This is a genomic window from Pseudomonas chlororaphis (genome assembly GCF_001921865.1).
Classification (GTDB): Bacteria; Pseudomonadota; Gammaproteobacteria; order Pseudomonadales; family Pseudomonadaceae; genus Aquipseudomonas; species Aquipseudomonas chlororaphis_D.
In genome coordinates, this window is record NZ_MSCT01000019.1 from 508926 (window position 1) to 566596 (window position 57671).

A 57671-nucleotide genomic window follows, 5' to 3' on the forward strand; every position below is an offset into this window, starting at 1 on the left:
CATGACCCAGCCGGAACTGGCGAAACTGCAGAACCCGTCGATGGCCGCGGTGCTGGAGCATGTGGTCGGCCACTGGGGCGCGGTGCTGATCAGCGTCGGCCTGATCATCTCGCTGCTGGGGGCGCTGCTGTCGTGGGTGCTGCTGTGCGCGGAGATCATGTTCGCCGCGGCCAAGGACCACACCATGCCGGAGTTCTTGCGCCGCGAGAACGCCAACCACGTACCGGTCAACGCCCTGTGGCTGACCAATGCCATGGTGCAGATTTTCCTGGTCATCACCCTGTTCTCGGCCAGCACCTACCTGTCGCTGATCTATCTCGCCACCTCGATGATCCTGGTGCCCTACCTGTGGTCGGCGGCCTATGCGGTGCTGCTGGCGGTGCGCGGCGAAACCTACGAAGCGGCCCTGGCCGAACGCAAGAAAGACCTGTTCATCGGCGCCATCGCCCTGGTCTACGCGATCTGGCTGCTGTACGCCGGCGGGGTCAAGTACCTGCTGCTCTCCGCCCTGCTCTATGCCCCCGGCGCGATCCTGTTCGCCAAGGCCAAGCTGGAGTTGGGCAAACCGATTTTCACCAACGTCGAGAAGCTGATTTTCGCCGCAGTGGTCATAGGCGCCCTCGCGGCCGCCTACGGTCTCTACGACGGCTTCCTGACCCTGTAATCGCAAGATTGTGTTTCTTACTACCTCTGGAGGATCACTGTAATGACCACGGAAAAAGTTAAGTACGGCGTCCATTCCGAAGCCGGCAAACTGCGCAAAGTCATGGTTTGCTCCCCAGGCCTGGCCCATCAGCGGCTGACTCCGAACAACTGCGACGAACTGCTGTTCGATGATGTGATCTGGGTCAACCAGGCCAAGCGCGACCATTTCGACTTCGTCACCAAAATGCGCGAGCGCGGGATCGAAGTCCTGGAAATGCACAACCTGCTGACCGATACCATCCAGAACCCCGAAGCCCTGAAATGGATCCTGGATCGCAAGATCACCCCCGACACCGTCGGCGTCGGCCTGACCAACGAAGTGCGCAGCTGGCTCGAAGGCCTGGAGCCGCGCAAGCTCGCCGAGTTCCTGATCGGCGGCGTGGCCGGCGAGGACCTGCCGGAAAGCGAAGGCGCCAGCGTGATCAAGATGTACCGCGACTACCTGGGCCACTCCAGCTTCCTGCTGCCGCCGTTGCCCAACACCCAGTTCACCCGCGACACCACTTGCTGGATCTATGGCGGCGTGACGCTGAACCCGATGTACTGGCCAGCCCGCCGCCAGGAAACCCTGCTGGCCAGCGCCATCTATAAATTCCACCCCGAGTTCACCCACGCCGAATTCGACATCTGGTACGGCGACCCGGACAAGGATCACGGCCAGGCCACTCTCGAGGGCGGTGACGTCATGCCGATCGGCAATGGCGTGGTGCTGATCGGCATGGGCGAGCGCTCCTCGCGCCAGGCCATCGGCCAGCTCGCGCAATCCCTGTTCGCCAAGGGCGCGGTGGAAAAAGTGGTAGTGGCCGGCCTGCCGAAATCCCGCGCGGCGATGCACCTGGATACCGTGTTCAGCTTCTGCGACCGCGACCTGGTCACGGTCTTCCCGGAAGTGGTCAAGGAAATCGTGCCGTTCGTCATCCGCCCTGACAGCAGCAAGCCCTATGGCATGGACGTGCGACGGGAGAACAAATCCTTCCTCGACGTCGTGGCCGAGTCCCTGAACCTCAAGCAACTGCGCGTGGTGGAAACCGGCGGCAACAGCTTCGCCGCCGAGCGCGAGCAGTGGGACGACGGCAACAACGTGGTGGCCCTGGAACCGGGCGTGGTCATCGGCTATGACCGCAACACCTACACCAACACCCTGCTGCGCAAGGCCGGCGTGGAAGTGATCACCATCAGCGCCGGCGAACTGGGCCGCGGCCGCGGCGGCGGCCACTGCATGACCTGCCCGATCGTGCGCGACCCGATCGACTACTAATCAATTAACCACAACCCGACGCTGTGAAAGCGTAGCGAGCGCAGGAAAGACAAGGCAAAAACAGGCGAGGAAGCGGAGTCTACTGGTTGTAAATGAGCATTCCGAGCCTGTTTTTAACGCAGTATTTCCAAGCGCAGTAGCTTTCACAGTGTCGGGAAGGAGAATCATCATGGCTTTCAATATCCACAACCGTAACCTGCTCAGCCTCGAACACCACACCCCGCGCGAGCTGCGCTACCTGCTCGACCTGTCCCGCGACCTCAAGCGCGCCAAGTACACCGGCACCGAGCAGCAGCACCTCAAGGGCAACAACATCGCGCTGATCTTCGAGAAGACCTCGACCCGCACCCGCTGCGCCTTCGAGGTGGCCGCCTACGACCAGGGCGCCAACGTTACCTACATCGACCCGAACTCGTCGCAGATCGGCCACAAGGAAAGCATGAAGGACACCGCCCGCGTGCTGGGGCGCATGTACGACGCCATCGAGTACCGCGGCTTCAAGCAGGAGATCGTCGAAGAGCTGGCGAAATTCGCCGGGGTCCCGGTGTTCAACGGCCTGACCGACGAATACCACCCGACCCAGATGATCGCCGACGTGCTGACCATGCGCGAACACGCCGACAAGCCGATCCACGACATCAGCTACGCCTACCTGGGCGATGCCCGCAACAACATGGGCAACTCGCTGCTGCTGGTGGGCGCCAAGCTCGGCATGGACGTGCGCATCTGCGCGCCGAAGGCCCTGTGGCCCCATGACGACCTGGTCGAGCGTTGCAAAAAATACGCAGCCGAAAGCGGTGCCCGCATCACCCTCACCGACGACCCGAAAGCCGCGGTCAAGGGCGTCGACTTCATCCACACCGACGTCTGGGTCTCCATGGGCGAACCGGTGGAAGCCTGGGCCGAGCGCATCCAGCAACTGCTGCCGTACCAGGTCAACACCGAGCTGATGAAGGCCACCGGCAACCCGCGGACCAAGTTCATGCACTGCCTGCCGGCGTTCCACAACAGCGACACCAAGGTCGGCAAGCAGATCGCCGAGCAGTATCCGCACCTGGCCAACGGCATCGAAGTCACCGACGACGTGTTCGAGTCGCCGGCCTGCATCGCCTTCGAGCAGGCGGAAAACCGCATGCACACCATCAAGGCGATCCTGGTCTCGACCCTGGCTGACCTGTAAATCCGACGTCGGGGCCGATCGCCTGGCGATCGGCCCCCAATCTGTAGGAGCGAGGCTTGCCCGCGATGGCGTCACACCTGACACCACACGATCGCCGGCAAGCCGCGCGCCCACGGGATCACCGAATTCTGGAAGGAATGCATTATGCGTATCGTCGTTGCACTGGGCGGTAACGCCCTCCTGCGCCGTGGTGAACCCATGACCGCGGACAATCAACGCGCCAATATCCGGATCGCCACCGAACAGATCGCCAAGATCCACCCTGGCAACCAGCTGGTCATCGCCCACGGCAACGGTCCGCAAGTCGGCCTGCTGTCGTTGCAGGCGGCGGCCTACACCTCGGTATCGCCGTACCCGCTGGACGTGCTCGGCGCCGAAACCGAAGGCATGATCGGCTACATCATCGAACAGGAACTGGGCAACCTGCTGGACTTCGAAGTGCCCTTCGCCACCTTGCTGACCCAGGTCGAAGTCGACGCCAAGGACCCCGCGTTCCAGAACCCGACCAAGCCCATCGGCCCGGTCTACAGCAAGGAAGAAGCGGAAAGACTCGCCAAGGAAAAAGGCTGGGCCATCGCCCCCGACGGCGACAAGTACCGCCGCGTGGTGGCCAGCCCGAAACCCAAGCGCATCTTCGAGATCCGCCCGATCAAGTGGCTGCTGGACAAGAGCAGCATCGTGATCTGCGCCGGCGGTGGCGGTATCCCGACCATGTACGGCGAGGACGGCAAACTCAGGGGCATCGAGGCCGTCATCGACAAGGACCTGTGCTCGGCGCTGCTGGCCGAACAGCTGGAAGCCGACCTGCTGGTGATCGCCACCGACGTCAACGCGGCCTTTATCGACTGGGGCAAGCCGTCGCAGAAAGCCATCGCCCAGGCGCACCCGGACGAAATGGAAAAACTCGGCTTCGCCGCCGGCTCTATGGGACCCAAGGTCCAGGCGGCCTGCGAGTTCGCCCGCCACACTGGAAAAGTCGCGGTGATCGGTTCACTCTCGGATATCGAGGCGATTGTCCAGGGCAAGGCCGGCACCCGCATCAGCACGGCCAAACCGGGCATCACTTACCTATAAAAAAGCCACTCCGGGGGCAGATCCAGAGTCTGTCCCTGTCCCATGCCTTGAAAGGAGAGAGCCATGGCCCAGTTCGAACCCGGTCATCTACACATCGAGCGACATGCGCTGACCAAGGACGATGTCAGCTACAACATCTGCATCGACTACGAGGTCGCGCAAGATCCCAAGGAAGGCAAGGGGATGCAGTTCAAAATGCACGGAACGATCCAGGGCAAGGAGGTCAACGAACCGTTCTTCCTGCCCAAGGATCAGGCTTACAACTTCGCCAGCAACGTGACGAAAATCGCCGAGAACTATGGGATTCCCAAGGCCCTGAGCAGCATCGGTTCGCTGCACAAGTACTACGACGCGATGTTCGAGGATGTGCGGGTGCAGTTGAATATGAAATCCGGCGACCCGGTGAAGCCCGAACACCTGGAGTGATTCCCTGTCCGCTTACGTGTAGGAGAGAGGCTTGCCCGCGAAAGTCGTCGACGATGACGCGGGAAGCCTGATCCGCCGCGGCGTCCTCAAGCTCATCGCGAGCAAGCTTCGCTCCTACACAAGCCCTGGCAGACCGTACGGCGCATTTCACCAAACCCCTCCCGCCAAGGCATACTTGCCACCCTCCGTTTTCCAGAACCGTCAGCCACCCCATGCGTATCCACGTCAGTTTCATCGACCGCGTCGGCATCACCCAGGAAGTCCTGGCCCTGCTCGGTGGACGCAACCTCAATCTGGATGCGGTGGAAATGGTTCCCCCCAACGTCTACATCGACGCTCCGACCCTCAGCCCGCAGGTGCTGGAAGAATTGCGCGACGCGCTGTTCAGCGTGCGCGGCGTGCAGGCGGTGACCGTGGTCGACATTCTCCCCGGCCAGCGCCGCCACCTGCAGCTCGATGCCCTGCTGGCGGCCATGACCGACCCGGTGCTGGCCCTGGACAGCGCCGGCAAGGTGCTGCTGGCCAACCCGGCGCTGATTGCCCTCTACGGCCGCGAACCGGCCGGGGAAAGCGTCGCCGAGCTGTTCGACGATCCGGCATTGCTGGACACCCTGCTGGAACAGGGTTTTCGCCTGCCCCTGCGGGAAATCACCCTCAATGGCCAGACCCTGTTGCTGGACGCTACGCCGATCACCGACGCCGGCGCGCTGCTGACGTTGTATCAGCCCAACCGCATCGGCGAGCGGCTGTCGGCGCTGCACCATGACCATGCCGAGGGTTTCGACGCCCTGCTCGGCGAATCACCGGCCATCCGCACCCTCAAGGCCCGCGCCCAGCGTGTCGCCGCGCTGGACGCGCCGCTGCTGATCCAGGGCGAAACCGGCACCGGCAAGGAACTGGTGGCCCGCGCCTGCCACGCCATCAGCGCGCGGCACAATGCGCCGTTCCTCGCGCTGAACTGCGCTGCCCTGCCGGAAAACCTCGCCGAAAGCGAGCTGTTCGGGTATGCCCCCGGGGCCTTTACCGGCGCCCAGCGCGGCGGCAAGCCGGGGCTGATGGAGCTGGCCAACCAGGGCACGGTGTTTCTCGACGAGATCGGCGAGATGTCGCCTTACCTGCAGGCCAAGCTGTTGCGGTTTCTCAACGACGGCAGCTTCCGCCGGGTCGGCGGCGACCGCGAGATCAAGGTCAATGTACGCATCCTCAGCGCCACCCACCGCAACCTGGAAAAGATGGTCGCCGAAGGCAGTTTCCGCGAAGACCTGTTCTATCGCCTGAACGTGCTGAATGTGGAAGTCCCGCCGCTGCGCGAGCGCGGCCAGGACATCCTGCTGCTGGCGCGCTATTTCATGCAGCAAGCCTGCGCGCAAATCCAGCGCCCGATCTGCCGCCTGGCGCCCGGCACCTACCCGGCGCTGCTGGACAACCGCTGGCCCGGCAACGTGCGCCAGTTGCAGAACGTGATCTTCCGCGCGGCGGCGATCTGCGAAAGCAGCCTGGTGGACATCGGCGACCTGGACATCGCCGGCACCTCGGTGGCACGCCAGAACGACAGCGAAGTCGAAAGCCTGGAACAGGCCGTCGAAGAGTTCGAGAAGGCGCTGCTCGAGGGCCTCTACGTCAACTACCCCTCGACCCGCCAGCTCGCCAGCCGCCTGCAGACCTCCCACACCGCCATCGCCCATCGCCTGCGCAAATACGGCATCCCCAACAAGCCCTGAAGCAGACTGCTCTTTTGTAGGAGCGAAGCTTGCTCGCGATGAACGTGAGAACGCCGCATGACTGCTGAGGCACCGCGTCGTCCTTGAGAGCTATCGCGAGCAAGCTTCGCTCCTACAAAAAAAGCGCGAAAAGCGACCTCTACCTGTACTGAAAGCGCTACAGCGGAACGATATCGCTACAGACGCTCTTCATAGGCACTGCGCAAGGCTTTGATCCCCATAGGCTTTTTCCAAGGCATGCAGCTGTAGCGATTTCGCTACAGCTATCAAAATCAAGCTTCCGGAAAATCATCATAAGTTATTGATTAATAACAACTAATAAACATTGGCCGCGTTTTTGCTAAGGGATTACCCATTCGGCTCTGCCCCGCATGAGCATTCAATCGCGTCCACCAGACGAATCTGGCCCCTTGAGGAGTTTCCATGAGCGAGTTGCGTTTTACTGAAGATCACGAATGGCTGCGTACCGAAGCCGACGGCAGCGTTACCGTCGGCATCACGGCTTTCGCGCAAAACGCCCTGGGCGATGTGGTGTTCGTGCAATTGCCGGAGCTGCAGGTCTACGACAAGGGTGCGGAAGCCGCCACCGTGGAATCGGTAAAAGCCGCCAGCGGTGTGTACATGCCCCTGGACGGTGAAGTGGTCGCCACCAACCCGGCCCTGGAAGACAGCCCGGAACTGGTCAACGAAGACCCGCTGGGCGAAGGCTGGTTCTTCCGCTTCATTCCCGCGGACGCCGCCGCTGTCGGCCAATTGCTGGATCAGGACGCCTACGACCGCCTGATCAAAGCCAACGCCGAAGCCTGAGGAGCCGCCATGAGCATCAAGCCAAACCTGAACACCGCCAACGAATTCATCGCGCGCCACATCGGCCCCCGCGCCGGCGACGAGCAAGCCATGCTCAACAGCCTGGGCTTCGACTCCCTGGAAGCCCTGAGCGCCAGCGTAATTCCCGACAGCATCAAGGGCACCAGCGTGCTCGACCTGCCGGCCGGGCAGAGCGAAGCCGACGCACTGGCCTCGATCAAGGCCATCGCCGCGAAAAACCAGCTGTTCAAGACCTACATCGGCCAGGGCTACTACAACTGCCATACGCCGTCGCCGATCCTGCGCAACCTCCTGGAAAACCCGGCCTGGTACACCGCCTACACCCCGTACCAGCCAGAGATTTCCCAGGGTCGCCTGGAAGCGCTGCTGAACTTCCAGACCCTGATCAGCGACCTCACCGGCCTGCCGATCGCCAACGCCTCCCTGCTCGACGAAGCCACCGCCGCCGCCGAAGCCATGACCTTCTGCAAGCGCCTGAGCAAGAACAAGGGCAGCCACGTCTTCTTCGCCTCCATCCACTGCCATCCGCAGACCCTCGACGTACTGCGTACCCGCGCCGAGCCGCTGGGTATCGACGTGGTGGTCGGCGACGAGCGCGAACTGAGCGATGTCAGCGCCTTCTTCGGCGCCCTGCTGCAATACCCGGCGAGCAACGGTGACCTGTTCGACTACCGCCAACTGACCGAGCGTTTCCACGCCGCCAATGCCCTGGTGGCGGTCGCCGCCGACCTGCTGGCGCTGACCGTGCTGACCCCGCCGGGCGAATTCGGCGCCGACGTGGCCATCGGCAGCGCCCAGCGCTTCGGCGTGCCACTGGGCTTCGGCGGCCCGCATGCCGCTTACTTCTCCACCAAGGACGCGTTCAAGCGCGACATGCCGGGCCGTCTGGTCGGCGTTTCCGTGGACCGTTTCGGCAAGCCGGCGCTGCGCCTGGCCATGCAGACCCGCGAGCAACATATCCGTCGCGAGAAAGCCACCAGCAACATCTGCACCGCCCAGGTCCTGCTGGCCAACATCGCCAGCATGTACGCCGTGTATCACGGCCCCGAAGGCCTGACCCGGATTGCCCAACGCATCCACCAGCTGACCTCGATCCTGGCCCAGGGCCTGAGCAAACTGGGGGTCAAGGTCGAGCAAGAGAGTTTCTTCGACACCCTGACCCTGCACACCGGCGCGCGTACCGCGGCGTTGCACGACCAGGCACGCGCCCAGCGTATCAACCTGCGGGTGATCGACGCCGAGCGCCTCGGCCTGTCGCTGGATGAAACCACCGGCCAGGCCGATATTGAAACCCTCTGGAGCCTGCTGGCCGACGGCCAGGCCCTGCCGGACTTCGCCGCGCTGGCCACCACCGCGCAGAGCCGCATCCCGCCAGCGCTGGTGCGCCAGTCGGCGATCCTCAGCCACCCGGTGTTCAACCGCTACCACTCGGAAACCGAGCTGATGCGCTACCTGCGCAAGCTGGCCGACAAGGACCTGGCGCTGGACCGCACCATGATCCCGCTGGGCTCGTGCACCATGAAGCTCAACGCCGCCAGCGAAATGATCCCGATCACCTGGGCCGAATTCGGTGCCCTGCACCCGTTCGCCCCGGCCGAGCAAAGCGCCGGTTACCAGCAGCTGACCTCCGAGCTGGAAGCCATGCTCTGCGCCGCCACCGGCTACGACGCGGTGTCCCTGCAACCGAACGCCGGCTCCCAGGGCGAGTACGCCGGCCTCTTGGCCATCCGTGCCTATCACCAGAGCCGCGGCGACGACCGTCGCGACATCTGCCTGATCCCGTCCTCCGCCCACGGCACCAACCCGGCCACCGCCAACATGGCCGGCATGCGCGTGGTAGTCACCGCCTGCGATGCCCGCGGCAACGTCGATATCGAAGACCTGCGGGCCAAGGCCATCGAGCACCGCGAACACCTCGCCGCGCTGATGATCACCTACCCGTCGACCCACGGCGTGTTCGAGGAAGGCATCCGCGAAATCTGCGGCATCATTCACGACAACGGCGGCCAGGTGTACATCGACGGCGCCAACATGAACGCCATGGTCGGCCTCTGCGCCCCGGGCAAGTTCGGCGGCGACGTGTCGCACCTGAACCTGCACAAGACCTTCTGCATTCCCCACGGCGGCGGCGGCCCGGGCGTCGGCCCGATCGGCGTCAAGTCGCACCTGGCGCCGTTCCTGCCTGGCCACGCGGCCATGGAGCGCAAGGAAGGCGCGGTCTGCGCCGCGCCGTTCGGCAGCGCGAGCATCCTGCCGATCACCTGGATGTACATCCGCATGATGGGCGGCGAAGGCCTCAAGCGCGCCTCGCAGTTGGCGATCCTCAATGCCAACTACATCTCCCGGCGCCTGGAGGAGCACTACCCGGTGCTCTACACCGGCAGCAACGGCCTGGTGGCCCACGAGTGCATCCTCGACCTGCGCCCGCTCAAGGACAGCAGCGGCATCAGCGTCGACGACGTCGCCAAGCGCTTGATCGACTTCGGCTTCCACGCCCCGACCATGTCGTTCCCGGTAGCTGGCACCCTGATGATCGAGCCGACCGAAAGCGAATCCAGGGAAGAACTGGACCGCTTCTGCGACGCCATGATCCGCATCCGCGAAGAAATCCGCGCGGTGGAAAACGGCAGCCTGGACAAGGACGACAACCCGCTGAAAAACGCCCCGCACACCGCGGCGGAAATCGTCGGTGAATGGTCGCACCCCTATAGCCGCGAACAGGCGGTGTACCCGGTGGCCTCGCTGGTCGAAGGCAAGTACTGGCCGCCTGTGGGCCGGGTCGACAACGTGTTCGGCGACCGCAACCTGGTCTGCGCCTGCCCGTCGATCGAAAGCTACCAGGACGCGTAAGACGGCCTAGCCGTCCATCGCGGGCCAGCCTCGCTCCTACAGTTTCTGCGTATACCTTGTAGGAGCGAGCTTGCTCGCGATGAGCGCCAAGGCGCTCGACGCGCAAATGCACCATCCGTTTCCCCCTGCGTGCCGATCCACACAATAAGAAACCGGAGAACCAACATGTCCCTGAGCGTGTTCGACCTGTTCAAGATTGGCATCGGTCCCTCCAGCTCCCACACCGTCGGTCCGATGCGCGCAGCCGCGCGCTTCGTCGAGGGTCTGCGGCGCGACGAGCTGCTGGCTGCCACCACCTGCGTCAAGGTCGAGCTGTACGGCTCGCTCGGCGCCACCGGCAAGGGCCACGGCAGCGACAAGGCCGTGCTCCTGGGTCTGGAAGGTGAACACCCGGATACCGTGGACACTGAAAACATCTCGGCCCGCCTGCAGGAAATACGCAGCAGCGGCCAGCTCAACCTGCTCGGCGAACGCCTCATCGCGTTCAACGAGAAAGAACACCTGGCGATGATCCGCAAGCCCCTGGCCTATCACCCCAACGGCATGATCTTTCGCGCCTTCGACGCCGCCGGCCTGCAAGTCCGCAGCCGCGAGTACTACTCGGTAGGCGGCGGTTTCGTGGTCGACGAGGACGCCGCGGGGGCCGACCGCATCGTCGAAGACACCACAAAACTGACCTTCCCCTTCAAGAGCGCCAAGGACTTGCTCGGCCATTGCGCTACCTACGGGCTGTCCATCAGCCAGGTGATGATGACCAACGAAAACGCTTGGCGTCCGGAAGCGGAAACCCGCGCCGGCCTGCTGAGTATCTGGCAGGTGATGCAGGACTGCGTGGACGCGGGCTGTCGCAACGAAGGCGTCCTGGCCGGCGGCCTGAAGGTCAAGCGCCGCGCGGCCGCCCTTTACCGCCAGCTGTGCAAGCACCCCGAAGCGGCCTTGCGCGACGCGCTGTCGGTACTGGACTGGGTCAACCTGTACGCCCTGGCGGTCAACGAAGAAAACGCCAACGGCGGGCGTGTGGTCACCGCGCCCACCAATGGCGCCGCCGGCATCGTCCCGGCGGTGCTGCACTACTACATGCGCTTCATCCCCGGCGCCAACGAAGACGGGGTGGTGCGCTTCCTGCTGACCGCCGCCGCCATCGGCATTCTGTACAAGGAAAATGCCTCTATCTCGGGCGCCGAAGTCGGCTGCCAGGGCGAGGTCGGCGTCGCCTGTTCGATGGCGGCCGGCGCCTTGTGCGAAGTCCTCGGCGGCACCGTGCAACAAGTGGAAAACGCCGCCGAGATCGGCATGGAACACAACCTCGGCCTGACCTGTGACCCCATCGGTGGCCTGGTGCAGGTGCCCTGCATCGAGCGCAACGCCATGGGCTCGGTCAAGGCGATCAACGCGGCGCGCATGGCCTTGCGGGGCGACGGGCAACATTTCGTGTCCCTCGACAAGGTCATTCGCACCATGCGCCAGACCGGCGCCGACATGAAAAGCAAATACAAGGAAACCGCCCGCGGCGGTTTGGCAGTCAACATTATCGAGTGCTGATGCCGGCACACGCGCATCTCACGTTTACCAGGAGCTGAACATGTCCACCGAAATACTGTTGAAGACCCCGCTGCATGCGCTGCACCTCGAGCTCGGCGCGCGCATGGTGCCGTTCGCCGGCTACGACATGCCCGTGCAATACCCGCTGGGCGTGATGAAGGAACACCAGCACACCCGCGAGCAGGCCGGCCTGTTCGACGTCTCGCACATGGGGCAGATCCGCCTGACCGGCGCCAACGCCGCCCAGGCCCTGGAAACCCTGGTGCCGGTAGACATCATCGACCTGCCCGTGGGCATGCAGCGCTATGCCATGTTCACCAACGAAAGCGGTGGCATCCTCGACGACCTGATGGTCGCCAACCTGGGTAACGACGAGCTGTTCCTGGTGGTCAACGCCGCCTGCAAGGATCAGGACCTGGCCCATCTGCGCCAGCACATCGGCCAGGCATGCCGCATCGAGCCGCTGTTCGAGGAGCGGGCCCTGCTCGCCCTGCAAGGTCCGGCGGCCGTCACCGTTCTGGCGCGCCTGGCGCCGGAAGTGGCGAAAATGACCTTCATGCAATTCACCCGCGTGAAGCTGCTGGGCGAGGACTGCTTTGTCAGCCGTTCGGGCTACACCGGTGAAGACGGTTTCGAAATCTCCGTACCGGCCGCCGCGGCCGAAACACTGGCCCGCGCCCTGCTGGCCGAGCCGGAAGTGGCCGCCATCGGCCTCGGCGCACGCGACTCGCTGCGCCTGGAAGCCGGCCTGTGCCTGTATGGCCACGACATGAACAGCCAGACCACGCCGATCGAAGCCAGCCTGCTGTGGGCCATCTCCAAGCCGCGCCGCGCCGATGGCGTACGGGCCGGCGGTTTTCCCGGCGCCGAACAGGTGTTCGCCCAACAACTCAAGGGGGTGAGCCGCAAGCGCGTGGGCCTGCTGCCCCAGGAACGTACCCCGGTGCGTGAAGGCGCGGAAATCGTCGATGAAGCAGGCACTGTGATCGGTAGCGTCTGCAGCGGCGGCTTTGGGCCGACCCTGGGCGGTCCGTTGGCGATGGGTTACCTCGATAGCGCCTATGTCGCACTCGATACGCCAGTCTGGGCAATTGTTCGTGGGAAAAAGGTGCCAATGCTTGTAAGCAAAATGCCATTCGTTGCACAACGCTATTATCGAGGTTGAGTAGCTGTTTCCTTAAGTAACGCGGTTGCGTTAAAAGTGCACTAATCTGTAACGCAACCGCCATAAAACAGTGCATTTCTTCGATATTGAACTTGCCTTATAACAGCTGAAAACAATTGAACAACTCTATCGAATAAGGGCGAACGGCTAGTACCGGCAAACAGCCGCCAGGCTGAACAAAACCGGGTGTTTCGCAGGGCTTGTATTTTCTCCCATAGTTGGCGTAGAGTTTCCCCACTGTGTTTGCATGGGTCGCTTGGAATCGTGACCTGGGCAGTAGCCAACAAGTTTGCTACACCCGTTCGACGTCTCTTACTTTCCTGCAACCCAGCCCAGTACTCTTTCATGAGAAAGAGACTGTCATTAATTTTTTAGCGTCAAAGGAAATAAGAAATGTCCCAACGTCAGAGCGGTACCGTCAAGTGGTTTAACGACGAGAAAGGTTTTGGTTTTATCACTCCAGAAAGCGGTCCGGATCTGTTCGTGCATTTCCGCGCCATTCAGGGCAACGGCTTCAAAAGCCTGAAAGAAGGCCAGAAAGTAACCTTCATCGCTGTGCAGGGCCAAAAAGGCATGCAGGCTGACGAAGTACAAGCTGAAGGCTGATCGTCTGTAACGAAAAAGCCCCTGATGCTGACATCAGGGGCTTTTTTGTGCGCGCAATTCCGTAATATGGCTTCTTTTTCTTGGAGCCCTGCCATGTCGAAACCCTTGCTGAGCCCCCAGGGCGAATTTCCCGCTGCTGGTCTGGGCCGCCGTCTGGCAGCGATGTTCTACGATTTCCTGCTGTGCACCGCCTTGCTGATTGTCACAGGCGGCATCTATAAAATGATCCAACTGCAGATCCTCGGCGAAACGCGGATGCGCGCCCTGACCGAGTCCGGCGCCCTGGATGGCGACCCCCTCTACTCGACCGTCCTGTTGTTTGTGCTGTTCGCCTTCTTCGCCAAGTTCTGGACCCATTCCGGGCAGACCTTGGGCATGCAAGTCTGGGGCATACGCGTGCAGAACGCCGACGGCAGTCGCATCAGCCTGTGGCAAGCGCTCTTGCGTTTCATGGTTTCGATCGCGTCCTGGCTGTGCGCCGGGCTGGGTTTCCTCTGGGTCCTGATCGACAAACAGCAACGCAGCTGGCACGACATCTACTCCTCCAGCCAGATCGTGCGTATCCCCAAACAGAAAAAGTAGCCAGCCACCAACAAAAACGCCCCGAACCGTCGGGGCGTTTTTTGTGCTGTCAGCAATGATCAGGCATTGCCCGCCAACTTCATCCGCGCAGCCTGGGTGAAATCGAGCATGCGCTTGAGTGGCCGGATCGCCTGGGGAATCAACGCCGGGTCCACGAATATCTCGTTACTGCCTTCACGCAGGCACTGCAGGGTGCGCTCCAGGGTGTTCATGGCCATCCATGGGCAATGGGCACAGCTGCGGCAAGCCGCGCCGTTACCCGCCGTAGGCGCTTCGATAAACACCTTGTCCGGGCACAGCTGCTGCATCTTGTAGAAAATGCCGCGGTCGGTGGCCACGATCAGCGTCTTGTTCGGCAGGCGTTGCGCAGCGGCAATCAGCTGGCTGGTGGAGCCCACCGCGTCCGCCAGTTCGATCACCGAAGTCGGCGACTCCGGGTGAACCAGAATGGCCGCATCGGGATAGAGCGCCTTCATGTCTTCCAGCTGCTTGGACTTGAACTCCTCGTGGACGATGCAGGCGCCGTCCCACAGCAGCATATCGGCACCGGTCTGGCGCTGAATATAGGTTCCCAGGTGCTTGTCCGGTCCCCAGATGATGGTCTCGCCGTTATCCATCAGGCTCTCGACGATCTCCAGCGCGCAACTGGAGGTCACGACCCAGTCGGCACGTGCTTTGACCGCGGCCGAGGTATTGGCGTAGACCACGACGGTACGTTCCGGGTGCTGGTCGCAGAACGTCGAGAACTCGTCCACCGGGCATCCCAGGTCGAGGGAGCAGGTCGCTTCCAGCGTGGGCATCAGCACACGCTTCTCGGGGTTGAGAATCTTCGCCGTCTCGCCCATGAATTTTACCCCAGCGACCACCACGGTCTTGGCCGGGTGAGCGTTGCCGAAACGGGCCATTTCCAGGGAGTCGGATACACAGCCGCCGGTTTCTTCGGCCAGGGCCTGAATCACCGGGTCACAGTAGAAATGCGCCACCAATACCGCATCCTGAGCCTTGAGCTCGGCGGCGATGGCAGCACGGTAATGAGCCTCCTCGGCAGCGCTGAGCGGTTTCGGCTGCTTGGCGTCGAGATGGGCTTGAACCAGAAGGCGTTCGGAAATTTGCGTCATGTTCGCAAGACCTGCAGGCGCCTAGGCGCGAAAGTCGAGTATACCACCGGCTCCGGACCGTTCAGGGCCCCGCCGGGAGAGTGAGTTCATCAGGCACGGATAGTGTCGAAGCTGCGCAAGGCTACAGAATATCCAGAGGATTCAAAAGACCATTCTGACCTGCGCCGCAGTTACCACACCGACCCCGAGCAATGGGAAATCCGCAGGGTTTTCTTCAGTCGATAATCCTCGGCATATCAATAAATTCAGTATGGGATTGCACACCTCATCAGATTCAGGAGGACGGCATCTCAGTCTTTTCTGATTTCTTCATGGATATTTTTTACGCAATTATTTGCATCGAATGCAGTTGCATCGCATTCAATCCAAACATCACCCAACACAGTGAGACTACTCATGAAAGAACTGAACGAAATGGAAATTGGATATATCAGTGGTGCTACTAATGAGTTGTCACCGGCAATACCGGAGTTCGGCTTCAATAAGGATAAGGTAGTGGGTATCACACCAACAGTTCCCCCAACAGGCTGCATATTCTGGAGGCCTGTCACCCAAGGGTCGATTGAAGGGCGTCCAGGCATTCCTACCTCCTGGTGGCGCTAATACTCAAGCCTCACCTTAACGCTCATATAGAAGATGCAGGGTTTGCTGCTCCCCGGGAAACTCTCAAGTAGGTAAGACATCACTACTTTCCCTTCTAAAAAAGGTAGAACAGATGAAAGAACTAACCAGCAGTGAGATTGAAGCTGTTTCCGGAGCCCTCTCGTTACAGGAGTCGATCGCCGGCAGTGCGATCGGCGCCATTGGAGGTAGCTGGGTCGGCGCCATCGCCGGCGGCAAATTCGGCGCAAGTGCCGGCGGCTGGATCGTCGGCGGTATCGCCGCCGGTGTCGGTATGCTCTACGGAACGGTTCTCGGCGGTCTCGGCGGTTTAATCGGCGGCGCCTTTGTAGGCCCTGACCGTGCCGTCGACATTGCGGTTGAAGCAGGCCGTATCCTGTTCGGCAATTCGAAGGTCTGATCTACCCCTGTGCGTCTACCCAGCTGTAACAGGTAGACGCCTTCATCTTTTCGCCACAATAGATCATGGTTACTAATGACCGATTGTGATCTCTACATAATCAAGTGCGGCATAACTCAACTCACGGATCACGCTGTATAAAAGACTACTTCCAACCGAGATATCGTTAGGCATCGAAAGACAGAAGCCAACAGTACCTCTCAAACACATCACCCTAGCATAAGAAACTAAAAGCAAAGACTGTCCATACCTAACTCACCTATACAAAACCAATATGGACGCCATCCTAGGCCAAAGGCATTAAAGACATAAGTTCTCCTCACGACTAACCAGTACAACAGAAAAGCAATTCCCTAACAGAGCGTCTGCCAACTACGCAACCCTCTTACAGAAACAACCCCACTGATTGATAGCAACCCTAATTACATATTCTCGCCTCCTCATAACCACCGAACTTACATGCTCAATGACAGGACGTTCCCCCGATGACCCAAATGGCCTTGTTCCGCCAGGAGGCGCTCGACGCGCAACATGCCAGCGGACTGGGCGAGATCGTTCTGATCCGTCCCGTTTCCTTCTCGTTCCTGACGCTGCTGGCGACAGCAATGGCTTTGATGGTCGTCGGATTTTTCCTACTCGGCAGCTACACCAAGCGCAGCACCGTCAGCGGCCAACTGGTCCCGGCCAACGGCCAGGTCAAGGTGCATGCTCCACAACCGGGCATCGTGCTGGAGAAGTTTGTCCATGAAGGCCAGAGGGTGAAACGCGGGGAACGCCTGATGATTCTCTCCAGCGAACGCTACGGCAGCGACGCAGGGCCGGTACAAGCTGGTATCAGTCGCACGCTCGAACAACGTCGCGACTCCCTGCGCGACGAGCTCGAGAAGATCCGCCGCCTACAGGCGGACGAGCGCGACAGCCTGACCAGCAAGGTGTCCAGCCTACAACGCGAGCTCGCCACCCTCTTTGCGCAAACCGATAGCCAACAGCGCCTGCTGGCGCTGGCCAGCGATGCCGTCGAGCGTTACCAGGGACTGATGGACAAGGGCTACATTTCCATGGACCAGTTGCAACAGCGCCAGGCCGAACTCCTCGGCCAGCGCCAGACCCTGCAAGGCCTGGAACGTGAGCGCACGTCCCTGCAACAGCAGTCCACCGAACGCCGCAACGAACTAGCAGGCTTGCCGGCACGCCAGGCGAACCAGCTCGCGGAAATCCGTCGCCAGCTTTCGACCCTGGAGCAGGACCTGGCGGAAAGCGAGGCCAAACGCACGCTGCTGATCATCGCCCCGGAAACCGGGATCGCCACTGCCGTGCTCGCCGAAGCGGGCCAGACCGTGGACAGCTCACGTCCGCTGCTGAGTATCGTGCCAGCCGACAGCCCCCTGCAGGCGGAGCTCTACGCCCCGAGCAAGTCCATTGGTTTCATCAAGCCAGGAGACTCGGTGCTGATCCGCTATCAGGCCTACCCCTACCAGAAGTTCGGCCAGTACCACGGCCAGGTGCAATCGATCTCCCGCACTAGCGTGTCGCTGGCCGAACTGTCCAGCATGATCGGTGGTGTGCCGGGACTGGGCCAGGACGGCGAGCAGCTGTACCGCTTGCGCGTCAGCCTCGACCAACAAGCGGCCACCGCCTACGGGCAGCCTCGGCCGTTGCAGAGCGGCATGCTGCTCGACGCGGACATTCTCCAGGACACCCGACATTTATATGAATGGGTGCTGGAACCGCTCTACAGCCTGACCGGCAAACTTTAGGAAGCGCCAGCATGGTATTTCTCGACACCCTCGCCCTGCGCCTGACGAGACGCTTGCCGCTGATACTGCAAACCGAAGCCACCGAATGCGGCCTGGCCTGCCTGGCAATGATTGCCGGCTACCACGGCTACCATACCAACCTGATGGAACTGCGCCGGCACTTCAGCGTGTCGCTCAAGGGCATCGCCTTGAAGCAACTGATCCAGACCGCGCACCGCCTGCAACTGGGAACCCGCGCGGTGAAGCTGGATCTCGGCGATCTGGGCAAGCTCAAGCTGCCGTGCGTGCTGCACTGGAATTTCAATCATTTCGTCGTACTGAAGGCGATCGACGCCCGCGGCGCCTTGCTCCACGATCCCGCTCACGGGCTGCGCCGGGTGAGCCTGGCAGAGTTCTCGCAAAGCTTCACCGGCGTCGCGGTGGAGTTCTGGCCGGACAGCGGCTTCGAGAAGCAACAAGCGCCGCCGCGGATCAAGTTGCTGGGCATGCTGGGCAAGGTCACCGGGCTCTACCGTTCGCTGGCTCAGGTTCTGTTGCTGGCCGGCGCGCTCGAGGTGTTCTCGTTGGTCAGCCCGTTCTTCCTGCAATGGACGATCGACAACGTGATCGTCAGCGCAGACCGCGACCTGCTCAGTACCCTGGTCATGGGCTTCGGCCTGCTGCTACTGATGCAACAGGCGGTCAGTGGGGTGCGCGCCTGGGTCATGATGCACATGAGCACCCTGCTCGGCGTGCAGTGGCAGGCCAACGTATTCAGCCATCTGCTGCGCCTGCCCATCCAGTATTTCGAGAAGCGCCATCTGGGCGACGTGGTTTCGCGCTTCGGCGCAGTGGGCAACATCCAGCAGACCCTCACCGCAGCCTTTCTCTCAGCCGTGCTGGACGGCCTGATGACCGCCGCCACCCTGGGCATGATGCTGCTCTACAGCCCACCGCTGGCGGCCATTGCTCTTGCCTCCATGAGTCTCTATGCCCTGGGCCGCTGGATCTGGTACCGCCCGCTGCGCAATGCCACCGAAGAGCAGATCGTGCACGCCGCGCGCCAGCAGAGCCACTTCCTGGAAACAGTGCGCGGCATCCGTCCGTTGAAGCTGTTCCAGCGCCAGGACGAGCGCCGCGCAGTGTGGCTCGGCCTGCTGGTGGAGCAGATCAACGCCGGCCTGCGCACGCAGAAACTGCAACTGCTCTATCAACAGATGAATGGCCTGCTGTTCGGCGTGGAGAACCTGCTAGTGATCTGGCTCGGTGCGACCATGGTAATGGACGGCCAATTCAGCGTCGGCGTACTGATGGCCTTCAACGCCTACAAGTCGCAGTTCGATGACCGCGTCGGCAGCCTGATAGACAAGTTCTTCGAGCTGCGCATGCTGCAACTGCAGGGCGAGCGCCTGGCCGATATCGTCCTTCAGCCCGCGGAAAACAACCACGGCAATCTGGACCCGGGCAGCCTCGACGAACGCGAAGCGGGCATCGAGATACAGGGCCTGCGCTATCGTTACTCGGACCAGGAGCCGTGGGTGCTCGACGGCGTCGACCTACAGATCGGCGCAGGTGAATCGGTGGCCATCGTCGGCCCTTCGGGCTGCGGCAAGAGCACCCTGTTCAACGTTCTGCTCGGCATCCTGCCGGCCAATGAAGGGCAGGTCCGCGTGGCTGGCCTGGAGCTCTCGCAACTGGGCCTGGATGGGCTGCGCGAACGGGTTGCCACGGTCTTGCAGGACGATGTGCTGTTTGCCGGCTCGCTCAGCGAAAACATCGGTTTCTTCGACCCGCAGGTGGACATGCCGTGGCTGATCCAGTGCGCGCAGATGGCCGCTATCCATGACGACATCCAGGCCATGCCGATGGGCTACAACACCCTGATCGGCGAGATGGGCACAGTGCTTTCAGGTGGCCAGAAACAGCGGGTCATGCTGGCCCGGGCGTTGTACAAGAAACCAAAAATTCTCTTTCTCGACGAGGCGACGAGCCACCTCGATGTCCATTGCGAACAACGGGTGAATGCCGCCATCCGTGCGCTGCGTATCACCCGCATCATGGTCGCCCACCGTCCGGAGACCATTGCCTCTGCGGACCGGGTCGTGGTCCTCGGCCAAGGCAAGATAGTGCTGGACGAAACCGCCGAGAGCCTGGCCGAACGCCAGGCCATGGCGGCGCAGGGGCAAGCCTGATGCGTGGGCCGGTCTGTCTGCTGCTCTGCCTTCTGGGCAGCGCCCCCTTTGCCACCGCCGAACCGGACGTATTCGGTACCGCCGAGCCTGTCGTGTACGACCTTGGGACCGGCGGCCAGCTGTGCGTCTCCGGGTCGTTGCCGGCCGAACTGACCTTGGCGCAGGCCATCGAACGAATGCTCTGTCACGACCCGCAGACCCGTCTCGCCTGGGCCAATGCCAAGGTGCAGGCCGCGCAAGTCGGGATCGCCCGCTCGGCCTTCCTGCCGCGCCTCGACGGACGCCTGGAAAGCAGCCGGAGCGATACCCGCGTCGATTACCGAGACCTGCCCGGGCACTCCATCGACGGTCAGCGCCGACGCCGTGGGGCCAATCTCGAACTGAGTTGGGTACTGTTTGACTTCGGTCGGCGCAGCGCCGCCCTGAACAACGCCCAGCAGCTCTTGCTGGCAGCCATCGCCAGCCAGGAGATGACGCTGCAGAACGGCTTCGCCCTCGCCGCCCAGGCCTACTACGATGCCCTCGCCGCGCAACGCAGCCTGACGGCCTCGCGACAGGTGACGGTACTGGCGGAACAGAATCTCGAAGCCGCCGATGCCAAGTACAAGGCCGGCGTCGCCGCGCTTTCCGATCGCTTGCAGGCGCAAACCGCCTTGTCCGAGGCGAGCCTGCGTCAGGTCCGTGTCGAGGGAGCTCTGCGCAGCGCCCTTGGCGTCATCGCGCTACGCATGGGCCAACCACCAGACACGCCTCTGCGCCTGGCCAGCGATCTGGAAACCCTGCCCGATACCAGTTTCGTCAAGGCCATCGACGAGCTGCTCGCCGAGGCCCGACGCGAACATCCGGCATTGCTTGCCGCCCAGGCGCGGTTGCAGGCCGCGGGGGCCGCGGTGGCGGAAAGCCGCGCGATGGGCCGACCGAGCCTGGCGCTGACCGCCAACCTGGCACGCAACCATAACGATCAATCGCTGACGCTCAATGGCGATACCCGCGAGTACGATCGCAGCATCGGCCTGCAACTGAAGATCCCCCTGTTCGAAGGCTTCGAGCGTAACTATCAGGTACGAAATGCCCTGGCCCGCCAGGAGGCCAGCCAGCTGGAGCTGGCCGATACCGAGCAGCAGGTATCGCTGGAGGTCTGGAGCAACTACCAGTCACTGAGCACGGAAACCCGCAGCCTGAGGCGCACCCGCGAGTTGGTCGAGCAGTCGCGGCAAAGCCTGGAGGTGGTGCAGGGGCGCTATCGCTCGGGAGTCGGCAGCATGATCGAACTGCTGAACACCCTGACCGCCTACGCCAGTGCCGAGGAGCAACATATCCAGGCCCTCGGCAACTGGCAGACCTCCCGCCTGCGTTTGGCGGCAAGCCTCGGCCGCCTGGGATTCTGGGCGCTGCCCTGAATGAGCATGGACCTGAAACCGCTGAAAAGGCGCCATTGCCAGACTGAACGAGCAAGGTGTGCCAGGGCTTTTCTGCAGGCAAAAAAAAACCCGGAAATCCTCACTTTCGTGGGCCTTCCGGATTTTCTAAACCGCCAAATATGGTGGGTCGTGTGGGATTCGAACCTACGACCAATTGGTTAAAAGCCAACTGCTCTACCAACTGAGCTAACGACCCGCTGTGTGGTGGCGCGTATAATACTGATTTCTAAAAGGAATTCAACACCCTAGATGAAAAAAATCAAAAATAAGGTGTTGGATCGCTGACACCGGCCGCGGCAAAACCCTCTGCACGCAGGCGGCAGCTATCGCACTTGCCACAGGCACGGCCCTTATCATCGGCCTGGTAGCAGGACACGGTCAGGCTGTAATCGACCCCAAGCTTGACGCCCGCCTTGACGATATCGGCCTTGCTCAGGTTCTGCAGCGGCGCCTGGATACGGAACCCCTGCCCCTCTACTCCGGCCTTGGTCGCCAGGTTGGCCATGCGCTCGAAGGCTTCGACGAACTCCTGGCGGCAATCCGGGTACCCCGAATAGTCCACGGCATTGACGCCGATAAAAATGTCCCGCGCACCCAGCACTTCCGCCCAGCCCAACGCCAGGGAAAGAAATACGGTGTTACGCGCCGGCACGTAAGTGACGGGAATCCCTTCGCTTGGGGCCTCAGGCACCGCGATGGAACTATCGGTCAGGGCGGAGCCGCCAATGCCGTTGAGGTTGAGGCCGATCACCTTGTGCTCGACCACGCCCAAGTCACGGGCAACGCGCTCAGCCGCCTGCAACTCGGCGCGATGGCGCTGGCCATAGTCGAAACTCATGGTGTAGCAGCGGTAGCCTTCGGCATGCGCCATGGCGACCACAGTGGCCGAATCCAGGCCGCCGGACAGCAGAATTACCGCACGTTTTTCAGTACACACTTGGTTCTGTGCTTGTTCAGTCATATCAGCGCCCCGGCTCGTCATTCCAAAGATATTTATGCAGCTGCAATTGCAGGCGCACCGGCAGGTTGTCCGCAACGACCCAGTCGGCCAGGTCGCGCGCATTCAAATCGTGATGGCTCGGCGAAAACAGCACCTCGCCTGCCCGTCGCTCCAGACCGTACTGGATCAGCTTGGAGACCGCCCAGTCGTAGTCCTCGCGGGAACAGATGACAAACTTGACCTGATCGTTCGATGTCAGCAGTTCGATGTTTTCGTAACGGTTGCGCTGGACCTCTTCCGACCCGGGGGTCTTCAGATCGAGCACTCGGCTTACGCGCGGATCGACCGTCGAGATATCCAGTGCCCCACTGGTTTCCAGGGAAACCTCGTAACCGGCATCACACAGCTGCTTGAGCAAGGGAATGGCATTGGGTTGTGCCAGAGGCTCGCCCCCGGTCACGCAAACATAACGCGGACGGAAGCCGGCGACCTGTTCGAGAATGCTCTCGAGGGTCCGGATGCTGCCGCCGCTGAATGCGTAGGCGCTGTCGCAGTATTGGCAACGCAGCGGACAACCGGTCAGGCGCACAAATACCGTGGGCAGGCCGGCAGTCCGAGTTTCACCCTGCAACGAGTAGAAAACTTCGGTAATTCTCAATGTGTCTTGCATAGTCGCCACGGGCGTAACAGCTAAACAGGCTGTCCGCCTCCGTCAGGCACCTCGAGGAATCCCGCAAAGCGTCAATTCCAGGAAGCGTGTTTCATAAAAAGGGCATGGATTCTAACGAAAAAACCCGCGGCAAGCGCGGGTTTCTTCAAAACGGCTCAAACGACGATCACATGCGTTGCAGATCACGCTGAGCCAGCTGGGCGGCGGAAGTACCCGGGTATTGGGCCACCACCTGCTGCAGAATGCCTTTGACCTTGTCGGCATGCCCCAGGCGACGTTCTACGTCAGCCAGCTTGTACAGCGAATCCGGCACTTTGGCGTGCTTCGGATACAGCTGCGAGACCTTGGCAAATGCCTGGCCGGCACCTTGCAGGTCGCCTTTGGCCAGATTCACTTCGCCCAACCAGTACTGGGCATTACCCGCGTACTGGCTGTTTGGATATTTACGCAGGAACGCGGCGAAAGCCTGGCTGGCCTTGTCGAAGTCCTTGGCCTTGATCAGGTCGAAGGCGGCATCGTAATAGAGCTTTTCCTTCGCCGGATCGCCCGGTTCGCTGCTTGCCGCTGGAGCTTGCGAGGCAGCTCCGGCAGCTGCACCGGCGGCACTTGCATCGCCACCGGCAGAAGAATTATCAGGAGTCGCGGCAGATGCGCCGCCCGCTCCAATGCGCCGATCAAGATCCTGGTAACGCTCCAGGCTTTCCTGCTTCATGCGCGCAACATCGTTTTGCAAGACTTCGATCACGCCTTGCTGGCGCGCGATCTGCTCCTGCATTTGCTGCAGTTGCTGGAACAGCTCGCCCTGTGCCGAGACAGGGGTCGAAACCCCTCCCCCGGCATAGGCGCCGTTCGTGCCATAACCCGCTGGCGGATAACTGCTCCCGCTATTGCTATAGCCTGAGTTGCTATCGACCACAGGAACCGCAGCCCACACCGAAAGCGGCGCGAGGCTGAGAGCCAAGACAGTTAGAGCACGACGGCACGTTCGCATGACGAATTACTTACGCAGTTCGACGCGACGGTTTTGAGCCCAGGACTGCTCGTCGTTGCCGGTAGCAACTGGACGCTCTTCGCCGTAGGAAACCAGTTCCAGCTGAGCTGGGGAAACACCTTGCAGAACCAGGTAGCGTTGAACGGCTTTCGCACGACGCTCGCCCAGTGCCATGTTGTACTCACGAGTACCACGTTCGTCGGTGTTGCCTTCCAGAACAACGCGAGCGCCGTTTGCTTTCAGGTCTTTGGCGTGAACGTCCAGAGCGCGCATGGCTTCTGGCTTCAGGTCCGAGCTGTCGTATTCGAAGTAGAAGGTGGTGATTGCGCGCAGAGCAGCTTCTTCGCTCAGGGAGCCGTCAACTGCACCGGTGTTAGCGCCGTAACCAGCGTTTGGATCAACAGCGCCTTCACCAGCGTTGTCGCCGCCTTTGGAGGAGCAACCTACAGCTACAGCCATGGCCAGAGCCAGCGCAGCAAACTTACCAAACTTCAGCATTTCCATCGTGAAACTCCTAATGAACCCCAGTGTGTTAAGTAAAACGTAAAGCGCCGCGTCAGTTCAGGTAAGGGGACCAGGACGGTTCTCTGACTTCGCCTTGAGCGGTAGGAAGCGGGAGCCTCACGCGCCCATTAATGGACACGAGCATCAAGACTCCCCGGCCCTGCTGGCGGGTGGCGTAGATTACCATGGTGCCGTTGGGCGCAACAGTAGGCGACTCATCAAGTGTGCTGTCGGTAAGGATTTTTACGTTACCGCGCTGCAAGTCCTGAGCGGCCACCTTGAAGTTGGTGAAACCGTCCTGGCGGTGAATCATCACCAGGGTCTTTTCGTCCGCGGAAAGTTTCGGGTTGGCGTTGTAGTTACCCACGAACGTCACCCGTTCCGCACCGCCGCCGCCAGCGCTGGTCTTGTAGATCTGCGGCTTGCCGCCACGGTCCGAGGTGAAGTAGATGGTCGAACCATCCTTGCCCCAGAACGGCTCGGTATTGATGCCAGGACCTGCGGTCACACGGCTGATCTGGCGCGAGCCCAGGTTCATCACATAGATGTCCGGGTTGCCGTCCTTGGACAGCACGAACGCCAGGCGCTGACCGTCCGGCGACCAGGCAGGCGCACCGTTCAGGCCTTCGAAGTTGGTGATCTGCTCGCGACGGCCCGTGTCGATGTGCTGGACGAAGATCCGTGGACGCTTCTGCTCGAACGAGACATAGGCGATGCGCTTGCCGTCCGGCGCGAAGCGCGGCGACAGGATCGGCTCACGGGATTGCAGCAGCGTCACCGCACGCGCGCCGTCGTAGTCGGAGCGTTGCAGGGTATAGCGCGTGTTCTTCTCGGAGAAACGCTCGGCCGTGACGTACAACATACGAGTGGAGAACGCGCCCTTGATACCGGTGAGCTTCTCGAACGACTGGTCGGAGATGTAGTGAGCCATGTCGCGCAGTTGATCGACGCTGCCCGAGACGCTGCCGGTCAGCACTTGCTGCTCGGTCGCGACGTTGAACAGGGCGTATTGCACCTGCAGGCGGCCGCCCGCCGGGACAATGCTGCCGACCATGATGTACTGGGCGCCCAGGGCTTTCCAGTCACGGTAGATGACTTCGCTGGCCTGGGTCGGCAGGCTGATCATGTTCTGCTTTGGAATCGGCGAGTAGTAACCCGAGTTGCGCAGGTCGTTGCCGATGATTTCCGCCATGTCGTCGGGCAGCACGCTGCCCCCTTGCCAACCGAATGGCACTACCGCGATTGGCGTGGCCCGATCACTGCCGCTAGTGACCAGAATGTTCTTTTCATCCGCTGTCGCTATCCCTGCCATACAGCAGATAACGACCAGCAATCCTCGAAGAAGGTTTCTCACAAGGCTAGATCCTCAGGTGTGAATGTCATCTTGAACGAACGATACGGAGCGAAATCGCTCGGCTTCATTCCCTGCATTTCTGTCAAACGTCCAATGTTCTTGACCGCAGCTACCGCCGAGGCATCGAACGGACCGTCGCCGCTGGACTTGGCCACCGATACGGAAGTCACCGTACCGTCAGGCAACATGCCGATTTGCAGCACGACAGTCATGTTGTTGCGTGCCGAAGGAGGACGAGCCCAGCCTTCCGCCGCACGAGCGCGAATCAGATCGTCGAAACTGCCCGCGACTTCATCGCCCTGCTCGTCCGCCAAGGCCTGCTGACGCTGCGGCGTGTCGGAAAGCAAATCAGCCAGGGCCTGAGCCTTTTTCTCTTCGGCCGATTTACGCGCTGCTTCCTGAGCCTTTTTCTTGGCTGCATCGGCGGCGGCTTTCTTCTTCGCGTCCTCGGCGACCTTCTTCTTCGCCTCGTCTGCTTCAGCTTTCTTCTTGGCGTCTTCCGCGGCTTTCTTCTTCGCGTCTTCGACTACCTTTTTCTTCGCCTCTTCAGCGGCCTTTTTCTTGGCCTCTTCTTCGGCGGCTTTCTTGGCTTCTTCTTCGGCTTTCTTCTTGGCTATATCAGCCAATTGTTTCTCTTCAGCCTTTTTCGCCTCCGCAGCCTTCTTCGCATCGTCGGCTTTCTTGGCTTCATCAGCCTTCTTCGCCTCATCCGCTTTCTTGGCTTCGTCGGCCTTTTTCGCTTCCTCGGCTTTTTGAGCAGCCTCTTCTTTCTTTTGTTCCGCAGCCTTCACAGCTTCCTGCTCGACCTTTTTCTGCTCCATCTGCTCGACTTCGGTCTGACGCGCGGCGGATTTCTTCGCCTCACCCGCAATCTTCTGATTGGTCTGGGTGGTCGCCTGACTTTTCGATTTCAGCTGATACAGGGTCGCCTGGACGATCGGCTTGGACGGCGGCAACTCCGGCGTCATGGCAAAACTGACGAACAGCATGCCGAACACCAGAATGTGCAGGGCAATTGCCCACACGCTAGGCCAGAAGTAGCTTTCCGAGGCGGACGGCTCTCGCTGTTGCTGCATCAGGGCGCCTCGGTAATCAGGCCAACGTTACCAACGCCGGCCTTCTGCAGCCCGCCCATGGCGCCCATGACGGCACCGTAGTCAACAGACTTGTCGCCGCGAATGAACACTTGGGTATGCTTGCCGCCTTCGTTGCCGGCACGAATGATCTTGGTCACCGCGTCGGTCATCTGCGGCAAGGTCATGGCCTTGTCCATCTGCTTGTCGGTGTCGACTTCACTGCCAAGGTTCCAGTAGTAGGTCTTGTCAGCCTTGATCGAAATGGTCAGGACCTGGGTGTTGTTGTCCTGCGGCAAGGCTTCGCTGGAAACCTTGGGCAGATCGACTTTCACGCCCTGATTGAGCATCGGCGCGGTCACCATGAAGATAACCAGCAGTACCAACATCACGTCGATGTAGGGCACCACGTTCATCTCGGCAACCGGCTTGCGTTTGTGGCGAACTCGGGCCATGGGGATTTACCTGCTCACTCTTCGCTGGTGTGCACTTTACGGTGCAGGATCGCCTGGAACTCGTCGGCGAAGGTGTAGTAACGGCTGATCAGTGTCTCGCCGCGGGCCGCAAAGCGGTTGTAGGCGATAACGGCCGGGATTGCCGCGAACAGGCCGATCGCGGTGGCGATCAGGGCTTCGGCGATGCCTGGAGCTACGGTCGCCAGGGTTGCCTGCTGGGCGCTGGCCAAGCCGCGGAAGGAGTTCATGATCCCCCAGACGGTACCGAACAGACCGATATACGGGCTGACCGAACCAACAGTAGCGAGGAACGGTAGGCTCTGCTCGAGCTTCTCTTCCTCACGCGAGATGGCGACACGCATGGCCCGCGCGACACCTTCCATGACCGCTTCAGGATCAACGCCCGACTGCTGGCGCAGGCGCGAGAACTCTTTGAAACCGGCGCGGAAGATCTGCTCCACGCCCGAATCCGGATCCGGGTTGCTGCCCGCCTGGCGGTACAGCTTGGACAGGTCGATACCCGACCAGAAGCGCTCTTCGAAGCTCTCCAGGGCGCGTCGACCGGCACGCAGCAGATTGCTGCGCTGAAAGATCATGATCCATGAGGTCACCGATGCGGCTACCAGGGTCAGCATTACCAACTGCACAACGACGCTGGCATTGCTGACCAAGCTCCACATGGAGGAATGGTCGACGACGTTAGCTTCCACGCTTTATCTCCTGCTCTGAGTGTGTACCCGCGCCGCTCACGTCGGCAAAGGCCGCGCGTAGAGCTTCGGGAATGGCCCGGGGTTTCAAATTGTCGGTGCGCACACAGGCCACCAGAAACTGCCCTTCACAGAGCAGTGCATTATCCGCGGCCCGCCTGACCTGCTGTTTGAAGCGCAGGCTGGCCCGATTCAATTCGATGACTTCTGCACTTACCAGAAGCTCGTCGTCCAGTCGCGCCGGCGCGTGATAGCGCGCTTCGCTGGAATGCACGACGAACAACAGGTTCTCCCCTGCCAGCTGCGATTGGGCAAAGCCCAGGTGTCGTAGCCGCTCGGTTCGAGCCCGCTCCATAAACTTAAGGTAATTAACGTAATACACGATGCCGCCGGCATCGGTGTCTTCGTAATAAACGCGACAACGATGTGCGAACGGCTCAAGCCCGTTTTGCGCGCGCATACTCTAGTGCTTACTCCTCAGGTTGCCAATCCGGCCAAGCAACTGTTTTTCATTCTCGAAGGCCACCCTGGCGAAATAATGGCGATGCCAGCCCCCTAGGACAGCACAACCTGCGAATAAATCGCTGCCGACCGAGTTATTAATCGTCCACGGCATCGAGGAATTCGTCTACCACAGGCATCTCCCCCAATCGTGACGGGATGTTTAGACCGAAATGCAAATAGGCGTGCCGGGTCACTACACGTCCCCGCGGCGTACGCATGATATAGCCTTGCTGGATCAGATAGGGCTCGAGCACATCCTCGATGGTGTGCCGTTCCTCGCTAATGGCAGCCGCCAGGCTGTCGACCCCCACCGGCCCGCCATCGAACTTCTCGATCATGGTCAGCAGCAGCCGTCGGTCCTGGTGATCGAAACCACGCTCGTCGACATCCAGCAGGTTCAGTGCCAGATCGGCGATGGGCTTGGTGATGTGCCCCTTGGCGCGAACTTCGGCAAAGTCCCGCACCCGACGCAACAAGCGATTGGCGATACGCGGTGTGCCGCGGGCGCGCCGGGCCACCTCAAAAGCACCCTCAGGGTCCAGCGGCAAGCCGAGGATACCGGCGGAACGACCGACGATGGTCGCCAGGTCCGCCGTGCTGTAGAACTCCAGGCGCTGGACGATGCCGAAACGATCACGCAGCGGGTTGGTCAGCATGCCGGCGCGGGTCGTCGCCCCTACCAGGGTGAACGGCGGCAGGTCGAGCTTGATCGAACGGGCTGCCGGCCCTTCACCGATCATGATGTCCAGCTGGAAGTCTTCCATGGCTGGATACAGCACTTCCTCGACAATCGGCGACAAGCGATGGATTTCATCGATGAACAGCACGTCGTGCGGTTCGAGGTTGGTCAGCAGCGCCGCCAGGTCCCCCGGACGCTCCAGCACCGGCCCCGAGGTGCTCTTGATCGAGACCCCCATTTCCTGGGCGATGATGTTGGCCAGGGTGGTCTTGCCCAGGCCTGGCGGCCCGAAGATCAAGGTATGGTCCAGCGACTCGTTGCGCCCGCGCGCAGCCTGGATGAACAGCTCCATTTGCTCGCGCACCGTCGGCTGGCCGATGTACTCGGCCAGGCTGACGGGGCGAATCGCCCGGTCCTGAACTTCCTCGCGCTCACGGGGCCCCGTGGCGGCGATCAGACGATCTGCTTCTATCACTTAAATCATTCCCTTCAGGGCGCGGCGGATCATATCTTCACTGCTCAAGCCTTTTTCCTTGATAGCGGAGACGGCCTTGCTGGCTTCCTGCGGTTTGTAACCCAGGGAAATCAGGGCGCTGACCGCATCGGTCTCGGCACTGGCTACCGGCATCGGCGCATCCGGCTGGTTCGGCACCAGGGCAAACATACTCGGCACGGTTTCCCAGGCCTTGAAGCGGTCCTTGAGTTCGACCAACAGTCGCTCCGCGGTCTTCTTGCCGACCCCCGGCACCTTGGTCAGCGCCGAGGTGTCCTGCGCCTGCACGCAACGCACCAGCTCGTCGACTTCCAGGCTGGACATCAACGCCAGCGCCAGCTTGGGCCCCACGCCATTGAGACGAATCAGTTCGCGGAAAAAATCCCGCTCGCGCTTGCTGGCAAAACCATAGAGTAACTGGGCATCTTCACGCACGACCAAATGGGTGTGCAGGGTAAGCGGTTCACCGACCGACGGCAGGCGATACAGGGTGGTCATGGGGACCTCCACTTCATAGCCCAGGCCATTCACATCGAGAATCAGGTGCGGCGGCTGTTTTTCAGCCAAGGTGCCGCGCAAGCGTCCAATCACGTTTCAGATCCTTAGCTCAGGCCGGATCGGCGGCCGGCGAGTCACAAAAAGGGAAGTTCCGGGCCGGGCAGACAGGCGCGGGGCACTCCACTCATCAAATGTTTGCGCAGATGCTATCAGAGACGCAGCCGGCCGCCACGACTGCGTGCGGTCCCCAGGCCATGGGGCACCAGGCTGGAGCGTGTATGGGCATGACAGATGGCAATCGCCAGGGCATCGGAGGCATCGATCTGCGGCTTGCTGGTCAACTTGAGCAAATGCATGACCATCATTTGCACCTGTTCCTTGTTGGCCCCACCGGTACCCGCCACCGCCTGTTTGACCTGCGTGGCCGTGTACTCGGCGATTTCCAGGCTTTCCTCGGCCCCGGCGACGATCGCCGCGCCACGGGCCTGGCCCAGTTTCAAGGCCGAATCGGCATTGCGCGCCATGAACACCTTTTCAATGCCCATGGTCACCGGCCCGTAGGTCTGAATGACCTCGCGCACCCCGCGATAAACGATTTGCAGCCGCTCATGCAGCTCGCCGGCGCCCGTGCGAATACAACCCGACGCCACGTACACACAGCCGCGCCCGGTATCCCGTACCACGCCATAACCGGTGATGCGCGACCCCGGGTCGATACCAAGAATAAGAGTCATAACGCCTGCAAAGAAAAATTCGGTTGCCTAAGGTAACCCTGGGATAAGTCGAAGAAACAAAAAATCGCAGCCTTCGACAGCTCCCCTACAGGTACAGCGTAATCCTGGGAAACGTCGAAAGATGCGATCTTTTATCGCGGTATCAGCCAAGCTGCTCGGCAACCGACTCGGGAATATCCGCGTTGGAGTAGACATTCTGCACGTCGTCCAGGTCCTCGAGCATGTCGATCAGCTTGAGGACCTTCTCGGCGCCCTCCAGGTCCAGCTCGGCGCTGGTGGTCGGCAGCATGACGATTTCCGCGTCCGCCGCCTTGAAACCGGCCGCCTCCAGGGCGTTGCGCACGGCATAGAAACCGGCGAACGAGGTGAACACATCGATGGAACCATCTTCGTTAGTGACCACGTCGTCTGCATCGGCCTCCATGGCAGCTTCCATCAGTGCGTCCTCGTCGACGCCCGACTCGAAGGAAATCTGCCCCTTGCGCTCGAACAGATAGGCCACCGAGCCATCGGTCCCCAGGTTGCCGCCGCACTTGCTGAAGGCGTGACGCACGGCAGCCGCGGTACGGTTGCGGTTGTCGGTCATGCATTCGACCATCACCGCCACGCCGTTCGGGCCGTAGCCTTCGTAAGTCAGCTCGACCACGTCGTCGCTGCCAGCCGCGCCAGTACCGCGGGCAATGGCGCGATCGATGATGTCGCGGCTCATGTTGGCGCCCAAGGCCTTGTCCAGGGCCAGACGCAGACGCGGGTTGGAGCCCGCCTCCCCGCCGCCCTGGCGCGCGGCGACCGTCAGCTCACGGATCCACTTGGTGAAAATCTTGCCTCTCTTGGCATCCTGACGCTCTTTGCGGTGCTTGATGTTCGCCCACTTGGAATGACCTGCCATAACTCGCTCCAGATTCTCTTTGAAACATTGCCCGCGCCGCCGTAAAGGCGGGCGGGCAACAAAATACTTCGACCCAATAGAAAAAGGCGCATCCGAAGATGCGCCTTCAGGTCGGCCTTACTCAGCCTTTGGCTGTTCGCGCAGACGGATGTGCAGCTCGCGCAGGGCCTTGGCGTCGACCAGGCCAGGCGCCTGGGTCATCACGCACGCGGCGCTCTGGGTTTTCGGGAAGGCTATCACTTCACGGATCGACTGGGCGCCAGTCATCAACATGACCAGGCGATCCAGGCCGAAAGCCAGGCCACCGTGCGGCGGCGCACCGAACTTCAGGGCGTCGAGCAGGAAGCCGAACTTCTCTTCCTGCTCCGCTTCGTCGATGCCCAGCAGACGGAACACCGCCTGTTGCATCTCCTTGCGGTGGATACGAATCGAACCGCCACCCAGCTCGGTGCCGTTGAGCACCATGTCATAGGCACGGGACAAAGCGGTCGCCGGGTTGGCTTCCAGTTCTTCCGGCGAGCACTTCGGCGCGGTGAACGGGTGGTGCAACGCGGTGAAGCTGCCGTCTTCGTTCTCTTCGAACATCGGGAAGTCGACGACCCACAGCGGAGCCCAGTCGCAGGTCAGCAGGTCCAGGTCGTTGCCGACCTTGATCCGCAGCGCGCCCAGGGCCTCGCTGACGATCTTGGCCTTGTCGGCGCCGAAGAACACGATGTCGCCGTCGACCGCGCCCACGCGATCGAGGATCACGTTCAGGTTGGCCTCGGGGATGTTCTTGACGATCGGCGACTGCAGGCCTTCAACGCCCTTGGCACGCTCGTTGACCTTGATGTACGCCAGACCCTTGGCACCGTAGATGCCGACGAACTTGGTGTAGTCGTCGATCTTGCTGCGCGGCATGCTCGCGCCGCCAGGAACGCGCAAGGCGGCCACACGGCTTTTCGGGTCGTTGGCCGGGCCGCTGAACACCTTGAATTCAACTTCCTTGAGCTGGTCGGCAACGTCCACCAGTTCCAGCGGAATGCGCAGGTCCGGCTTGTCGGAACCGTAACGACGCATGGCCTCGTCCCAGGTCATGTGCGGGAACTCGCCGAATTCCAGATCCAGCACTTCCTTGAACAGGTTGCGGATCATGCCTTCGGTCAGGCCCATGATGTCTTTTTCATCGAGGAAGCTGGTTTCGATGTCGATCTGAGTGAACTCAGGCTGACGGTCGGCACGCAGGTCTTCGTCGCGGAAGCACTTGGCGATCTGGTAGTAGCGGTCGAAGCCAGCCACCATCAGCAGCTGCTTGAACAACTGAGGCGACTGCGGCAGGGCAAAGAAACTGCCAGCGTGGGTACGGCTCGGCACCAGATAGTCACGCGCGCCTTCAGGGGTGGCGCGAGTCAGGATCGGGGTCTCGACGTCGAGGAAGCCGTTCTCGTCCAGGTAACGACGGATGCTGGTGGTCATGCGCGAACGCAGACGCAGCTTCTCGGCCATTTCCGGGCGGCGCAGGTCGATGAAGCGATAGCGCAGACGGGTTTCTTCGCCGACGTCGGAGTATTCATTGAGCGGGAACGGCGGGGTTTCCGCTTCGTTCAGCACTTCCAGCTCGTAGCCCAGCACTTCGATCATGCCCGAAGCCATGTTGGCGTTGCCGGCACCGGCCGGACGCAGGCGCACCTTACCGGTGATCTTGACCACATACTCACTGCGCACACGGTCGGCGGCGGCGAAGGTTTCAGCGCGATCCGGGTCGAACACCACCTGGGCCAAGCCTTCACGATCACGGATATCGAGGAAAATCACCCCGCCATGGTCGCGACGACGGTGGACCCATCCGCAAAGGGTAACTTCCTGACCTTCCAGGCTTTCGTTCAGTTGGCCGCAATAATGGCTGCGCATCATGGTAGTGGTTTCACTTCTCGTAATTCGAAATTCGATGGAGGACTTGCGCACCTTGGGGAACCGGATAATGCAAGCGCTCACGCGTGTCGTTCAACTTAGTCAGCTTTGTCGCCGCCAGCCAGATTCTTCTTGGTGCCGGTCTTGAAATCGGTCTCATACCAACCGGAACCGCTAAGGCGGAAACCTGGCATGGACAGCATTTTCTTCAGCTCGGGCGCCTGGCAGGCAGGGCAATCGACCAACGCCGGCGCGCTGATCTTTTGAATGGCTTCCAACTGATGACCACAGGAAGCGCATTGGTAGTCGTACATGGGCATGAAGGCGTCTCGGCGTGCTTAACGTCTGGCTCAACCCGTACCAAGGCCCGGGTTATATAGCAAAGAGCGGGATTATATCCATTAAATCGGCCCTGTGCAGCCGTATGACGGCACCGATGAAGCATGCCCCGCCGAAACGCCGTCGACTGGCCGGCCAAGATGCACGTGCACCCGGCCCGAACGACGAACTGCCAATATCGAGCACCCCATAAAAGCAGATGGCGCCAATAATGGCGCCATCCTGGGACTTATTGCTCGCTCAACAACGAACGCAACATCCATGCGGTTTTCTCGTGCACCTGCATCCGCTGGGTCAGCAAGTCTGCCGTGGGTTCGTCGCTGACCTTGTCGATGATCGGGAAAATGCCCCGCGCGGTGCGGGTCACCGCCTCCTGCCCTGCCACCAGTTGCTTGATCATCTCCTCGGCACTTGGCACGCCTTCTTCTTCCTTGATCGAAGACAGGCGCGCATAGATGGAATAGGCGCCCGGCGCCGGGAACCCCAGGGCGCGGATACGCTCGGCAATCAGGTCGACCGCCAGTGCCAGCTCGTTGTACTGCTCTTCGAACATCAGGTGCAGGGTGCGGAACTGCGGACCTGTGACGTTCCAGTGAAAGTTATGGGTCTTCAGATAAAGCACATAAGTATCCGAAAGCAGGCGAGAGAGGCCTTCCACGATGGACTTGCGGTCTTCTGCGCTGATACCGATATCGATTGCCATGTCTATCTCCGTTAACACATTGAATTCAACAGATCAGGTACCGAACCACTCTAACAAGACTGCCGCACACCCGCAGCCCAGGATTCCCCCATGCTCTGCGACAGATTGTCCCGAGCGAGCCAACCCGATTTGCAAGAGAGCCCACGCTCGTTGTGACCCGCCTGAAAAGCCTGCGTTCCGCCTTTTTTTCGCTCGCGACTCTCTAGAACAGGGTTTTGCCCGATAGTCCGATATCCCCCTGAGAGCATCCGGGCTTTTCCCCTGCGCCGGGCCACGGCGCCTGATTTGAGAAGGCTTGGGCTTTGCTGTTAAATAGAGCCCGTGTCGCTATTGCCTATTTCTCGGCCGCGGCGCATAGGCTGTTCTCCGCCCACGTGCTCACCGCCTCCCATTGTTCAGAAGCGAACCGTGTGCGCTCAGCTTTTCCTTGTGATCCGTCTTAACGTGAGTTCATTAAAATGTTGAAAATCGTCCACCTGCTAACGGGCGCAGTAGCCTTGCTGCTGTCCTTTATCCCTAGCCTGCGATCTGAAGCCGTTCCCTTCCTGCAACAACCCGATGCCCTTTACCTGGCCTTTTTCGGCCTGCTCAACCTGACACTGGCTCCGGTTATCCCTTACTGGAACAAAGGCCCGCGTCACCAACTGCAAAACCTGGTCAGCGCGCTTCTGGTGCTGGCAGTGGTATTGCAAACCCTGACCCTGCTGGCGCCAATGCCGGTTATCGCAGGTCAACCGGCTGTGCTGTTCAGCCTGCTGACGGCGGCAATCGCCATTGTTCTGCACCTGGCCGTCAGCTTCTACAAAGCGTCCCCCGCGACCAACACCTCGCAAACCTACGACATGAGCAATCGCGATACCGGCACCGTCAAGTGGTTCAACACTTCGAAGGGGTTTGGCTTCATCTCCCGTGACTCCGGCGATGACATCTTCGTGCATTTTCGTGCCATCCGCGGCGAAGGCCATCGCGTCCTGGTGGAAGGCCAGCGCGTGGAGTTCTCCGTCATGAATCGCGACAAAGGCCTGCAGGCCGAAGACGTGATTGCGGCACTGCCGCGCCGCTGATTCGCGCCCATGAAAAAAACCGCGACGCAGCCTGGCTGCTCGCGGTTTTTTATTGCCTGAACGACAGGCTGCCCAGCACTCAATAATGCGGCGGCGGGGCCTCTTCCTCGAATGACTCGAACTGCCCCACCATTTCCTCCTGACGCTTGAGCAAAGCAGCCATCTGCAGTTGCAGACGCTCGACCACCCGTTGCTGCACCACCAATACGTCGTTCAAGGCTTGAATGGTGTCGTCCTGAAAAGCCAATCGGCTTTCCAGATCGGTTACCCGCTCTTCCAGGCTCATGCTTCAGCCCTCCAGAAACTTGAAATCATCGGTCAGGACCAGCCGCAAGCGCTCACGGATCGCCGCGACCTGTTCGACGCTGTAGGGCTTGGCGGCAAGCTTGCCCCACACCGGGGCAGGCCAGGCGGCATCGTCGCGTTTGCGAACGATAACGTGCATGTGCAACTGGCTGACCACATTGCCCAGGGTCGCCACATTCAACTTGTCCGCATCGAACGAGTCTTTCAGCAACTCCGCCAGGGCCGTGGTTTCTCGCCACAGCTGCTGCTGGTCCGCGTCATCCAACTGAAACAACTCGCTGATATCTTCCCTGCGCGGTACCAGGATGAACCACGGGTAATTGGAATCGTTGGACAACAGCAACCGGCACAGGGGGAAATCCCCGATAGGCAAGGTGTCTTGTTGAAGTCGTGGATCTAAAGCGAACACCGCGCGCACTCCCGCTCAGCTCATCAAGTTTCAGCTTAGCGAACGCCCTGATTGGCCGCCCGCCAAGCGACAGAACGGCAGCATACCTGCGAACGCTTTTCCGTTCATCGCTCCCTGCACGGATCCCGCCTCGACATTCACTCTCGCTCCACGGCAAAGCGCCCTGGCCTGGATCATTTCCCGATGGATTGCACCACCGTCGAACGACGCTCATGAAAAACCAGGAGAAAAACGCCATGGAAGCCATCTCCTTCATGCCCTTGAGCACCCGACACCGAATGAAAAATGCACAGCATCGAGAAAGTTTTGCACCAAAACCGCACAGCACGTCTACGCTCAGTGCGTCGACCATCCGCCATCTACTCACCCACCAGGGTGAACCGGTAACGTTTTGGAAAGTCGTGTGTTTTTTTCAGGGATCAACACCAGGAGGACAGGAAACGTCAAGCCAAACAAAACGACCTTAAAACCGCTGTTTTATGCGGTTTTTACAGCCCCGAAGGCTGGCACCAAAAAAAACTCGGTGGCTTTGCGTTTTGTGCACGCTTGTTGCATTCACACCCATATTGTCCCAAGGGAGGCCGCCGGAAAAGACCTCTCCCGGGACTAATAACAATAGTGGCAGGGCTGCCCCATGGAGATTTGATTGCTTGGCCAAAGTTCTTTCTGTATCCAGGTTCAAGCCTTCAAAAACAGCACTAAAGTTGTCAGTCCGGATACATGCGGACTGCGAATTTGCGACATTGATCGAGCATTTTGCGACAGGGTCGTAAAGAAGCTGAAAGGACTGATACGTAAGTATCGCCAACATTGTCAGCGTGATATAAGTTTGCGCCGACACAAAAAGAAAGAGCCGCCCAGATAATAAAACAGGTGGGACGGCAGTACTCTTCTAAAAACCAAAGGAGCAAATCACGATGCGCGTGATGAAGTGGAGCATGATCGCACTGGCAGTTGCAGCAGCAGCCAGTACTCAAGTGGCTACGGCCGCACCTTTCGTAAGTGACCAGGCTGAAGCCAAAGGTTTCGTTGAAGGCGCCAAGTTCGACGTCCTGCTGCGTAACTATTACTTCAACCGTGATAACAAGAATGGCGGCAACGACCAGAAAGACTGGACCCAAGGTATCTGGGGCAACTTCAGCTCCGGTTACACCGAAGGTACTGTAGGCGTCGGCGTTGATGCGTTTGGTTATCTGGCACTCAAACTGGATGGCGGCGACGGCACTGGCGGCACCGGCAACATGAGCCGCGACGCCGATGGCGACGTCAACAAGAGCCAAGGCAAAGCAGGCGCAGCGGTCAAATTCCGCATCTCCAAAACCGAGCTGAAAGTTGGCGACATGCAGCCAAGCACCTCTCCGGTGTTCGCAGTCGGCGGTTCCCGTATCCTTCCTCAAACTGCCAGCGGTTTCCAACTGCAGAGCAGCGAGATCCAGAATCTTGATCTGGAAGGCGGTCACTTCTATTCGGGTACCAGCCAGGACTCCAACGCGCGTAATGGCAACTTGTATGCTAACTACGCTGGCGTGGCATCCAACAGCATCGACTACTTCGGTGGCAAATACGGCATCACCGATAACCTGAGCGCGTCGCTCTACGGCTCCAAGCTGGAAGACGTCTGGAACCAGTACTACGCCAACCTGAACTACACCATCCCGATGGGCGGCGACCAGTCGTTGAACCTGGACGGTAACATCTACCGTACTACCGACACCGGCAGCTCCAAGGCAGGTGACATCAGCAACACCACGTTCTCCCTGGCAGCTGCGTTCTCGTTCCTGAAAGCGCACACCGTTACCGTAGGCTTCCAGAAGGTCAACGGCGACACTCCGTTCGACTACATCGGTGTAGGTGGCCACGACACGAGCAAACGCGGTTCCAACCGTGGCGGCGACTCGATCTTCCTCGCCAACTCCATCCAGTACTCCGACTTCAACGGCCCGAACGAGAAGTCCGCACAAGTCCGTTACGACCTGAAAATGGCCGAATACGGCGTGCCTGGCCTGAGCTTCATGACCCGCTACGTGAAGGGTTGGGACATCGACGGCACCAAGATGGCCGCCGACAGCCCATACCGTCTCTACGGTTACGGCGAAGATGGCAAACACCACGAGACCAACCTCGAGGCCAAATACGTTGTTCAGACCGGCCCAGCCAAGGACCTGTCGTTCCGTATTCGTCAAGCCTGGCACACTGCCAACGCCGACCAGGCCGAAGGCGACGTCAAAGAGTTCCGCCTGATCGTCGACTACCCACTGTCGATCTTGTAATAGCGGATACTTCGCGAGTAATAAAAAAGGCCCATCACTTGATGGGCCTTTTTTTTGTTGGACGCGGGTAGCCTGATGAAAGATCCGGCTATCGACAGTTAGCTATTACAACCAGGTTACACCCCCTGCCCCAACAACTATGAATTAAAAGCCTGACCACTCGATCAGACTTTTAACCCCTGCCTTCACTACTTACTGAACAGCCGCTTCCTGAACCACACGAATCACTCGCTGTGGAAATGGAATATCAATACCTGCCTCTTTCAATCGGTCACGGGACAACTCGTTGAAGCGGAACAGTACATCCCAGTAGTCCGCGGTTTTCACCCAGACGCGCAGCGAAAGAGTAATCGAGCTATCGCCCAGCATGGAAACCACCGCGACCGGCGCTGGATCGGCCAACACACGCTCATCCTTGGCCAGTTCCAACAGAACCTCACGGGCCTTTTGCAGGTCAGCCTCGTAGTTCACCCCGACATCGAAGACCACCTTACGGGTCAGCTGTCGGTTGTGGTTGGTAATAATGCCGTTGGACAGATTGCCGTTGGGCACGATGACCGTCTTGTTGTCGGCGGTGCGCAATACGGTGTGGAAGATCTGGATGCTATCGACCGTACCGCTGATGCCCTGAGCTTCGATCACATCGCCGATACGGAACGGGCGGAACAGCAAAATCAGCACGCCGCCGGCGAAGTTCGCCAGGCTGCCTTGCAGTGCCAGGCCAATGGCCAGGCCCGCGGCGCCGATCGCGGCAACGAACGATGTGGTTTCGACACCGATCATCGAGGCCACGCTGACAATCAGCAGCACCTTGAGGATGATGTTCGCCAGGCTGCTGATAAACCCTTGCAGCGCCTGGTCGGCATTACGCAGCGCCAGCAACTTGCCGACCTTGTGCGTCAACCTGTTGATCAGCCACCAGCCGATGGCCAGGGTGATGACCGCGAGCAATACCCGGCTGCCGTATTCCATGATCATCGGGATCCAGGCTTGTGAAGCCTTGACCAGGTTGTCTACTTCAGCATTCAAATCCATCTATCTCTCCTGATTCCCCGCGACCGGGCATAAAAACAAGGGCAGCACGATTGACGCCATGGAGGCTCACTCGTTTCTGCCCATGACTCGGGCCTGGGACGCCAATAACCTTCCGAGGTTCCCGAAAATTCCGATCAATCGCGGAAGTTGTTGAACTGCAGCGGCATGCCGAATTCTTTTGCGCGCAGAGCCGCGATGGCTTCCTGCAAGTCATCGCGCTTCTTGCCGGTAACCCGCACCTGCTCGCCCTGGATGGCCGCCTGGACTTTCAGCTTGGCGTCCTTGATATGGGCCACGATCTTTTTCGCCAGTTCTTTGTCGATGCCTTCCTTGAGGGTCGCTTCTTGCTTCATCACCTTGCCCGAAGCGTAAGCGTCCTTGACCTCGAGGCACTGCACATCGATCTTGCGCTTGACCAGGGCCAGCTTGAGGATCTCGATCATCGCTTCCAGCTGGAATTCGGCTTCAGCGGTCAGGTTGACAGTCAGTTCCTTTTCCTTGAACTCGAAGCTGCCTTTGCCCTTCAAGTCGTAACGGCGGTCCAGCTCCTTGACGGCGTTTTCCACGGCGTTGGTGACTTCGTGCTTGTCCAGTTCGGATACCACGTCAAACGACGGCATGTAGTTTCTCCAATAAAAAAGGGGCGCCGCTCGATAAAGATGGAGCACGCCCGGTTTGCGGTTAAAATCCGGGCTCATTATAACGGGTCTTTTCCCTCCTTCACTGCGAGCCGCGCATGCGTCCGCCAAACCGAGCACAACGCTGATGTCGACTACCTGGCACATTCTGGGCGCGGGCAGCCTCGGTACCTTATGGGCCACACGCCTGGCCCGTGCCGGCTTGCCAGTACGCCTGATCCTGCGCGATCAGGCGCGCTTGCAGGATTACCAGGCAGCGGGCGGGCTGACCCTGGTGGAGCAAGGCCAAGCCAGTTTTCATGCCATTCCCGGCGAGACCGTCGACAGCCACGAACCCATTACCCGCCTGCTGGTGGCCTGCAAGGCTTATGACGCGCAGCACGCCGTCGGGCAGCTGGTTTCGCGCCTGACGCCGGACGCAGAACTGATCCTGCTGCAGAACGGCCTGGGCAGCCAGGATGCCGTGGCGGCCCAGGCCCCGCAGGCCCGCTGCATCTATGCCTCCAGCACCGAGGGCGCCTTTCGCGATGGCGACTGGCGCGTGGTATTCGCTGGCCATGGCTACACCTGGCTGGGCGATGCCAGCCACCCCACCGCGCCCTTCTGGCTGGACGACCTGAGCGCCAGCGGCATTCCCCACGAATGGAGCACCGAGATCCTGACCCGCCTCTGGCGCAAGCTCGCGCTCAACTGCGCGATCAATCCGCTGACGGTCCTGCACGACTGCCGCAACGGCGGCCTGCAGCAGCACCACTGCGAAGTCGCGATGCTCTGCGTCGAACTCACCGAACTGTTGGAACGTTGCGGCCAGCCGGCCGCCGCCGAGAATCTGCAACAGGAGGTCGAACGAGTGATCCAGGCGACCGCCGCCAACTACTCCTCCATGCATCAGGATGTCGCCAGCCGGCGCAGAACCGAGATCAGCTATCTGTTGGGGCATGCCTGCAACGTCGCCGCCAGACACCAGTTGAACCTGCCCAACCTCAGTCGCCTGCAGCGGCGACTGGTGGAACACCTGCAACAGCGCGGATTGCCCAGCGACTGAGCAGCGGCTACGCTGCCCACGTATTCCTCTCTAGCGACGTCCCCGATGCCATTGCGCCAGCGCCTCGAAAACCTGCCGGTCGGCCAAAAGCTGCTGGCCGCCTTGCTCGTCCTGCTGATTACCGTATTGCTGGTCGCCAACCTGACCTTTATCAGCGCCGCCTACTGGATCTCCCAGGAAAGCATGGCGCCGCAGGCGTTGCAGACCATTGGCCGGCTGGTGTCCAACCCGACGCTGGCCGCCCAGGCCCTGGATTCGCCGCAGAACGCCGAGAAACTGCTCAACGAACTCAATAGCTACTCTCCGCTGCGGGCCGCTGCGATCTATGACAGCAAGGGCATGCGCCTGGCCCAGCTGCAACACGGCGAGCGCCTGAAACTGCCGGAGCGCTATCGGCACATCGAAGCCTGGCAACTGACCGAATTTCGCAGCAATCAGATCATCGCCCTGCCCCGCGCCGGCCTGCCTCCCGGGCACCTGTTGCTGGTGGCCAGCAGCGAACTGCCGATGGCCTTCTATACCGGCACCCTGACCGCGAGCCTGGGCATCCTGATCTTCAGCGTGCTGCTGTGGCTGATCATTGCCCGACAGATCAAACGGCTGATCACCCAACCCATCCATCAGCTGGAGGAGTTGTCCCGCCAGGTGACCCGCGAGGAAAACTATTCCCTGCGAGCCGCCCGCGGCAACCACGATGAAATCGGTAGCCTCGCCGAGGCCTTCAACACCATGCTGTCGCGCATCGAAGCCCGGGAGCAGCAACTCAAGCGCGCCCGCGACGACTCCCAGGCCGCCTACGACCAGGCCCAGGGGCTGGCCGAGGAAACCCGCCACACCAACCGCAAGCTGGAGCTGGAAGTCCAGGTGCGCAGCAAGATCGAAAAGAAGCTCACCGGTTTTCAGAACTACCTCAACAGCATCATCGACTCGATGCCCTCGGCGCTGATCGCCCTGGACGAGCAGCTCTACGTCACCCAATGGAACCAGGAGGCCAGCGCCCTCTCCGGCACCCGCCTGGACGAAGCGCTGAACCAGCCGATTTTCCTCGCCTTCGAGCCGCTCAAGCCCTTCCTGCCCCAACTCAAGGAAACCGTGGAACAACATACGGTCACCAAGGTCGAGCGGGTCACCTGGGTCAAGGACGACGAGGCCCGGCACTATGCCCTGACGTTCTATCCGTTGATGGGCGGGGCCGGGCGCGGCGTGGTGATCCGAATAGACGACATCACCCAGCGCCTGTCCCTGGAAGAAATGATGGTGCAGTCGGAAAAAATGCTCTCCGTGGGCGGCCTGGCCGCCGGCATGGCTCACGAAATCAACAACCCACTGGGAGCCATCCTGCACAACGTACAGAACATTCGCCGACGCCTGTCACCCGAACTGCCGAAGAACCTGGAGCATGCCGAACAGTTGGGTATCGAACTGGAAACCGTCAACCAGTACCTGCAGGGCCGCGAAGTGCCGCAGCTGCTGGACGGCATCCAGCAGGCCGGCGCCCGGGCGGCGAAGATCGTGACCCACATGCTCAGTTTCAGCCGGCGCAGCAACCGGCAGATGGCGCCTTGCGACTTGCCGGCCTTGATCGACCAGGCGGTGGAGATTGCCGGCAACGATTTCGACCTGGCCATCGGCTTCGACTTCAAGGGCCAGGCCATCATCCGTCAGTTCGATCCGCAACTGGGCCCGGTGCCCGGTACCGCCAACGAACTGGAGCAAGTGCTGCTCAACCTGCTGAAAAACGCCGCCCAGGCCATCCACCAGCGTGAAGACGACAGTGAGCCCGGGCGCATTATCCTGCGTACCCGGCTGAACCCGCCCTGGGCGGAAATCCAGGTCGAGGACAACGGCATCGGCATGAGCGAAAACGTGCGCAAACGCACCTTCGAGCCGTTCTTCACCACCAAGGAAATCGGCCAGGGCACCGGCCTTGGGCTTTCGGTTTCGTATTTCATCATTACCAACAATCACAAGGGCCAGATGGAAGTGCAGTCGACGCGGGGCCAGGGCACCTGCTTCACCTTGCGCCTGCCGTTGGCGGGCAGCCAGCCTCCGCCCCTGGAACACCCCCCACTGGAGAGTTAGACATGGGTTTTCGCTTGTCGAAGATTTACACCCGCACCGGCGACAAAGGCGAAACCGGGCTGGGTGACGGGCGCCGGGTGCCCAAGGACCATCCGCGAGTCGAGGCCATTGGCGAAGTCGATACACTGAACAGCCAGCTGGGGTTGCTCTTGGCCGGACTGGCCGAGCAGCGCCAGGAACATCCCGGCCTGCAGGAAGTGATAGAGGTGCTAGGCCCTTGCCAGCATCGCCTCTTCGACCTCGGCGGCGAACTGGCAATGCCGGTGTACCGCGCCCTCGACACGCTTGAAGTCGAACGCCTGGAAGCCGCCATCGATGCCTGGAACGAAGAGTTGGGCCCCCTGGAGAACTTTATCCTGCCCGGCGGATCACTCCTGATCGCCCAGGCCCACGTTTGCCGCAGCCTGGCCCGCAGCGCCGAACGACGCTGCCAGCATCTGAATGCCGTGGAACCGCTGGAGGGAGTCGGCCTGGCCTACATCAATCGCCTGTCCGACCTGCTGTTCGTCGCTGCACGCCTGATTGCCAAGCGCCAGGGGATTGCCGAGATTCTCTGGCAGGCGGCGCAAAAACCGACTGCCGATTGAGCTGGGCGATCTGATCGCGAGCAAGCTCGCTCCTACAAAATCGTGCAGTTCCTGTAGGAACGAGCCTGCTCGCGATTGGTTACGGCCAGAACGCGCGGATCCCCGCCACCCCTTGTGCCCCGGCGTGCCACGCTTGCTCGCGCTGATCCGGACCGAGTCCGCCCAGCAAGTAGACCGGCTTGTTGAAACCGCTGATCAACTGCGTAGCCTGCTCCCAACCCAAGGGCTGGGCATCGGGATGGGTCTGGGTGGGCTGGACCGGAGACAGGGTCACGAAGTCCACATCCATCTGCTGCGCCAAAGACAACTCTTGCGCGTTATGGCAGGAAGCGGCCAACCAGCGCTCCTTGCCGAAAGGACGCCCGGCGCCGGCATGTTTGCGCAATTGCGCTGAAGTGATGTGCCAGCCCGCCGAAGGAAAATCCCCCAGCCACTCGAACGGTCCCTTGAGCATCAATTGCGCCTTGCCCGCGCAAAGACCGACCGCATCCACCGCCAGGTCGCGGTACTGCGGGTCGTAGCCGTTGGGCGCACGCAGTTGCACCAGCTTGATCCCGCCGGCAATGGCCTGCTGCATGCCTCGCAACAGCGCCGGGGTTTCCAGGCCTTCCGGGGTGATCAGGTATTCGCTCGGCAAACGCGCCGCCGCTACGATCGGCTGGTTGGCCGCCGGAAACTCATAATTCTCCAGCTCGCGGGAGGTGACCCAGGCCAGAGGCTGCCCCTCTGCGCCATGGGGTTCGCCGGTAAAACCGGAAACCTCCCAGACATCCAGCAAGACCTGTTTGTCCGGGTAGTCGTGCTGCACCTTGATCAGCGGCCGCGCCTGGGACACCTGAATGCCCAACTCCTCCTGCAACTCACGGGTCAGCGCCGCCTCTACGGCCTCGCCCGACTCGACCTTGCCCCCGGGAAACTCCCAGAGACCGCCCTGATGCTGAGTATCGGCACGTCGGGCAATCAGAATCCTGCCGCTGGCATCACGGATAACGGCCGCCGCCACATGTACTCGTTTCACCGTACTGCTTCCTCTAAACCGGCTTTCTGCCAGGCCTTGAAGGCCGGCCATTGATAAATCGTTTCAACATAGGCCGCATCGATAGCCGGCAGCAGCACCCTGTAGGTGCGCAGGCGAACGGCGATCGGCGCAAAAAAAGCGTCCGCCAGGCTGACCCGGCCAAACAGGTACGGGCCCGGCTCGATAGCGGCAGCCCGGCATTCGGCCCACAAGGCTAGCATCCGTTCGATATCGACCTGAGCCTCGGGCGGCATGGGCGAAAGCGCGGCGTCGCGGCTCAGGTCGAACGGCAGGTTGCCGCGCATGCCAAAGAAACCGCTGTGCATCTGCGCACAGGCGGAACGCGCCTGGGCCCGGGCAGCCACATCACGCGGCCAGAGCTCGGCCGCGGGAAAACGTTCGACCAGGTATTCGGCAATCGCCAGCGAGTCGGCGATGGTGCCGTGCTCGCTCTGCAATAGTGGGACTTTGCCGGTCGGCGAGTGCTGGAGAAGCCGCTCACGGGTATCGGGCTGGTTCAGCTTGATCAATTCTTCGGTGTAAGTCGCACCGGCCAGCTCGAGCGCCAGGGCGGCACGCAGCGACCAGGAAGAATAGAGTTTGTCACCGATGATCAGGTGAAGGCTCATGTCGGGCACCTTTCAAAAGGGGGTGGAGGCCTGTGGCCTCCATCGCGAGCCAGCGCGCTCCTACAAGTGATGTGCTGTCCCCCTGTAGACGCGAACTGGCTCGCGATCAACGGTCTATCAGGTACGGTATTCCGCGTTGATTTTCACGTACTCGTGGGACAGGTCGGTGGTCCAGATGGTTTCGCTGCAAGCACCACGGCCCAGTTCGATACGGATGGTGATTTCTTCCTGTTGCATCACCGCCGCACCCTGGGCTTCGGTGTAGCTGGCAGCCCGCGCACCGCGGCTGGCGATACACACCTGGCCGAGGAAAACGTCGATCTTGCTCACATCCAGATCCGCTACGCCGGCACGCCCGACAGCCGCCAGGATACGTCCCCAGTTCGGGTCGGAAGCGAACAGCGCGGTCTTGATCAGCGGCGAGTGAGCCACGGTGTAGCCAACATCCAGGCATTCCTGATGAGTGCCGCCGCCGTTGACTTCGACCGTCACGAACTTGGTCGCGCCTTCGCCGTCACGCACGATGGCCTGGGCCACGTCCATGCAGACCTCGAATACCGCCTGCTTCAAGGCGGTGAACAGCGGGCCGCTGGCTTCGGTAATTTCCGGCAGGGCCGCCTGGCCCGTGGCGATCAGCATGCAGCAGTCGTTGGTGGAGGTGTCGCCGTCGATAGTGATGCGGTTGAACGACTTGTTGGCGCCGTCCAGCAACAGGTTCTGCAACACCTCGCGGGAAACCTTGGCGTCCGTCGCGATGTAACCGAGCATGGTCGCCATGTTCGGACGGATCATGCCCGCGCCCTTGCTGATGCCGGTGACGGTAATGGTCACGCCATCGTGCTGGAACTGGCGGCTAGCGCCCTTAGGCAGGGTATCGGTGGTCATGATGCCCGTCGCGGCGGCAGCCCAGTTGTCCACGGACAGGTCATCCAGCGCGGCCTGCAGCGCGCCTTCGATTTTCTCCACCGGCAGCGGTTCGCCGATGACCCCGGTGGAATACGGCAGTACGGCAGTGGCATCGACACCCGTCAGTTCAGCCAGCTTGGCGCACGTACGGGTCGCGGCGGCCAGGCCGGGCTCCCCGGTACCGGCGTTGGCATTGCCGGTGTTGGTCAACAGGTAACGCACCGGGCCCTGTACCCGCTGCTTGGCCAGGATCACCGGAGCGGCGCAAAACGCATTCAAGGTGAACACGCCGGCCACCGTGGAACCTTCGGCGCAGCGCATGACCACGACATCCTTGCGCCCCGGGCGCTTGATGCCCGCCGAGGCGATACCGAGTTCAAAACCGGCAACCGGGTGCAACGTTGGCAAAGGACCAAGACCAACAGCCATGAATGCGCTCCTCTTTAATGTGATGTACGCACCGCCATCGAAAAAGGCAGTGCTGCGAATGGAAAAACGCCGCGACGGCTGATGCCGGTCGCGGCGCGGGTATTTCAGTGTCTGGCGAAAATCTTAGTTGATCTGGCCGTGACAGTGTTTGTACTTCTTGCCCGAACCGCAGTAGCACAGCTCGTTGCGGCCCAGTTTCTGCTCGTTGCGTACCGGAGCGGAAGCCAGGGCCACATCGACATCGACGCCCTCCTCCAGCGCTTCCGACTGCTCCAGGCCCGGGGCGGCGGCGTGCTCGAACTGCATGCGCTGAGCCAGTGCCTCGGCTTCCTGGCGCAGGCGCGCCTCTTCCTCGATCGGGTCCTCGCGGCGAACCTGAACGTGCGACAGCACACGAATCGAGTCGCGCTTGATGGAATCCAGCAGCTCGGAGAACAGGGTGAAGGACTCGCGCTTGTATTCCTGTTTCGGGTTCTTCTGCGCATAACCGCGCAGGTGAATACCGTGGCGCAGGTGGTCCATGGTCGACAGGTGGTCTTTCCACAGATCGTCCAGTACGCGCAGAACGATTTGTTTCTCGAAGGTGCGCAGTGCTTCGGCGCCGGCCTGGTCTTCTTTCTCGTTGTACGCGGCGACCAGCTCGTTCAGCAGCTTCTCGCGCAGGGTTTCTTCGTACAGGTGGTCGTCTTCGTCGAGCCATTGCTGGATCGGCAGGCTCACCCCGAAGTCGCTCTGCAACGCAGCTTCCAGACCGGCCACATCCCACTGCTCAGGCAGCGATTGCGGAGGAATGTGCGCGCTGACGGTGGCGTTGAGCACGTCCTGGCGGAAATCGGAAATGGTCTCGCCGATGTTGTCCGCGGCCAGCAACGTGTTACGCATGTGATAGATCACTTTACGCTGTTCGTTGTTGACGTCGTCGAACTCCAGCAGTTGCTTGCGAATGTCGAAGTTGCGGCCCTCGACCTTGCGCTGGGCTTTTTCGATCGCGTTGGTCACCATGCGGTGCTCGATCGCCTCGCCAGACTGCATACCCAGCGCCTTCATGAAGTTCTTCACCCGGTCGGAGGCGAAGATACGCATCAGGCTGTCTTCCAGCGACAGGTAGAAACGGCTGGAACCGGCGTCGCCCTGGCGGCCGGCACGGCCCCGCAACTGGTTGTCGATACGACGGGATTCGTGACGCTCGGAGGCAATCACCTGCAGGCCGCCGGACTCCAGGACCTGCTGGTGACGCTTCTGCCAGTCGGCCTTGATCTGGGCGATCTGCTCGGGGGTCGGGCTTTCCAGGGAGGCGACTTCAACTTCCCAGTTACCGCCCAACAGAATGTCGGTACCGCGACCGGCCATGTTGGTGGCGATGGTCAGGGCGCCCGGACGACCGGCCTGGGCAATGATTTCCGCTTCTTTTTCGTGGAACTTGGCGTTCAGTACCTTGTGCTCGATACCCTCCTTGTTGAGCAGGCCGGAAACATGCTCGGAGGTTTCGATGGTCGCGGTCCCCACCAGGATCGGACGGCCCTGGGCCATGCCGTCCTTGATGTCGTTGATGATCGCCGCGTACTTCTCCTCGGCGGTCAGGAACACCAGGTCGTTGTAGTCCTTGCGCGCCAGCGGCTTGTTCGGCGGGATGACCATCACCGACAGGCCATAGATCTGATGGAACTCGAACGCTTCGGTGTCGGCGGTACCGGTCATGCCGGACAGCTTGGCGTACAGGCGGAAGTAGTTCTGGAAGGTGGTCGATGCCAGGGTCTGGCTTTCGGCCTGGATATTCAGGTTTTCCTTGGCTTCGATGGCCTGGTGCAAGCCTTCGGACAGGCGACGGCCCGGCATGGTGCGACCGGTGTGTTCGTCGACCAGGACCACCTGGCCTTCCTGCACGATGTACTCGACGTTGCGGTGGAACAGCTTGTGCGCGCGCAGACCGGCATATACGTGGGTCAGCAAGCCCAGGTTATGGGCCGAGTACAGGCTCTCGCCCTCGGCCAGCAGGCCGACGCGGGTCAGCATTTCCTCGATGTACTGGTGACCGGCTTCGTTCAGCTCGACCTGACGGGTCTTCTCGTCGATGGTGTAGTGGCCGGCCTTGGTGACCTCGCCTTCCACTTCTTCGATGTGCTGCTCGAGTTGCGGGATCAGCTTGTTGATTTCGGTGTAGAGCTTGGAGCTGTCCTCGGCCTGGCCGGAGATAATCAGCGGAGTACGAGCCTCGTCGATCAGGATCGAGTCGACTTCGTCGATCACGGCAAAATTGAGCTCGCGCTGGAACTTGTCTTCCATGCTGAAAGCCATGTTGTCGCGCAGGTAGTCGAAACCGAATTCGTTGTTGGTGCCGTAGGTGATGTCGGCCGCGTAGGCCGCGCGCTTCTCTTCCGGCGGCTGGAACGGCGTGACCACGCCGACCGTCAGGCCGAGGAATTCATAGAGCGGGCGCATCCAGTTGGCGTCGCGGCGGGCCAGATAGTCGTTCACCGTGACCACGTGCACGCCCTTGCCGGACAGCGCGTTGAGGTAAACGCCCAGTGTCGCCACCAGGGTCTTGCCTTCACCGGTACGCATCTCGGCGATCTTGCCTTCATGCAAGGTCATGCCGCCGATCAACTGTACGTCGAAGTGGCGCATGCCCATGACCCGCTTACCGGCTTCGCGGGCGACCGCAAAGGCTTCGGGAAGCAGTTTGTCGAGGGATTCACCTTTGGCTATGCGGGCCTTGAACTCGGCAGTCTTGGCACGCAACTGATCGTCCGAAAGGGCCACCATTTGCTCTTCGAAGGCATTGACGATCTGTACCGTCTTGAGCATGCGTTTGACTTCACGCTCGTTCTTGCTTCCAAAAAGTTTCTTTAACAAAGGCGCAAACATATCGGCAGGATCTTCCACACATAGGGATGGAGGGCGGCCCCGTGAGTCGCCCGTGCAGCCCTCATGGCCGCATGCGAACGAGCATTCTACCCGGAAACGATGGTGAGGAAAGTGGCGTTATTCCACGATGCTGGTACAGCGCTGTGACGGGGCTTGCTTACAATAAGGCCTTTTACGCCAGTTTCAACCCGGACGAGTACGAAGTTAACCATTGATTTAATAGACAAAGCCTTGCTGCAGCGATGGGCGAGGTCTGGCCTGCGCTTTCTGCTACCATGGCGGCTCTGTAACTTCAGGTGTCGGATCATGGCATTTCGCCCTCTCACGGCCAGAGCACCCGCCGTCCTCCTGCGCGAAGCCAAGCCTCTCAAAGCCATACTCGGCCATGCCCAGCGCCTGGCGCATTTGCAGCGCCTGCTGGAAAGCCAGTTGCAGCCCGCGGCACGCGAACACTGCCATGTCGCCTCCTGGCGCGAAGGCTGCCTGCTGCTGATCGTCACCGACGGCCATTGGGCGACACGCCTGCGTTATCAGCAAAAACGCCTGCAACGTCAACTTCTGGAATTCAATGAATTCAACAATCTGACGCGGATTCTGTTCAAGGTCCAACCTCCCACCGTGCAGCGCAACGCCGCTGGCCACACCATGGACCTGTCGAGCAACGCCGCCGAGACCATTCAGGCCACTGCCGACGGCATCACCGACCCCAACCTGCGCGCCGCCCTGGAGCGCTTGGCCAGTCACGCCAAACCACGGGCATGACCGGCCGGCCGCCAATCAGCGGCGCTTGCTGCCACCGAGCAACGACCCCATGAGCCCACGCACCAGTTGTCGTCCCAACTGGTTCGCAGCTTGGCGCATGGCCGACTTCAGGGCCTGACCGGCGGCCGTTCCGAGGAACTCGCCGGCGCGATCGGTGAAGCTCGGCTCCTCGGCTGCCGGTTTGGCGGGCGCAGCCTCGGCCTCCGGTGCCAGGCCCTTGCGCCCCATCAGCACTTCATAGGCCGACTCGCGGTCGACCGGTTTATCGTAGCGGCCGAGCAGCGGCGAACTGCTGATCAGCGCCGCGCGCTCGGCCTCGCTCAGAGGCCCGATGCGCGATTGCGGTGGAGCCACCAGCACGCGCTGGACCATCTCCGGCGTGCCTTTTTCCTGCAGGGTACCGACCAGCGCCTCGCCAATCCCCAGTTCAGTCAGTACCGCCAGGGCATCGAATGCCGGGTTCGGCCGGAAGCCGTCCGCTACAGCGCGCAAGGACTTCTGCTCCTTGGCGGTGAAGGCCCGCAAACCGTGCTGGATGCGCAAGCCCAGTTGCGCCAGCACATCGTCGGGCAAGTCGCCCGGGGACTGGGTAACGAAGTACACCCCCACGCCCTTGGAACGAATCAGCCGCACAACCTGCTCCAGCCGGTCCTGCAAGGCCTTGGGGGTGCCGGCGAACAACAGGTGCGCTTCGTCGAAAAACAGCGCCAGCAGCGGCTTCTCCGCATCGCCGCGTTCCGGCAACTGCTCGAACAACTCGGCCAGCAGCCACAGCAGGAAAGTCGCATAGACCTTGGGCGCCTCGTGCACCAGGCGACTGGCATCGAGCAGATGAATCCGTCCGCGCCCGTCGCTGGCCGGCTGCAGGATGTCTTCCAGTTGCAGGGCCGGCTCGCCGAACAGGGCTTCGGCGCCCTGCTGTTCCAGGGTCGCCAGGCGGCGCAACAAGGCCTGGCTGGAGCCGGTGGTCATCAGCGCCGCGTCGTCCCCCAGCAGTTGCGGGTTGTCCTTGAGGTGGTTGAGCAGCGCTTTAAGGTCTTTCAGGTCGAGCAGCAACAGGCCTTCGCGATCCGCCACCTTGAAGGCCGCATACAGCGCCGATTGCTGGCTGTCGGTCAATTCCAGCAGACTGCCCAGCAGCAGCGGGCCCATTTCGCTCAGGGTGGTGCGCAGCGGATGGCCGGACTGCCCATGAATGTCCCACAGGGTGACCGGATAAGCCTGGGGCTTGTGGTTCAGCCAGGGCATCCCGGCAATCCGCTCGGCGACCTTGCCCTGCGGGTTGCCGGCGGCACCCAGGCCACACAGGTCGCCCTTGATATCCGCGGCGAACACCGCGACACCGGCGTCGCTGAAGGCTTCCGCCAGGCGTTGCAAGGTGACGGTTTTCCCTGTCCCGGTGGCGCCCGCCACCAGCCCGTGACGATTGGCCAGGCGCATGGCCTGGGCGATCGGTTGCCCCGCGAGATCGGCACCGATAACGAGTTGCGATGAGTCCGGCATTTTGTCACCCATGGTTAATCTTTAGCCTTTTTCGGCCGATAGGTTGGGCCGTAAGAGACTGAAAAGTTCAGATAATTCCCCAAGGAGGAATGGAAATATCAGCTCTGCTTTCAGCAAAAACTCATTTTGCGCGCTTTTATAAGAGCACGCCCGTAACAATAAGAACTTAGCGGAACCACAAGCCATGAACAAAAATCTGCGCTTCAGCCACAAAATCCTGCTTGCCGCGGCCCTCATCGTCATTGCCGCCTTCGCCTCGTTCACGCTGTACAACGATTATCTACAGCGCAACGCCATTCGCGAAGACCTGGACAATTACCTGCATGAAATGGGCGATGTGACCGCGAGCAATATCCAGACCTGGCTCAGCGGGCGCATCCTGCTGATCGAGAACCTGGCACAGAACCTGGCGATCGATCCGCAAACCACCAAGGTCGCCAGCCTGCTCGAACAAAAAGCCCTGACCTCGACCTTCATGGCCTCGTATCTGGGCGACGCCAGCGGCAGCTTCACCATCCGCCCGGACGCGAAGATGCCCGACGGCTTCGACCCGCGCGTCCGCCCCTGGTACAAGGGCGCCGAGAGCAGCAGCGGCTCGACCCTCACCGAACCCTATATAGATGCAGCCACCGGACAACTGATCATTTCCGTCGCCACCGCCTCGCGTCATGCCGGACAGAGCATCGGCGTGGTAGGCGGCGACCTGAGCCTGCAGACCCTGGTGGAAACCCTCAACGCCCTGGACTTCGACGGCATGGGCTATGCCTTCCTGGTCAGCGCCGACGGCAAGATCCTGGTGCACCCGGACAAAGCGCTGGTGATGAAGAGCCTGAGCGAGGCCTACCCGCAGAACACTCCGCGCATCAATGGCGACTTCAGCGAAATCGAAGTCGACGGCAAGACCCGTATCGTCACCTTCACCCCGATCAAAGGCCTGCCTTCAGTGAACTGGTACATTGGCCTGTCCGTGGACAAGGACAAGGCCTTCGCGATGCTCAGCGAGTTCCGTGCCTCCGCCATCGTCGCTACCATCATTGCCGTAGCCATCATCATCGCCCTGCTGGGCATGCTGATCCGGGTCCTGATGCAGCCGCTGCATGTCATGACCCGCGCCATGCAGGACATCGCCGACGGCGAAGGCGACCTGACCCGCCGCCTGAACATCCAGAACCAGGATGAATTCGGCATTCTCGGTACCGCGTTCAACCGTTTCGTGGAGCGTATCCACGGTTCGATCCGCGAAGTGTCGTCGGCCACCGAACACGTCAACGAAGTCGCCCTGCGAGTGGTCAGCGCGTCCAACTCGTCGATGCTCAACTCCGACGAGCAGGCCAGCCGCACCAACAGCGTGGCCGCGGCGATCAATCAGCTCGGCGCCGCCGCCCAGGAAATCGCCCGCAACGCCGCCCAGGCCTCGCAACAGGCCAGCGACGCGCGCAACCTGGCCGAGGACGGCCAGCAAGTGGTGGACCGCAGCATCCTGGCGATGAACCAGCTATCGGAGATGATCAGCGCCTCCAGCAGCAACATCGAAACCCTCAACAGCAAGACCGTGAATATCGGGCAGATCCTCGAAGTCATCACCAGCATTTCCCAGCAGACCAACCTCCTGGCGCTCAACGCCGCCATCGAAGCGGCACGGGCCGGTGAAGCAGGACGCGGTTTCGCCGTGGTCGCCGACGAAGTGCGCAACCTGGCCCATCGCACCCAGGAGTCGGCGCAACAGGTGCAGACCATGATCGAGGAGTTGCAGGTCGGGGCGCGCGAGTCAGTCGGCACCATGAGCAACAGCCAGCGCCACAGCCAGGACAGCGTAGAAATCGCCAACCAGGCCGGGGCACGCCTGAACAGCGTGACCCAGCGCATCGGCGAAATCGACGGCATGAACCAGTCGGTCGCCACCGCGACCGAGGAACAGACCTCGGTGGTGGAGTCGATCAACATGGACATCACCGAGATCAACACCCTGAATCAGGAAGGGGTGGAGAACCTGCAATCGACCTTGCGCGCCTGTTCCGACCTGGAGCAGCAGGCCGCACGCCTGAAGCAGTTGGTCGGCAGCTTCCGGATCTGATCCCCACCAGCCGTTGCCTGGGCGCCCTGCTCAGGCAACGTGCTGAACACACCTCTCACAGCGCACCATGAACCGGACGATCGGACGGGGCCCCTGCTACTGGGCGGCGACGAACGATTGTGCTGGGTTGTGGCGGCTTGTGCATCCGCGGCGCTGCTGGCGCCCATGACGGGAAAGTCGACGGCGCTCGCGGCATCCTGATCTGGCGGGCCGGTATTGTTGCTGACGATCGGACACCCTTGCGGCGTCCCCCCCGGTCAACCTCAAGCAGGCTTGGACGGATCGGTCGGCTCAGGGTCCTGCTGCAACTGCTCCCACAACTCGGCGGCGCCGGGAAACTCGGTGCCGTCCTCGGCCGTCATGTCATCCGGGTCGTAGCGGCTCAGGCAGCCCTCGCCGAGGGTGGCAGGGGCCTTGGATGTGGCTTTGTCCAGTGGATCACTCATCGGCCGATCCTCATGACGAAGAATCGCCGGGCCCGACGCTTGAACGTCCAGGCCCGGCGGATTCGTTTAGAACGCTGCTTAGAACACGACAGTCTTGTTGCCGTGTACCAGCACGCGGTCTTCCAAGTGGTAACGCAGGCCGCGGGCCAGGACCATCTTCTCGACATCGCGACCGAAACGCACCATGTCTTCGATGCTGTCGCTATGGCTGACGCGGACCACGTCCTGCTCGATGATCGGGCCGGCGTCCAGTTCTTCGGTCACATAGTGGCAAGTCGCGCCGATCAGCTTCACGCCCCGCAGGGAGGCCTGGTGGTAGGGCTTGGCGCCGACGAACGACGGCAGGAAACTGTGGTGGATATTGATGACCTTGTGCGCGTATTCGCTGCACAACGCCGGCGGCAGGATCTGCATATAGCGCGCCAGCACCACCACTTCGGCGTCGTGCTGCTTGACCAGGCGCGAGACCTCGGCGAACGCCGGCTCCTTGTCCTGCGGGTTGACCGGTACGTGGTAATAAGGAATGCCGTGCCACTCGACCATGCTGCGCAGGTCGTCGTGGTTGGAAATCACACAGGAAATCTCGCAGTCGAGTTCGTCGCTGTGCCAGCGGTGCAGCAGGTCCGCCAGGCAGTGCGACTCGCGGCTGGCCATCAAGACCACGCGCTTCTTCTGCGCGGTATCGGTGATCCGCCAGTCCATCGAGAACTCTTCGGCAATCGGCGCAAAGGCTTCGCGGAAGGCTTCAAGACCGAACGGCAAGGAATCGGCACGTATTTCGTGACGCATGAAGAACCAGCCACTGAGATTATCCGAGTGGTGACTGGCTTCGGTGATCCAGCCGTTGTGGGACGCCAGAAAGTTACTGACTTTGGCAACGATGCCAACACGGTCCGGGCAAGAAATCACCAACCGAAAAGTGCGCATGAGGGGGAAACTCCAGAACTTCGCAAAGGCCGCCATTCTAGCGATTGCGCGGCAAAACTGCAGTATTCGTTGTGGCGGAATCCGATTCCTCTGAGCCGCCTGTAGGGCTCATGCCCGTCGCCAGCGAGAAATCAGTCACACTTGGAAATATTCCTATAACTCTCCGGGAAATATTCGTGCGTGCTCGTTCACAATATTTAACTCATCACTCAGATTCTTTGCTAAACACTCTAATCGGACTAAATAAAAGCCAGCTTTATTGTTTACTTGAGCAAATCGCCTGACTATTATTGCGCCACTGTAATCCTGCCACTCAGCACTCAACATAAGGCAATCCCCATGTCCCTGATCAACGAATACCGCGCCACTGAAGAAGCTATCAAAGAGCTGCAGGCCCGTTTGAAGAACCTGTCCCAAGACGACAAACTGCAAGCCGAGCTGGAATTCGAAGGCAAACTGCGCGCCCTGATGGGTGAATACTCCAAGTCCCTGCGCGACATCATCGCGCTGCTGGATCCGGACTCGAAAGTTAAAGCGCCACGTGCCGCCGTCAAAACTACCGGCACCAAGCGCGCGCGCAAGGTCAAGCAATACAAGAACCCGCACAACGGCGAAGTCATCGAAACCAAGGGCGGCAACCACAAAACCCTGAAAGAGTGGAAAGCCAAGTGGGGCGGCGACGTGGTCGAAGGCTGGGCAACCCTGCTGGGCTAAGCGATACGCCTGTCACAGAGGGATTTGCGACCTTATGAAAAAACGCCAGCTTGCTGGCGTTTTTTTATGTCTGGCAACTGCCCAAAATGTTCTAAGCCGAACAATCAAGCTCCAGGCGCAGCGCCAACGACCGGCTATAGTCGCGCCACTCATCCAGCACCTGACGCTGAACCGATGTAGCCGTCGCCATTAGTTCAGCAGTCACCCGATTGAAACTTTCCAGGGTATTGGGCGCCCCCCACTGCGGGTCGCTCAGGCGCTGCTGGCAGAATGTTCTCCAGCGCTCTTGCTCTTGCCCATTCAAGGTGTCAGGGAAGTTACGGGCGCGATAACGAAATAACAATTCCGGCAAACGCTCATCATCGAACGGCCATTGCTCTTGCCCTAGTTGGCTCGGTTCGGCATTGCGGACTTGTTCACATAAACGCCGGTCCCGATCGCCGATAAAACCGTCGTACAACTGCTGCTCGGGATCGAGGCTGGGGGCAAAATCCTCGCTGGCATAAATAGCCGCAAGTTTATCCCGCCAAACTTCCTGTGCGTCACTTAGCCGCAGCGCCCGGGCCTTATATTCCGCCACGTCCAGTTGCAGGCGTTGCTGGTCTTCACCGCGCAACACGTTCAGCGGTGCGACGACCGGACAGCGGTTGATATGGATGAGTTTCAAGGGCACCGGCAACTCGCCTTCGGCCAGATCCTCGCGCCGGGTGTACAAACGCTGGCGCAGCGTCTCGGCATCCAGTTCCAGCAATCCCTGCGGGTCCAGGTGCAGGTCGCAGACAATCAGGGCGTTGCGATTGCGCGGGTGCCAGGCCAGCGGCAGGACCACGCCGACATAACTGCGCGCGGCGGAAAAGCGCCCGGAAATATGCACCAGCGGCTGCAGCAAACGGACCTGGTCCATGACTTTCTGCTTGCTGCGCAACTGGAACAGCCATTCGTACAACTTTGGCTGCCGGTCGCGAATCAGTCGGGCCAGGGCAATGGTGGCGCGGACATCGGACAGCGCTTCGTGGGCATGCCCGTGGTCGATGCCATTGGCCGCCGTCAGGCGCTCCAGCTTCAGGGTGACTCGCCCCTCTTCATCCTGCGGCCAGACAATTCCTTCCGGGCG

The 57671-nt window shown here is 61.0% G+C and carries 54 protein-coding genes and 1 tRNA gene (2 of these 55 cut by a window edge); 24 read left to right on the plus strand and 31 right to left on the minus strand.

Annotated elements, in window-relative coordinates:
- The 12 genes from arcD to BTN82_RS22605 form a co-directional block, all read left to right on the plus strand.
- Nucleotides 1–664, plus strand: partial view of an arginine-ornithine antiporter gene (gene arcD / locus BTN82_RS22550; protein ID WP_075121295.1) — the final stretch only. Its footprint begins 764 nt before the window's first position; only the last 664 of its 1428 coding nucleotides appear in the window; the start codon falls outside the window, past its left edge; it ends in the stop codon at nt 662–664.
- A gap of 42 nt (nt 665–706) precedes the next feature.
- Nucleotides 707–1963, plus strand: a complete 1257-nt coding sequence (arcA, locus tag BTN82_RS22555) for an arginine deiminase (RefSeq protein ID WP_075121296.1) — start codon at nt 707–709, stop codon at nt 1961–1963.
- A 169-nt stretch (nt 1964–2132) separates the two neighbouring features.
- The gene (locus BTN82_RS22560) at nt 2133–3143 is read left to right on the plus strand and encodes an ornithine carbamoyltransferase (protein WP_075121297.1); all 1011 of its coding nucleotides are present in this window, start codon (nt 2133–2135) and stop codon (nt 3141–3143) included.
- A 144-nt stretch (nt 3144–3287) separates the two neighbouring features.
- Nucleotides 3288–4217 carry a carbamate kinase gene (arcC, locus tag BTN82_RS22565; RefSeq protein ID WP_075121298.1) on the plus strand — a complete coding sequence of 310 codons (930 nt, stop codon included), beginning with the start codon at nt 3288–3290 and terminating at the stop codon, nt 4215–4217.
- 63 nt (nt 4218–4280) lie between these two features.
- Nucleotides 4281–4643, plus strand: coding sequence for a DUF5064 family protein (locus tag BTN82_RS22570; protein WP_075121299.1), 363 nt, complete (start codon nt 4281–4283; stop codon nt 4641–4643).
- A 212-nt stretch (nt 4644–4855) separates the two neighbouring features.
- Nucleotides 4856–6364, plus strand: a complete 1509-nt coding sequence (locus BTN82_RS22575; protein WP_075121300.1) for a sigma-54-dependent transcriptional regulator — start codon at nt 4856–4858, stop codon at nt 6362–6364.
- A gap of 423 nt (nt 6365–6787) precedes the next feature.
- The gene (gcvH, locus tag BTN82_RS22580; protein WP_075121301.1) at nt 6788–7171 is read left to right on the plus strand and encodes a glycine cleavage system protein GcvH; all 384 of its coding nucleotides are present in this window, start codon (nt 6788–6790) and stop codon (nt 7169–7171) included.
- Nucleotides 7172–7180: 9 nt separating this feature from the next.
- Complete coding sequence (gene gcvP, locus BTN82_RS22585) at nt 7181–10042, plus strand: aminomethyl-transferring glycine dehydrogenase (protein WP_075121302.1); 2862 nt, start codon at nt 7181–7183, stop codon at nt 10040–10042.
- Nucleotides 10043–10207: 165 nt separating this feature from the next.
- A complete protein-coding gene (locus BTN82_RS22590; RefSeq protein WP_075121303.1) occupies nt 10208–11584 on the plus strand; it encodes an L-serine ammonia-lyase in 1377 nt (458 codons plus the stop codon).
- A 40-nt stretch (nt 11585–11624) separates the two neighbouring features.
- Entirely contained in the window at nt 11625–12749 is a 1125-nt protein-coding gene (gene gcvT, locus BTN82_RS22595; RefSeq protein ID WP_075121304.1) for a glycine cleavage system aminomethyltransferase GcvT, read from the plus strand.
- Between the two features lie 393 nt (nt 12750–13142).
- Complete coding sequence (locus BTN82_RS22600) at nt 13143–13355, plus strand: cold-shock protein (RefSeq protein WP_007931076.1); 213 nt, start codon at nt 13143–13145, stop codon at nt 13353–13355.
- Between the two features lie 93 nt (nt 13356–13448).
- Entirely contained in the window at nt 13449–13937 is a 489-nt protein-coding gene (locus BTN82_RS22605; protein ID WP_075121305.1) for an RDD family protein, read from the plus strand.
- Nucleotides 13938–13996: 59 nt separating this feature from the next.
- On the opposite strand, the gene nadA is transcribed toward BTN82_RS22605, so the two are convergent.
- Nucleotides 13997–15055, minus strand: coding sequence for a quinolinate synthase NadA (nadA, locus tag BTN82_RS22610; protein ID WP_075121306.1), 1059 nt, complete (start codon nt 15053–15055; stop codon nt 13997–13999).
- 290 nt (nt 15056–15345) lie between these two features.
- Nucleotides 15346–15636 carry a hypothetical protein gene (locus BTN82_RS31205; protein WP_148169604.1) on the minus strand — a complete coding sequence of 97 codons (291 nt, stop codon included), beginning with the start codon at nt 15634–15636 and terminating at the stop codon, nt 15346–15348.
- A gap of 134 nt (nt 15637–15770) precedes the next feature.
- Between BTN82_RS31205 and BTN82_RS22615 the strand changes: the two genes are divergently transcribed.
- The 4 genes from BTN82_RS22615 (at nt 15771) to BTN82_RS22630 (ending at nt 21404) form a co-directional block, all read left to right on the plus strand.
- On the plus strand, nt 15771–16076 hold the full coding sequence (locus BTN82_RS22615; protein ID WP_075121307.1) for a hypothetical protein: 306 nt from the start codon (nt 15771–15773) through the stop codon (nt 16074–16076).
- Nucleotides 16077–16576: 500 nt separating this feature from the next.
- Nucleotides 16577–17833 carry an HlyD family secretion protein gene (locus BTN82_RS22620; protein WP_075121382.1) on the plus strand — a complete coding sequence of 419 codons (1257 nt, stop codon included), beginning with the start codon at nt 16577–16579 and terminating at the stop codon, nt 17831–17833.
- Between the two features lie 11 nt (nt 17834–17844).
- The gene (locus tag BTN82_RS22625; RefSeq protein ID WP_075121308.1) at nt 17845–20004 is read left to right on the plus strand and encodes a peptidase domain-containing ABC transporter; all 2160 of its coding nucleotides are present in this window, start codon (nt 17845–17847) and stop codon (nt 20002–20004) included.
- Entirely contained in the window at nt 20004–21404 is a 1401-nt protein-coding gene (locus tag BTN82_RS22630) for a TolC family protein (RefSeq protein WP_075121309.1), read from the plus strand. Before BTN82_RS22625 ends, BTN82_RS22630 begins: the two co-directional genes overlap by 1 nt.
- A 141-nt stretch (nt 21405–21545) precedes the next feature.
- On the opposite strand, the gene BTN82_RS22635 is transcribed toward BTN82_RS22630, so the two are convergent.
- From BTN82_RS22635 to BTN82_RS22715, 17 genes are all read right to left on the minus strand, one after another.
- Nucleotides 21546–21621 (minus strand) — tRNA-Lys (locus BTN82_RS22635).
- Nucleotides 21622–21684: 63 nt separating this feature from the next.
- Nucleotides 21685–22386, minus strand: coding sequence for a 7-cyano-7-deazaguanine synthase QueC (queC, locus tag BTN82_RS22640; protein WP_075121310.1), 702 nt, complete (start codon nt 22384–22386; stop codon nt 21685–21687).
- 1 nt (nt 22387) lies between these two features.
- Nucleotides 22388–23035 (minus strand): 7-carboxy-7-deazaguanine synthase QueE, encoded by a 648-nt coding sequence (gene queE / locus BTN82_RS22645; protein WP_075121311.1) that lies wholly within the window; start codon nt 23033–23035, stop codon nt 22388–22390.
- A gap of 166 nt (nt 23036–23201) precedes the next feature.
- Nucleotides 23202–24026, minus strand: a complete 825-nt coding sequence (ybgF, locus tag BTN82_RS22650) for a tol-pal system protein YbgF (RefSeq protein WP_075121312.1) — start codon at nt 24024–24026, stop codon at nt 23202–23204.
- 6 nt (nt 24027–24032) lie between these two features.
- Nucleotides 24033–24530 (minus strand): peptidoglycan-associated lipoprotein Pal, encoded by a 498-nt coding sequence (pal, locus tag BTN82_RS22655; protein ID WP_003178634.1) that lies wholly within the window; start codon nt 24528–24530, stop codon nt 24033–24035.
- A gap of 52 nt (nt 24531–24582) precedes the next feature.
- Entirely contained in the window at nt 24583–25842 is a 1260-nt protein-coding gene (gene tolB / locus BTN82_RS22660) for a Tol-Pal system beta propeller repeat protein TolB (protein WP_007931107.1), read from the minus strand.
- Nucleotides 25843–25880: 38 nt separating this feature from the next.
- Nucleotides 25881–26960, minus strand: coding sequence for a cell envelope integrity protein TolA (gene tolA, locus BTN82_RS22665; RefSeq protein WP_075121313.1), 1080 nt, complete (start codon nt 26958–26960; stop codon nt 25881–25883).
- Nucleotides 26960–27412 carry a protein TolR gene (tolR, locus tag BTN82_RS22670; RefSeq protein WP_007931110.1) on the minus strand — a complete coding sequence of 151 codons (453 nt, stop codon included), beginning with the start codon at nt 27410–27412 and terminating at the stop codon, nt 26960–26962. Before tolR ends, tolA begins: the two co-directional genes overlap by 1 nt.
- 14 nt (nt 27413–27426) lie before the next feature.
- Nucleotides 27427–28122, minus strand: a complete 696-nt coding sequence (tolQ, locus tag BTN82_RS22675) for a protein TolQ (RefSeq protein ID WP_075121314.1) — start codon at nt 28120–28122, stop codon at nt 27427–27429.
- Complete coding sequence (gene ybgC, locus BTN82_RS22680) at nt 28112–28579, minus strand: tol-pal system-associated acyl-CoA thioesterase (RefSeq protein WP_075121315.1); 468 nt, start codon at nt 28577–28579, stop codon at nt 28112–28114. The genes tolQ and ybgC overlap by 11 nt, the downstream gene beginning before the upstream one ends.
- 139 nt (nt 28580–28718) lie before the next feature.
- Nucleotides 28719–29777: a Holliday junction branch migration DNA helicase RuvB gene (gene ruvB, locus BTN82_RS22685; RefSeq protein ID WP_075121316.1), complete on the minus strand. Its 1059-nt coding sequence runs from the start codon at nt 29775–29777 to the stop codon at nt 28719–28721.
- Complete coding sequence (ruvA, locus tag BTN82_RS22690) at nt 29778–30386, minus strand: Holliday junction branch migration protein RuvA (protein WP_009050469.1); 609 nt, start codon at nt 30384–30386, stop codon at nt 29778–29780.
- Nucleotides 30387–30502: 116 nt separating this feature from the next.
- Nucleotides 30503–31027: a crossover junction endodeoxyribonuclease RuvC gene (ruvC, locus tag BTN82_RS22695; RefSeq protein ID WP_075121317.1), complete on the minus strand. Its 525-nt coding sequence runs from the start codon at nt 31025–31027 to the stop codon at nt 30503–30505.
- A 142-nt stretch (nt 31028–31169) separates the two neighbouring features.
- Nucleotides 31170–31916 carry a YebC/PmpR family DNA-binding transcriptional regulator gene (locus BTN82_RS22700; protein ID WP_075121318.1) on the minus strand — a complete coding sequence of 249 codons (747 nt, stop codon included), beginning with the start codon at nt 31914–31916 and terminating at the stop codon, nt 31170–31172.
- Between the two features lie 117 nt (nt 31917–32033).
- Nucleotides 32034–33809, minus strand: a complete 1776-nt coding sequence (gene aspS, locus BTN82_RS22705; RefSeq protein WP_075121319.1) for an aspartate--tRNA ligase — start codon at nt 33807–33809, stop codon at nt 32034–32036.
- A 95-nt stretch (nt 33810–33904) separates the two neighbouring features.
- Nucleotides 33905–34126, minus strand: a complete 222-nt coding sequence (locus BTN82_RS22710; protein ID WP_075121320.1) for an FmdB family zinc ribbon protein — start codon at nt 34124–34126, stop codon at nt 33905–33907.
- A gap of 248 nt (nt 34127–34374) precedes the next feature.
- The gene (locus BTN82_RS22715; RefSeq protein ID WP_075121321.1) at nt 34375–34848 is read right to left on the minus strand and encodes a Dps family protein; all 474 of its coding nucleotides are present in this window, start codon (nt 34846–34848) and stop codon (nt 34375–34377) included.
- Between the two features lie 458 nt (nt 34849–35306).
- On the opposite strand from BTN82_RS22715, the gene BTN82_RS31720 reads away from it, so the two are divergent.
- Nucleotides 35307–35912, plus strand: coding sequence for a cold-shock protein (locus BTN82_RS31720; protein ID WP_075121322.1), 606 nt, complete (start codon nt 35307–35309; stop codon nt 35910–35912).
- Between the two features lie 79 nt (nt 35913–35991).
- On the opposite strand, the gene BTN82_RS22725 is transcribed toward BTN82_RS31720, so the two are convergent.
- Nucleotides 35992–36198 (minus strand): SlyX family protein, encoded by a 207-nt coding sequence (locus BTN82_RS22725; RefSeq protein ID WP_075121323.1) that lies wholly within the window; start codon nt 36196–36198, stop codon nt 35992–35994.
- 3 nt (nt 36199–36201) lie between these two features.
- Nucleotides 36202–36627, minus strand: coding sequence for an HIT family protein (locus tag BTN82_RS22730; RefSeq protein ID WP_075121383.1), 426 nt, complete (start codon nt 36625–36627; stop codon nt 36202–36204).
- A 917-nt stretch (nt 36628–37544) separates the two neighbouring features.
- Between BTN82_RS22730 and BTN82_RS22735 the strand changes: the two genes are divergently transcribed.
- Entirely contained in the window at nt 37545–38897 is a 1353-nt protein-coding gene (locus BTN82_RS22735) for an OprD family porin (protein WP_075121324.1), read from the plus strand.
- A gap of 192 nt (nt 38898–39089) precedes the next feature.
- Here BTN82_RS22735 and BTN82_RS22740 read toward each other — a convergent pair whose 3' ends face one another.
- Together BTN82_RS22740 and BTN82_RS22745 are read right to left on the minus strand one after the other, a co-directional pair.
- Complete coding sequence (locus BTN82_RS22740) at nt 39090–39932, minus strand: mechanosensitive ion channel family protein (RefSeq protein ID WP_075121325.1); 843 nt, start codon at nt 39930–39932, stop codon at nt 39090–39092.
- Nucleotides 39933–40066: 134 nt separating this feature from the next.
- Nucleotides 40067–40552 carry a YajQ family cyclic di-GMP-binding protein gene (locus tag BTN82_RS22745; protein ID WP_007931144.1) on the minus strand — a complete coding sequence of 162 codons (486 nt, stop codon included), beginning with the start codon at nt 40550–40552 and terminating at the stop codon, nt 40067–40069.
- Between the two features lie 145 nt (nt 40553–40697).
- Between BTN82_RS22745 and BTN82_RS22750 the strand changes: the two genes are divergently transcribed.
- From BTN82_RS22750 to BTN82_RS22760, 3 genes are read left to right on the plus strand one after another with little or no spacing between them, the layout of a single operon-like run.
- Complete coding sequence (locus tag BTN82_RS22750; protein WP_075121326.1) at nt 40698–41615, plus strand: putative 2-dehydropantoate 2-reductase; 918 nt, start codon at nt 40698–40700, stop codon at nt 41613–41615.
- Nucleotides 41616–41660: 45 nt separating this feature from the next.
- Nucleotides 41661–43697, plus strand: a complete 2037-nt coding sequence (locus BTN82_RS22755; protein WP_075121327.1) for a HAMP domain-containing sensor histidine kinase — start codon at nt 41661–41663, stop codon at nt 43695–43697.
- Nucleotides 43698–43699: 2 nt separating this feature from the next.
- Nucleotides 43700–44284 (plus strand): cob(I)yrinic acid a,c-diamide adenosyltransferase, encoded by a 585-nt coding sequence (locus tag BTN82_RS22760; RefSeq protein WP_075121328.1) that lies wholly within the window; start codon nt 43700–43702, stop codon nt 44282–44284.
- Nucleotides 44285–44363: 79 nt separating this feature from the next.
- On the opposite strand, the gene BTN82_RS22765 is transcribed toward BTN82_RS22760, so the two are convergent.
- The 4 genes from BTN82_RS22765 to secA form a co-directional block, all read right to left on the minus strand.
- The gene (locus BTN82_RS22765; protein ID WP_075121329.1) at nt 44364–45302 is read right to left on the minus strand and encodes a Nudix family hydrolase; all 939 of its coding nucleotides are present in this window, start codon (nt 45300–45302) and stop codon (nt 44364–44366) included.
- On the minus strand, nt 45299–45931 hold the full coding sequence (locus BTN82_RS22770) for a glutathione S-transferase (protein ID WP_075121330.1): 633 nt from the start codon (nt 45929–45931) through the stop codon (nt 45299–45301). The genes BTN82_RS22765 and BTN82_RS22770 overlap by 4 nt, the downstream gene beginning before the upstream one ends.
- 117 nt (nt 45932–46048) lie before the next feature.
- Entirely contained in the window at nt 46049–47266 is a 1218-nt protein-coding gene (gene argJ / locus BTN82_RS22775; protein WP_075121331.1) for a bifunctional glutamate N-acetyltransferase/amino-acid acetyltransferase ArgJ, read from the minus strand.
- Between the two features lie 123 nt (nt 47267–47389).
- Nucleotides 47390–50131, minus strand: coding sequence for a preprotein translocase subunit SecA (secA, locus tag BTN82_RS22780; RefSeq protein WP_075121332.1), 2742 nt, complete (start codon nt 50129–50131; stop codon nt 47390–47392).
- Between the two features lie 306 nt (nt 50132–50437).
- Here secA and BTN82_RS22785 point away from each other — a divergent pair, with 306 nt between their 5' ends.
- A complete protein-coding gene (locus BTN82_RS22785; RefSeq protein WP_075121333.1) occupies nt 50438–50893 on the plus strand; it encodes a DUF721 domain-containing protein in 456 nt (151 codons plus the stop codon).
- 15 nt (nt 50894–50908) lie between these two features.
- Here the strand turns inward: BTN82_RS22785 and BTN82_RS22790 are convergent, their stop codons facing one another.
- The gene (locus BTN82_RS22790) at nt 50909–52396 is read right to left on the minus strand and encodes a helicase HerA-like domain-containing protein (protein WP_075121384.1); all 1488 of its coding nucleotides are present in this window, start codon (nt 52394–52396) and stop codon (nt 50909–50911) included.
- Nucleotides 52397–52580: 184 nt separating this feature from the next.
- Here BTN82_RS22790 and BTN82_RS22795 point away from each other — a divergent pair, with 184 nt between their 5' ends.
- Nucleotides 52581–54470 (plus strand): methyl-accepting chemotaxis protein, encoded by a 1890-nt coding sequence (locus tag BTN82_RS22795; protein ID WP_075121334.1) that lies wholly within the window; start codon nt 52581–52583, stop codon nt 54468–54470.
- Nucleotides 54471–54733: 263 nt separating this feature from the next.
- Here BTN82_RS22795 and BTN82_RS22800 read toward each other — a convergent pair whose 3' ends face one another.
- Both BTN82_RS22800 and purU read right to left on the minus strand, forming a co-directional pair.
- Nucleotides 54734–54916: a hypothetical protein gene (locus BTN82_RS22800; RefSeq protein WP_075121335.1), complete on the minus strand. Its 183-nt coding sequence runs from the start codon at nt 54914–54916 to the stop codon at nt 54734–54736.
- Nucleotides 54917–54994: 78 nt separating this feature from the next.
- Complete coding sequence (gene purU, locus BTN82_RS22805) at nt 54995–55843, minus strand: formyltetrahydrofolate deformylase (protein ID WP_075121385.1); 849 nt, start codon at nt 55841–55843, stop codon at nt 54995–54997.
- A 339-nt stretch (nt 55844–56182) separates the two neighbouring features.
- On the opposite strand from purU, the gene mvaT reads away from it, so the two are divergent.
- Nucleotides 56183–56557: a histone-like nucleoid-structuring protein MvaT gene (gene mvaT / locus BTN82_RS22810; protein ID WP_044464697.1), complete on the plus strand. Its 375-nt coding sequence runs from the start codon at nt 56183–56185 to the stop codon at nt 56555–56557.
- A 91-nt stretch (nt 56558–56648) separates the two neighbouring features.
- Here the strand turns inward: mvaT and sbcB are convergent, their stop codons facing one another.
- Nucleotides 56649–57671: the 3' portion of an exodeoxyribonuclease I gene (gene sbcB, locus BTN82_RS22815; protein WP_075121336.1), read on the minus strand. 420 nt of this gene lie beyond the right edge of the window; 1023 of the gene's 1443 nt are visible here — the last part of the coding sequence; its start codon lies beyond the right edge, outside the window; its stop codon occupies nt 56649–56651.

Coding starts and splice junctions, on each gene's coding strand:
- queC (WP_075121310.1), bottom strand. CDS start 22,386: ATGACTGAACAAGCACAGAACCAAGTGTGTACTGAAAAACGTGCGGTA.
- tolR (WP_007931110.1), bottom strand. CDS start 27,412: ATGGCCCGAGTTCGCCACAAACGCAAGCCGGTTGCCGAGATGAACGTG.
- BTN82_RS22800 (WP_075121335.1), bottom strand. CDS start 54,916: ATGAGTGATCCACTGGACAAAGCCACATCCAAGGCCCCTGCCACCCTC.
- ruvC (WP_075121317.1), bottom strand. CDS start 31,027: ATGACTCTTATTCTTGGTATCGACCCGGGGTCGCGCATCACCGGTTAT.
- BTN82_RS22785 (WP_075121333.1), top strand. CDS start 50,438: ATGGCATTTCGCCCTCTCACGGCCAGAGCACCCGCCGTCCTCCTGCGC.
- secA (WP_075121332.1), bottom strand. CDS start 50,131: ATGTTTGCGCCTTTGTTAAAGAAACTTTTTGGAAGCAAGAACGAGCGT.
- BTN82_RS22710 (WP_075121320.1), bottom strand. CDS start 34,126: ATGCCCATGTACGACTACCAATGCGCTTCCTGTGGTCATCAGTTGGAA.
- BTN82_RS22570 (WP_075121299.1), top strand. CDS start 4,281: ATGGCCCAGTTCGAACCCGGTCATCTACACATCGAGCGACATGCGCTG.
- BTN82_RS31720 (WP_075121322.1), top strand. CDS start 35,307: ATGTTGAAAATCGTCCACCTGCTAACGGGCGCAGTAGCCTTGCTGCTG.
- BTN82_RS31205 (WP_148169604.1), bottom strand. CDS start 15,636: ATGCCTGGACGCCCTTCAATCGACCCTTGGGTGACAGGCCTCCAGAAT.
- mvaT (WP_044464697.1), top strand. CDS start 56,183: ATGTCCCTGATCAACGAATACCGCGCCACTGAAGAAGCTATCAAAGAG.
- gcvP (WP_075121302.1), top strand. CDS start 7,181: ATGAGCATCAAGCCAAACCTGAACACCGCCAACGAATTCATCGCGCGC.
- queE (WP_075121311.1), bottom strand. CDS start 23,035: ATGCAAGACACATTGAGAATTACCGAAGTTTTCTACTCGTTGCAGGGT.
- gcvH (WP_075121301.1), top strand. CDS start 6,788: ATGAGCGAGTTGCGTTTTACTGAAGATCACGAATGGCTGCGTACCGAA.
- arcA (WP_075121296.1), top strand. CDS start 707: ATGACCACGGAAAAAGTTAAGTACGGCGTCCATTCCGAAGCCGGCAAA.
- BTN82_RS22625 (WP_075121308.1), top strand. CDS start 17,845: ATGGTATTTCTCGACACCCTCGCCCTGCGCCTGACGAGACGCTTGCCG.
- BTN82_RS22770 (WP_075121330.1), bottom strand. CDS start 45,931: ATGAGCCTTCACCTGATCATCGGTGACAAACTCTATTCTTCCTGGTCG.
- BTN82_RS22790 (WP_075121384.1), bottom strand. CDS start 52,396: ATGCCGGACTCATCGCAACTCGTTATCGGTGCCGATCTCGCGGGGCAA.
- BTN82_RS22740 (WP_075121325.1), bottom strand. CDS start 39,932: ATGGATTTGAATGCTGAAGTAGACAACCTGGTCAAGGCTTCACAAGCC.
- nadA (WP_075121306.1), bottom strand. CDS start 15,055: ATGACGCAAATTTCCGAACGCCTTCTGGTTCAAGCCCATCTCGACGCC.
- tolB (WP_007931107.1), bottom strand. CDS start 25,842: ATGGCAGGGATAGCGACAGCGGATGAAAAGAACATTCTGGTCACTAGC.
- BTN82_RS22590 (WP_075121303.1), top strand. CDS start 10,208: ATGTCCCTGAGCGTGTTCGACCTGTTCAAGATTGGCATCGGTCCCTCC.
- purU (WP_075121385.1), bottom strand. CDS start 55,843: ATGCGCACTTTTCGGTTGGTGATTTCTTGCCCGGACCGTGTTGGCATC.
- BTN82_RS22715 (WP_075121321.1), bottom strand. CDS start 34,848: ATGGCAATCGATATCGGTATCAGCGCAGAAGACCGCAAGTCCATCGTG.
- ybgF (WP_075121312.1), bottom strand. CDS start 24,026: ATGCGAACGTGCCGTCGTGCTCTAACTGTCTTGGCTCTCAGCCTCGCG.
- aspS (WP_075121319.1), bottom strand. CDS start 33,809: ATGATGCGCAGCCATTATTGCGGCCAACTGAACGAAAGCCTGGAAGGT.
- BTN82_RS22750 (WP_075121326.1), top strand. CDS start 40,698: ATGTCGACTACCTGGCACATTCTGGGCGCGGGCAGCCTCGGTACCTTA.
- pal (WP_003178634.1), bottom strand. CDS start 24,530: ATGGAAATGCTGAAGTTTGGTAAGTTTGCTGCGCTGGCTCTGGCCATG.
- BTN82_RS22575 (WP_075121300.1), top strand. CDS start 4,856: ATGCGTATCCACGTCAGTTTCATCGACCGCGTCGGCATCACCCAGGAA.
- BTN82_RS22725 (WP_075121323.1), bottom strand. CDS start 36,198: ATGAGCCTGGAAGAGCGGGTAACCGATCTGGAAAGCCGATTGGCTTTT.
- argJ (WP_075121331.1), bottom strand. CDS start 47,266: ATGGCTGTTGGTCTTGGTCCTTTGCCAACGTTGCACCCGGTTGCCGGT.
- tolA (WP_075121313.1), bottom strand. CDS start 26,960: ATGCAGCAACAGCGAGAGCCGTCCGCCTCGGAAAGCTACTTCTGGCCT.
- BTN82_RS22615 (WP_075121307.1), top strand. CDS start 15,771: ATGAAAGAACTAACCAGCAGTGAGATTGAAGCTGTTTCCGGAGCCCTC.
- BTN82_RS22630 (WP_075121309.1), top strand. CDS start 20,004: ATGCGTGGGCCGGTCTGTCTGCTGCTCTGCCTTCTGGGCAGCGCCCCC.
- BTN82_RS22745 (WP_007931144.1), bottom strand. CDS start 40,552: ATGCCGTCGTTTGACGTGGTATCCGAACTGGACAAGCACGAAGTCACC.
- BTN82_RS22735 (WP_075121324.1), top strand. CDS start 37,545: ATGCGCGTGATGAAGTGGAGCATGATCGCACTGGCAGTTGCAGCAGCA.
- BTN82_RS22600 (WP_007931076.1), top strand. CDS start 13,143: ATGTCCCAACGTCAGAGCGGTACCGTCAAGTGGTTTAACGACGAGAAA.
- BTN82_RS22755 (WP_075121327.1), top strand. CDS start 41,661: ATGCCATTGCGCCAGCGCCTCGAAAACCTGCCGGTCGGCCAAAAGCTG.
- ybgC (WP_075121315.1), bottom strand. CDS start 28,579: ATGCGCGCGCAAAACGGGCTTGAGCCGTTCGCACATCGTTGTCGCGTT.
- arcC (WP_075121298.1), top strand. CDS start 3,288: ATGCGTATCGTCGTTGCACTGGGCGGTAACGCCCTCCTGCGCCGTGGT.
- BTN82_RS22760 (WP_075121328.1), top strand. CDS start 43,700: ATGGGTTTTCGCTTGTCGAAGATTTACACCCGCACCGGCGACAAAGGC.
- BTN82_RS22605 (WP_075121305.1), top strand. CDS start 13,449: ATGTCGAAACCCTTGCTGAGCCCCCAGGGCGAATTTCCCGCTGCTGGT.
- BTN82_RS22560 (WP_075121297.1), top strand. CDS start 2,133: ATGGCTTTCAATATCCACAACCGTAACCTGCTCAGCCTCGAACACCAC.
- gcvT (WP_075121304.1), top strand. CDS start 11,625: ATGTCCACCGAAATACTGTTGAAGACCCCGCTGCATGCGCTGCACCTC.
- BTN82_RS22700 (WP_075121318.1), bottom strand. CDS start 31,916: ATGGCAGGTCATTCCAAGTGGGCGAACATCAAGCACCGCAAAGAGCGT.
- BTN82_RS22795 (WP_075121334.1), top strand. CDS start 52,581: ATGAACAAAAATCTGCGCTTCAGCCACAAAATCCTGCTTGCCGCGGCC.